Source organism: Kitasatospora sp. NPDC101447, assembly GCF_044767225.1.
Taxonomy (GTDB): Bacteria; Actinomycetota; Actinomycetes; order Streptomycetales; family Streptomycetaceae; genus Kitasatospora.
This window is the reverse complement of record NZ_JBIWNL010000004.1, coordinates 231,272-288,942: the sequence shown is the minus strand read 5'-3', so window position 1 is coordinate 288,942 and position 57,671 is coordinate 231,272. Positions and strand designations below refer to the sequence as shown.

General features: G+C 72.7%; 43 protein-coding genes and 1 tRNA gene (1 of these 44 cut by a window edge). 18 read left to right on the top strand and 26 right to left on the bottom strand.

The genetic code is table 11. The annotated features are described in order from the left end of the window. The 10 genes from prfA to ACIRST_RS08285 all read right to left on the bottom strand — a co-directional run. Positions 1-479: the start of a peptide chain release factor 1 gene (prfA, locus tag ACIRST_RS08330; protein WP_350522926.1), read on the bottom strand. The gene continues 598 nt to the left of window position 1, outside the view; only the first 479 of its 1,077 coding nucleotides appear in the window; the start codon lies at positions 477-479; its stop codon lies off the left edge, out of view. A 132-nt stretch (positions 480-611) separates the two neighbouring features. Beyond that, positions 612-833, bottom strand: a complete 222-nt coding sequence (rpmE, locus tag ACIRST_RS08325) for a 50S ribosomal protein L31 (RefSeq protein ID WP_030057539.1) — start codon at positions 831-833, stop codon at positions 612-614. Between the two features lie 137 nt (positions 834-970). Then, positions 971-2,116: an LCP family protein gene (locus tag ACIRST_RS08320; protein ID WP_402800835.1), complete on the bottom strand. Its 1,146-nt coding sequence runs from the start codon at positions 2,114-2,116 to the stop codon at positions 971-973. Between the two features lie 140 nt (positions 2,117-2,256). Continuing rightward, complete coding sequence (gene rho / locus ACIRST_RS08315) at positions 2,257-4,359, bottom strand: transcription termination factor Rho (protein WP_350522928.1); 2,103 nt, start codon at positions 4,357-4,359, stop codon at positions 2,257-2,259. A gap of 591 nt (positions 4,360-4,950) precedes the next feature. Beyond that, positions 4,951-5,889 (bottom strand): homoserine kinase, encoded by a 939-nt coding sequence (gene thrB / locus ACIRST_RS08310; protein WP_350522929.1) that lies wholly within the window; start codon positions 5,887-5,889, stop codon positions 4,951-4,953. Between the two features lie 364 nt (positions 5,890-6,253). Beyond that, a complete protein-coding gene (gene thrC, locus ACIRST_RS08305; RefSeq protein ID WP_402800833.1) occupies positions 6,254-7,354 on the bottom strand; it encodes a threonine synthase in 1,101 nt (366 codons plus the stop codon). A 9-nt stretch (positions 7,355-7,363) separates the two neighbouring features. Next, the gene (locus tag ACIRST_RS08300) at positions 7,364-8,656 is read right to left on the bottom strand and encodes a homoserine dehydrogenase (protein WP_350522931.1); all 1,293 of its coding nucleotides are present in this window, start codon (positions 8,654-8,656) and stop codon (positions 7,364-7,366) included. Positions 8,657-8,793: 137 nt separating this feature from the next. Further along, positions 8,794-10,185: a diaminopimelate decarboxylase gene (gene lysA / locus ACIRST_RS08295; RefSeq protein WP_402800831.1), complete on the bottom strand. Its 1,392-nt coding sequence runs from the start codon at positions 10,183-10,185 to the stop codon at positions 8,794-8,796. 91 nt (positions 10,186-10,276) lie between these two features. Then, positions 10,277-11,938 carry an arginine--tRNA ligase gene (gene argS, locus ACIRST_RS08290; protein ID WP_350522933.1) on the bottom strand — a complete coding sequence of 554 codons (1,662 nt, stop codon included), beginning with the start codon at positions 11,936-11,938 and terminating at the stop codon, positions 10,277-10,279. A 94-nt stretch (positions 11,939-12,032) separates the two neighbouring features. After that, the gene (locus ACIRST_RS08285; RefSeq protein WP_402800954.1) at positions 12,033-12,497 is read right to left on the bottom strand and encodes a response regulator; all 465 of its coding nucleotides are present in this window, start codon (positions 12,495-12,497) and stop codon (positions 12,033-12,035) included. A 193-nt stretch (positions 12,498-12,690) separates the two neighbouring features. On the opposite strand from ACIRST_RS08285, the gene ACIRST_RS08280 reads away from it, so the two are divergent. Continuing rightward, positions 12,691-12,762, top strand: a tRNA-Arg gene (locus ACIRST_RS08280). 134 nt (positions 12,763-12,896) lie between these two features. Here the strand turns inward: ACIRST_RS08280 and ACIRST_RS08275 are convergent. The 4 genes from ACIRST_RS08275 to ACIRST_RS08260 form a co-directional block, all read right to left on the bottom strand. After that, positions 12,897-13,901: a serine protease gene (locus tag ACIRST_RS08275; RefSeq protein WP_350522935.1), complete on the bottom strand. Its 1,005-nt coding sequence runs from the start codon at positions 13,899-13,901 to the stop codon at positions 12,897-12,899. Positions 13,902-14,037: 136 nt separating this feature from the next. Next, positions 14,038-14,958 (bottom strand): carbohydrate kinase family protein, encoded by a 921-nt coding sequence (locus tag ACIRST_RS08270; protein WP_350523031.1) that lies wholly within the window; start codon positions 14,956-14,958, stop codon positions 14,038-14,040. A gap of 141 nt (positions 14,959-15,099) precedes the next feature. Beyond that, on the bottom strand, positions 15,100-16,755 hold the full coding sequence (locus ACIRST_RS08265; RefSeq protein ID WP_350522936.1) for an MFS transporter: 1,656 nt from the start codon (positions 16,753-16,755) through the stop codon (positions 15,100-15,102). A gap of 207 nt (positions 16,756-16,962) precedes the next feature. Continuing rightward, on the bottom strand, positions 16,963-18,669 hold the full coding sequence (locus tag ACIRST_RS08260) for a DUF885 domain-containing protein (protein WP_350522937.1): 1,707 nt from the start codon (positions 18,667-18,669) through the stop codon (positions 16,963-16,965). Between the two features lie 139 nt (positions 18,670-18,808). On the opposite strand from ACIRST_RS08260, the gene ACIRST_RS08255 reads away from it, so the two are divergent. Next, positions 18,809-19,567, top strand: a complete 759-nt coding sequence (locus ACIRST_RS08255; protein WP_402800828.1) for a TetR/AcrR family transcriptional regulator — start codon at positions 18,809-18,811, stop codon at positions 19,565-19,567. A gap of 86 nt (positions 19,568-19,653) precedes the next feature. Here ACIRST_RS08255 and ACIRST_RS08250 read toward each other — a convergent pair whose 3' ends face one another. Continuing rightward, positions 19,654-20,505: a fumarylacetoacetate hydrolase family protein gene (locus tag ACIRST_RS08250; RefSeq protein WP_402800826.1), complete on the bottom strand. Its 852-nt coding sequence runs from the start codon at positions 20,503-20,505 to the stop codon at positions 19,654-19,656. 274 nt (positions 20,506-20,779) lie between these two features. Beyond that, positions 20,780-21,988 carry a serine/threonine-protein kinase gene (locus ACIRST_RS08245; protein ID WP_350522940.1) on the bottom strand — a complete coding sequence of 403 codons (1,209 nt, stop codon included), beginning with the start codon at positions 21,986-21,988 and terminating at the stop codon, positions 20,780-20,782. A gap of 76 nt (positions 21,989-22,064) precedes the next feature. Here ACIRST_RS08245 and ACIRST_RS08240 point away from each other — a divergent pair, with 76 nt between their 5' ends. Further along, positions 22,065-22,241 carry a hypothetical protein gene (locus tag ACIRST_RS08240; RefSeq protein WP_402800823.1) on the top strand — a complete coding sequence of 59 codons (177 nt, stop codon included), beginning with the start codon at positions 22,065-22,067 and terminating at the stop codon, positions 22,239-22,241. A 35-nt stretch (positions 22,242-22,276) separates the two neighbouring features. Here the strand turns inward: ACIRST_RS08240 and ACIRST_RS08235 are convergent, their stop codons facing one another. Next, entirely contained in the window at positions 22,277-24,235 is a 1,959-nt protein-coding gene (locus ACIRST_RS08235) for a protein kinase (protein WP_402800822.1), read from the bottom strand. A 240-nt stretch (positions 24,236-24,475) separates the two neighbouring features. On the opposite strand from ACIRST_RS08235, the gene ACIRST_RS08230 reads away from it, so the two are divergent. Continuing rightward, the gene (locus tag ACIRST_RS08230; RefSeq protein WP_350522942.1) at positions 24,476-26,755 is read left to right on the top strand and encodes an FdhF/YdeP family oxidoreductase; all 2,280 of its coding nucleotides are present in this window, start codon (positions 24,476-24,478) and stop codon (positions 26,753-26,755) included. A gap of 99 nt (positions 26,756-26,854) precedes the next feature. On the opposite strand, the gene ACIRST_RS08225 is transcribed toward ACIRST_RS08230, so the two are convergent. After that, on the bottom strand, positions 26,855-28,375 hold the full coding sequence (locus ACIRST_RS08225) for an NlpC/P60 family protein (protein WP_402800819.1): 1,521 nt from the start codon (positions 28,373-28,375) through the stop codon (positions 26,855-26,857). Between the two features lie 368 nt (positions 28,376-28,743). Between ACIRST_RS08225 and ACIRST_RS08220 the strand changes: the two genes are divergently transcribed. Both ACIRST_RS08220 and ACIRST_RS08215 read left to right on the top strand, forming a co-directional pair. After that, complete coding sequence (locus tag ACIRST_RS08220) at positions 28,744-29,919, top strand: inorganic phosphate transporter (RefSeq protein WP_350522944.1); 1,176 nt, start codon at positions 28,744-28,746, stop codon at positions 29,917-29,919. A gap of 26 nt (positions 29,920-29,945) precedes the next feature. Next, positions 29,946-30,197 (top strand): hypothetical protein, encoded by a 252-nt coding sequence (locus ACIRST_RS08215; protein ID WP_350522945.1) that lies wholly within the window; start codon positions 29,946-29,948, stop codon positions 30,195-30,197. A 146-nt stretch (positions 30,198-30,343) separates the two neighbouring features. Here the strand turns inward: ACIRST_RS08215 and ACIRST_RS08210 are convergent, their stop codons facing one another. Further along, positions 30,344-31,897 carry an MDR family MFS transporter gene (locus tag ACIRST_RS08210; RefSeq protein ID WP_402800816.1) on the bottom strand — a complete coding sequence of 518 codons (1,554 nt, stop codon included), beginning with the start codon at positions 31,895-31,897 and terminating at the stop codon, positions 30,344-30,346. 203 nt (positions 31,898-32,100) lie between these two features. Further along, positions 32,101-32,550, bottom strand: coding sequence for a MarR family winged helix-turn-helix transcriptional regulator (locus tag ACIRST_RS08205; protein WP_402800814.1), 450 nt, complete (start codon positions 32,548-32,550; stop codon positions 32,101-32,103). Positions 32,551-32,675: 125 nt separating this feature from the next. Between ACIRST_RS08205 and ACIRST_RS08200 the strand changes: the two genes are divergently transcribed. Further along, positions 32,676-33,722 (top strand): ABC transporter permease, encoded by a 1,047-nt coding sequence (locus ACIRST_RS08200; protein WP_402800812.1) that lies wholly within the window; start codon positions 32,676-32,678, stop codon positions 33,720-33,722. A 136-nt stretch (positions 33,723-33,858) separates the two neighbouring features. Here ACIRST_RS08200 and ACIRST_RS08195 read toward each other — a convergent pair whose 3' ends face one another. The 4 genes from ACIRST_RS08195 to ACIRST_RS08180 all read right to left on the bottom strand — a co-directional run bounded on the left by ACIRST_RS08195 (position 33,859) and on the right by ACIRST_RS08180 (position 39,245). Continuing rightward, entirely contained in the window at positions 33,859-35,073 is a 1,215-nt protein-coding gene (locus ACIRST_RS08195) for an ROK family protein (protein ID WP_402800810.1), read from the bottom strand. A gap of 17 nt (positions 35,074-35,090) precedes the next feature. Continuing rightward, complete coding sequence (locus ACIRST_RS08190) at positions 35,091-35,657, bottom strand: GtrA family protein (RefSeq protein WP_350522950.1); 567 nt, start codon at positions 35,655-35,657, stop codon at positions 35,091-35,093. 55 nt (positions 35,658-35,712) lie between these two features. Continuing rightward, a complete protein-coding gene (gene lon, locus ACIRST_RS08185) occupies positions 35,713-38,124 on the bottom strand; it encodes an endopeptidase La (protein WP_402800808.1) in 2,412 nt (803 codons plus the stop codon). Positions 38,125-38,474: 350 nt separating this feature from the next. Then, positions 38,475-39,245 carry a rhomboid-like protein gene (locus tag ACIRST_RS08180; RefSeq protein WP_402800806.1) on the bottom strand — a complete coding sequence of 257 codons (771 nt, stop codon included), beginning with the start codon at positions 39,243-39,245 and terminating at the stop codon, positions 38,475-38,477. Between the two features lie 563 nt (positions 39,246-39,808). On the opposite strand from ACIRST_RS08180, the gene ACIRST_RS08175 reads away from it, so the two are divergent. The 7 genes from ACIRST_RS08175 (at position 39,809) to ACIRST_RS08145 (ending at position 50,504) form a co-directional block, all read left to right on the top strand. Beyond that, entirely contained in the window at positions 39,809-40,546 is a 738-nt protein-coding gene (locus tag ACIRST_RS08175; protein WP_350522953.1) for a response regulator transcription factor, read from the top strand. 92 nt (positions 40,547-40,638) lie between these two features. Next, positions 40,639-41,826 carry an ATP-binding protein gene (locus ACIRST_RS08170; protein WP_350522954.1) on the top strand — a complete coding sequence of 396 codons (1,188 nt, stop codon included), beginning with the start codon at positions 40,639-40,641 and terminating at the stop codon, positions 41,824-41,826. A gap of 233 nt (positions 41,827-42,059) precedes the next feature. Further along, positions 42,060-45,806: a multifunctional oxoglutarate decarboxylase/oxoglutarate dehydrogenase thiamine pyrophosphate-binding subunit/dihydrolipoyllysine-residue succinyltransferase subunit gene (locus ACIRST_RS08165; protein WP_350522955.1), complete on the top strand. Its 3,747-nt coding sequence runs from the start codon at positions 42,060-42,062 to the stop codon at positions 45,804-45,806. Positions 45,807-46,101: 295 nt separating this feature from the next. Then, the gene (locus tag ACIRST_RS08160; RefSeq protein WP_402800803.1) at positions 46,102-48,117 is read left to right on the top strand and encodes a protein kinase; all 2,016 of its coding nucleotides are present in this window, start codon (positions 46,102-46,104) and stop codon (positions 48,115-48,117) included. A gap of 46 nt (positions 48,118-48,163) precedes the next feature. Continuing rightward, positions 48,164-48,343, top strand: a complete 180-nt coding sequence (locus ACIRST_RS08155) for a DUF6104 family protein (protein WP_350522957.1) — start codon at positions 48,164-48,166, stop codon at positions 48,341-48,343. Between the two features lie 213 nt (positions 48,344-48,556). After that, positions 48,557-49,459, top strand: a complete 903-nt coding sequence (locus tag ACIRST_RS08150; protein ID WP_396544377.1) for a DUF4097 family beta strand repeat-containing protein — start codon at positions 48,557-48,559, stop codon at positions 49,457-49,459. A 1-nt stretch (position 49,460) separates the two neighbouring features. Beyond that, positions 49,461-50,504, top strand: coding sequence for a PadR family transcriptional regulator (locus ACIRST_RS08145; RefSeq protein WP_350522959.1), 1,044 nt, complete (start codon positions 49,461-49,463; stop codon positions 50,502-50,504). 111 nt (positions 50,505-50,615) lie between these two features. Here ACIRST_RS08145 and ACIRST_RS08140 read toward each other — a convergent pair whose 3' ends face one another. Beyond that, entirely contained in the window at positions 50,616-51,578 is a 963-nt protein-coding gene (locus tag ACIRST_RS08140) for a zinc-binding dehydrogenase (RefSeq protein WP_350522960.1), read from the bottom strand. Positions 51,579-51,689: 111 nt separating this feature from the next. Continuing rightward, on the bottom strand, positions 51,690-52,883 hold the full coding sequence (locus ACIRST_RS08135; RefSeq protein ID WP_350522961.1) for an NADP-dependent malic enzyme: 1,194 nt from the start codon (positions 52,881-52,883) through the stop codon (positions 51,690-51,692). Between the two features lie 584 nt (positions 52,884-53,467). Between ACIRST_RS08135 and ACIRST_RS08130 the strand changes: the two genes are divergently transcribed. The 4 genes from ACIRST_RS08130 to ACIRST_RS08115 all read left to right on the top strand — a co-directional run bounded on the left by ACIRST_RS08130 (position 53,468) and on the right by ACIRST_RS08115 (position 57,550). Beyond that, entirely contained in the window at positions 53,468-54,397 is a 930-nt protein-coding gene (locus ACIRST_RS08130) for an ABC transporter substrate-binding protein (protein ID WP_402800800.1), read from the top strand. A gap of 412 nt (positions 54,398-54,809) precedes the next feature. Beyond that, positions 54,810-55,745: an ABC transporter substrate-binding protein gene (locus tag ACIRST_RS08125; protein ID WP_350522963.1), complete on the top strand. Its 936-nt coding sequence runs from the start codon at positions 54,810-54,812 to the stop codon at positions 55,743-55,745. A 33-nt stretch (positions 55,746-55,778) separates the two neighbouring features. Continuing rightward, positions 55,779-56,753 (top strand): amino acid ABC transporter permease, encoded by a 975-nt coding sequence (locus ACIRST_RS08120; protein ID WP_350522964.1) that lies wholly within the window; start codon positions 55,779-55,781, stop codon positions 56,751-56,753. Further along, positions 56,750-57,550: an amino acid ABC transporter ATP-binding protein gene (locus ACIRST_RS08115; RefSeq protein WP_350522965.1), complete on the top strand. Its 801-nt coding sequence runs from the start codon at positions 56,750-56,752 to the stop codon at positions 57,548-57,550. The genes ACIRST_RS08120 and ACIRST_RS08115 overlap by 4 nt, the downstream gene beginning before the upstream one ends. The last annotated feature ends 121 nt before the right edge of the window (positions 57,551-57,671 follow it).

The following is a 57,671-nucleotide window of genomic DNA, read 5'->3' as shown; positions in this document are numbered from 1 at the left end:
TTCACGGCCACCGAGACGTCCTTGTAGCCGCCGAGGTCGGACTCGTTGGAGTCGATGATCTCGGTCTTCCAGCCGATCCGCTCCGCGTAGCGCAGGTACATCCGGAGCAGGTCACCGGCGAATAGGGCTGACTCCTCGCCGCCCTCGCCCGCCTTGATCTCCAGGATGACGTCCTTGTCGTCGCTCGGGTCGCGCGGCACCAGCAGCAGCCGCAGTTCCTCGGTGAGCTCGTCGCGACGCGCCTCGGACTCCTTCACCTCGGAGATGAACTCCGGGTCCTCCGCGGCGAGTTCGCGCGCGGCCTCGATGTCCTCGCCGGTCTGTCGCCACTGCCGGTAGACCCGGGTGATCGGGGTCAGCTCGGCGTACCGCTTGGCCAGCTTGCGCGCGTTGGCCTGGTCGGCGTGGACGGACGGATCGGCCAGCCTCTTTTCGAGGTCGGCGTGCTCGACGAGGAGCTCTTCGACTGCCTCGAACATGGGGTGGCCTTCTTCCCGGGGGCTCGGATCGGGTTGGGGAGGGGGGAACGCGCGGGGGGACGCGAACGGCGCCGGCCCCCGACGCCCCCGACAACGAGTACGGGGGCGCCGGGAACCGGCGCCGAGTGAGCGCTAGGCCTTCGCGCTGTGCTGCTTGCCGAAGCGGGCCTCGAAGCGGGCCACGCGGCCACCGGTGTCGAGGATCTTCTGCTTGCCGGTGTAGAACGGGTGGCACTGCGAGCAGACCTCGGCGCGGATCTCGCCACTGGTCTCGGTCGAGCGGGTGGTGAACTCGGCGCCGCAGGTGCAGGTCACGCGGGTGACCACGTACTCGGGGTGAACGTTGGGCTTCAAGGGGTTCTCCTAGGTTTCGGGAGGGCACCGGGTCGGCGGCTGGAGTGCCGCACGTGAACCGGGACCGACGGACCAGTCTGCCAGGACGGGCCGCATCTTCCCAAACCGGGTCGCGTTCCGGGATATTCCGGGCCCGCTCAGTGCGTGGCGCCGGCCTTCGCGCTCGCCTTCGCAGTCGCCTTCCCCGCGGCCCGTCCGGGGGTCGACGGGGCGGCCGCGGAGGCCGTGGGGGCCGCCTGGGCGGGATTCTCCGGCTGCGCGGAGACGACCGCCTGCGGGAGCTCCCGGTCGGCCTTGAGGGCCGCCCAGAGCTGGTCGGCCTGCGGCTGCAGCTCGACCACCCGGTTCGGGTCGCCGGGGGCGGTCTGCACCGGCAGGGTCACCATGCCGAGCTGGTCCGGCCCGATCCCCTTGAGCTCCTGGAAGAGCCCCACCAGGGCGTTCACCGAGCCGAGCGCGGAGTCGGTGGTGATGCTCCTGGTCATGGTGTCGCCGATCGACCACAGCTTGACCGGGTCGGTGAACAGTCCCGCCCCGCCGGCCTGCCGGAGCAGCGACTTCACCATCTGCTTCTGCAGCTCGATCCGGCCGAGGTCGCTGCCGTCGCCGACGCCGTGCCGGGTGCGGACGAAGGCGAGCGCCTGCTGACCGTCCAGGTGGTGCTGCCCGGGCGGCAGGTCGAGCCCGCTGTCCTTGTCGTGGATGGCCACCGTGGTGGTCACGGTGGCCCCGCCTATCGCGTCCACGACCCGGGCGAAGCCGGCGAAGTCGATCTGCAGGTAGTGGTCCATCCGGAGCCCGGTGAGCTGCTCGGTGGTCTTGACCGCGCAGGCCGCGCCGCCGGTCTCGAAGGCGCTGTTGTACATCGCGCGCTTGGCGCCGGGCACGGCCGTGCCGTTCGCGCCGGTGCAGTCGGGGCGGGCCACCAGGGTGTCGCGCGGTATCGAGACGATCTGCGCGCGCGAGTGGTCCTGGTTGACGTGCACCACCATCGCGGTGTCCGAGCGGGCGGTGTCGCCGGTGTCCCCGCCGGCCAGGTCGCCGTTCTCGCCGCTGCGCGAGTCGGAGCCCAGCACCAGGACGTTGAAGGACCCGTCGGTGGCGGCCGGCGGCCGGGCGTCGCCGAGGCGGCCGTCGATGTCGACGCTCTTGATGTTGCCGTTGAGCTTCACGTACGCGTAGACGGCCGCGCCGGTGCCGAGGACGACGAGCGCGACGAACGCACAGGCAGCCGTCCGCAGGACCTTGCGGCGGCGACTGGGGACCCTCTTGTGCTCGGCCATACGGTCCAGAATAAATCGGACAACATGATCCAAAGAGCCTCAATTGTCCCGACTCTGGAACAACCCGGGTGCGAACGCACGGAACCCCGGACCGCTCGCGCGATCCGGGGTTCCGTGCTTCGACAGCCGTCCGGCTACGGTCAGTCGCCGGAGCCGGGGGTGGTCTTGGCGATCTGCATCAGGAACTCGGCGTTGCTCTTGGTCTGCTTCATCTTGTCCAGGAGCAGCTCGATCGCCTGCTGCGAGTCGAGCGCGTGCAGCACCCGGCGGAGCTTCCAGACGATGGCCAACTCCTCGTTGCCGAGCAGGATCTCCTCCTTGCGGGTGCTGGAGGCGTCCACGTCGACGGCCGGGAAGATGCGCTTGTCCGAGAGCTTCCGGTCGAGCTTGAGCTCCATGTTGCCGGTGCCCTTGAACTCCTCGAAGATCACCTCGTCCATGCGCGAGCCGGTCTCGACCAGCGCGGTGGCCAGGATGGTCAGCGAGCCGCCGTTCTCGATGTTGCGCGCGGCACCGAAGAACTTCTTCGGCGGGTAGAGCGCGGTCGAGTCGACACCACCGGACAGGATGCGGCCGGAGGCCGGCGCCGCCAGGTTGTAGGCGCGGCCCAGGCGGGTGATCGAGTCCAGCAGGATGACCACGTCGTGGCCCAGCTCCACCAGGCGCTTGGCGCGCTCGATGGCCAGCTCGGCGACGGTGGTGTGGTCCTCCGCCGGGCGGTCGAAGGTCGAGGAGATGACCTCGCCCTTCACCGACCGCTGCATGTCGGTGACCTCTTCCGGACGCTCGTCGACCAGGACGACCATCAGGTGGCACTCGGGGTTGTTGTGGGTGATCGCGTTGGCGACCGCCTGCAGCACCATCGTCTTGCCGGTCTTCGGCGGCGCGACGATCAGACCGCGCTGGCCCTTGCCGATCGGCGACACGAGGTCGATGATGCGGGTGGTCAGCACGCCCGGGTCGGTCTCCAGGCGCAGCCGCTCCTGCGGGTAGAGCGGGGTGAGCTTGTTGAACTCGGGGCGGCCGCGGCCGCTCTCCGGGTCCATGCCGTTGACGGAGTCCAGCCGCACCATCGCGTTGAACTTCTCGCGGCGCTCGCCGTCGCGCGGCTGGCGCACCGCACCGGTGATGGCGTCACCCTTGCGCAGGCCGTTCTTGCGGACCTGGGCGAGCGAGACGTAGACGTCGTTCTGGCCCGGCAGGTAGCCGGAGGTGCGCACGAACGCGTAGTTGTCGAGGATGTCGAGGATGCCCGCGACCGGGATCAGGACGTCGTCCTCGCCGATCTGCGGCTCGGCCGGGCCGGCCTCGAAGCCGTCGCGGCCACGACGGCCCCGGCGGTCGCGGTAACGGCCCCGACGGCCACGACGGCCCTCGCCGAACTCGTCGTCGTCGTAACCGCCCTGGCCCTGCTGGACCTGCGGCTGCTGGGCCTGCTGGCCCTGGCGGCCCTGCTGGTCGCCCTGGCCGCTGCCCGGCTGCTGGGTCTGCTGACCCTGGCGGTCGGCGCGCTCGCGGCGGTTGCGGCGGTCGCGACGCGACTCGCGCGTGTCGCCGTCCTGGGCCTCGCCGGCCTCCGGACGCTCGGTGCGCTCGGTGCGCTCGCCGCCCTCGCGGCGGTCACGGCGCTCGCGGCGGTCGCGACGGCTCTCGCGGCCGTCCTCGCGGCCCTCGAAGCCGCGGGTCTCGGCCGGGCGGGCCTCGGCCTGCTTCGACTCGGCGACCGCGACGGTGGCGGCCTCGGCCGCGGCCTCGGCGGCCGGGGCGACGGGCGCGCCGGCGGCCGAGGTGGCCCGGCGGCGGGTGCGCTCGGCACGGGCCGGCGCGGCGGTCTCGGCGGCGGCCTGGACCGGGATCTCGATCTGGGCCTGCGGCTCGGCGGCGGCCGGGGCCTCGGCGGCGGCCTTGGCGGCGGCGGCCTTGGTGCGGCGGGCCGGCTTCTCGGCCGGGGCCTCGGCGTCCGCCTTGGCGGCGGTGCGCTTCGCGGCGGCCGGGGCGCCACCGGCGGCGAGCAGCGGGTCCCCGCCGCTCTTCTCCTTGATGGTCTCGATCAGCTGGCTCTTGCGCATGCGTCCGGTACCGGTGATGCCAAGGTCCGCGGCGAGCTTCTGCAGCTCGGCCAGGACCATGCCGTCCAGGCCCGCGGCGGCACTGCGGCGGCGCCGCGCCGGGGCAGCGGGGGCGGCTGCGTCCGACGCGTCGGCGTCCGGGCGCGCGCCCATCAGATCGGTGGAGTCGCTCACTAAGGGTCCTTCCCTGGAGCGGACGTCGGCCTGTCTGGCTCGGCGACCGGTTGTGCTGTCCTGACCAACGCTCGACTGCGTCGGTCCGAGGCGGTGATCCCTCGAATGGCGGGAGCCCGTCGAGGGAGAGCTGCGAGGTGCGGTGCTTGAAGCACGGTGGTGCTGAGTGGCGCGGTGGGCCGGTCGTGTGTCGACCTCCCCTTGAGGGCGTAACCCCCACGCTCCCTGCGAATCCCGGGCCCCCGTCGCGTGACGGTGGCCCGCGCTCCGCCCGTCCTGGCCTCTTAGGTGGGAGGCCGCGGGTGGGAGTCAGGTGCCGTCACGGCTTCGGGATGCGGCCGCATGTCGCGCAGGCAGGCTGCGTACGCGCTGCGGTGGGCTCCCGGAGAATCGTCGCCCCGTGCATCGCCGGGACTCCACGGCAGTGGAGTGCTGGGATCGGGACGCGGCGCACCGAGCCCCGGAGGGCACCTGGTGCAGCAATGAGGTTAACACTACCGACCCCCTCAGACATTCCCCAGCCTTGCGCTTGCCAATCGTGTCCGGCCCGGCCCGCTCGACGCGGGCCGGTGCCGGGCCCGTACGGGCTGCTCAGACGTCCAGCGGGAGCACGACGGCCCCGGCGCGGTCGACGTCCAGCCGGTGCGCGGCGAACGCCGGGTCGCCGCCGTGTCCGTGGTGCCCGGCGAAGGAGAGCACCTTGTCGGCGCCCGCCTCGTCGGTGAGCGCGAGGACGGTCGGGCCGGCCCCGGAGATGACCGCGGGGATGCCCTCCGCGCGCAGCGCGCCGACCAGGCCGGCGCTGTCCGGCATGGCCGAGGCGCGGTAGTCCTGGTGCAGCCGGTCCTCGGTGGCGGCGAAGAGCAGCTCGGGGCGCCTGGTCAGCGCCTCCACCAGCAGCGCGGAGCGGCCGGCGTTGACCGCGGCGTCGGCCAGCGGGACGGTCTTCGGCAGCAGGCCGCGGGCGGTCTCGGTGAGCACCTCGCCGGCCGGGACGAACACCACCGGGACGACCTGCTCGGCGGGCTCCAGGGCGACGGCCTTGGCGCACTCGTCGTCGGTCCAGGCGATGGTGAAGTTGCCGCGCAGGCAGGCCGCGACGTTGTCCGGGTGGCCCTCCAGCTCGGAGGCGAGGGCCAGCAGCGCGTCGTCGTCCAGTGCGGACGGACCCCCGATGGTGACCGCGCGGGCGGCCACGATCCCGGCGCAGATGGCGGCGGAGGAGGAACCGAGGCCCCGGCCGTGCGGTATCCGGTTGGCGCAGACCACTTCGAGGCCGCGCGGCTGGCCGCCGAGCCGGTCGAACGCGGCGCGCATCGAGCGGACCAGCAGGTGGCGCTCGTCGCGCGGCAGCGTCTCGGCGCCCTCGCCGGCGATGTCGACGGACAGGCCGGAGTCGGCGACCCGGACGACCACGTCGTCGTACAGACCCAGCGCGAGTCCGAAGGCGTCGAAGCCCGGGCCGAGGTTGGCGCTGGTCGCCGGAACCCGGACGCGGACGGCGGCGGCACGGAACGCAGGACCGGCCATGCGGTGGACTCTCCTGGGGAAATCGGGCGGCGCGGAGCGCGTCGTCGGTGCGAAGGTGGGGGAACGGGCCGCAGGCCCTTCGGGGCGGGCGGCCGCAGTCGTCGGCGCGGCCCGGACGGTACCGGGCCCGGGGCATGTGCCACACGGCCGGACCCAGAGTATCGAAGAGAGGTTCCCGAGCGGTACACCCCGTGGGCCTTCGATCTGGTGTGTTGCCGGTTGTGGCCGGAATGCACACCCCACTCCGTCAAAGAGCGGGGCGAAAACGCCTCGGAATGCACAGCGGAATTGACACAAAAGTGTCAGCGGAGAACTTTGACGGGCCGACCCCCGAAAGGGTCGGCCCGTCGAAGCGTCGGACCCGTCAGCGGTCGAGCAGGCCGAGGCTCCGGGCCGCGGTCTCCGGGTCGACCGGGACGACCTGCGGCTGCGGCGCGCCGGCCACCGCCCAGTCGGGGTCCTTGAGGCCGTTGCCGGTCACGGTGCAGACGATCCGCTGGCCCGGGTCGACCAGGCCGGCCTCCGCCTTGGCCAGCAGGCCGGCCACCGAGGCGGCCGAGGCGGGCTCCACGAAGACGCCCTCCTGCGAGGCCAACAGCCGGTAGGCGGACAGGATCTGACGATCCGTCACCTTGTCGATGAGGCCGCCGGACTCGTCCCGCGCGGCGAGCGCGAAGTCCCAGGAGGCCGGGTTGCCGATCCGGATCGCGGTGGCGATGGTCTGCGGCTTGAGCACCGGGGCGCCGTCCACGATCGGGGCCGAGCCGGCCGCCTGGAAGCCCCACATCCGCGGGGTGTGCGAGGCCAGGCCGTCCGCGGCGTATTCGCGGTAACCCTTCCAGTACGCGGTGATGTTGCCCGCGTTGCCGACCGGCAGGACGTGGATGTCCGGGGCGTCGCCGAGCATGTCGACGATCTCGAAGGCCGCGGTCTTCTGGCCCTCGATCCGCACCGGGTTCACCGAGTTGACCAGGGCCACCGGATACTTCTCGGACAGTTCACGCGCAAGGGTGAGGCAGTCGTCGAAGTTCCCGTCGACCTGCAGGATCTTCGCGCCGTGCACCAGCGCCTGGCCCATCTTGCCGAGGGCGATCTTGCCCTGCGGGACGAGCACGGCGGAGACCATCCCGGCCCGCACCGCGTACGCGGCGGCGGAGGCCGAGGTGTTGCCGGTGGACGCACAGATGACGGCCTGTGCGCCCTCCTCCTTGGCCTTGGAGATGGCCATCGTCATCCCGCGGTCCTTGAAGGACCCGGTCGGGTTGGCGCCCTCGACCTTGAGGTAGACCTCGCAGCCGGTGCGCTCGGAGAGCACCTGGGCGGGGACCAGGGGCGTGCCGCCCTCCAGCAGGGTGACCACCGGGGTGGCCGCGGTGACCGGCAGGCGGTCCCGGTACTCCTCGATCAGGCCGCGCCACTGGTGGGTGTGCGCGCCTCGGACGACGTTCTCGGCAACGGCGTTCATGGCAGTTCCTTATTCCCCTTCGACCCGCATGATGCTGGCCACGTCCCGCACGCTGTCCAGCGCACGGAGCTTGTCGACCGTCGCCGACAGCGCGGCGTCGGTGGCACGGTGGGTGACCACGACGAGCGAGGCGTCGCCGTCGCGGCCCTGCTGGCGCACGGTGTCGATGGAGACGCCGTGCTCGGCGAAGACGGACGCCACCTGGGCGAGCACACCCGCACGGTCGTCCACGTCCAGGCTGACGTGGTAGCGGGTGACGACCTCGTCCATCGGCTTGGCCGGCAGCTGCGTGTACACGGAGTCACCGGGGCCGGTGGCGCCGGCCAGCTTGTTGCGGCAGACCGCGACCAGGTCGCCCAGCACCGCGGAGGCGGTCGGCGAGCCGCCCGCGCCCGGGCCGTAGAACATCAGCCGGCCGGCCGCCTCGGCCTCGACGAACACCGCGTTGTACGCCTCGCGGACGGACGCCAGCGGGTGCGAGAGCGGGATCATCGCCGGGTGGACGCGCGCGGTGACGGACTCGCCGTGGGCCGCCCGCTCGCAGATCGCGAGCAGCTTGACCACGCAGCCCATCTCCTTGGCCGAGGCGATGTCGGCCGCGGTCACCTCGGTGATGCCCTCGCGGTAGACGTCCGCGGCGGTGACCTTGGTGTGGAAGGCGATGCCGGCCAGGATCGCGGCCTTGGCGGCGGCGTCGAAGCCCTCGACGTCGGCCGTCGGGTCGGCCTCGGCGTAGCCCAGCGCGGTGGCCTCCTCCAGCGCCTCCGAGTAGCCGGCGCCGGTGGTGTCCATCTTGTCGAGGATGAAGTTGGTGGTGCCGTTGACGATGCCCAGCACCCGGTTGACCTTGTCGCCCGCGAGGGACTCGCGCAGCGGGCGCAGCAGCGGGATCGCGCCCGCCACCGCGGCCTCGTAGTACAGGTCCACCCCGGCCGCGGCGGCCGCGGTGTGCAGCTCGGCGCCGTCCTGGGCGAGCAGGGCCTTGTTGGCGCTGACCACCGAGGCGCCGTGCTTGAACGCCGCCAGGATGTGCTGTTTGGCCGGCTCGATGCCGCCCACCACCTCGACCACGACGTCGATGTCGCCCCGGTTGATCAGGGCCTCGGCGTCGGTGGTGATGAGGTGCTCGGGCACACCGGGGCGGGCCCGGCCGGCCCGGCGGACCGCGATCCCGGCCAGCTCCACCGGGGCACCGATGCGAGCGGCGAGGTCGTCGGCCGTCGTCGTCATGATGCGCGCCACCTCGGAGCCCACCACACCACAACCCAGCAACGCCACCTTCAGCGGGCGCGTACGCATCATCCGACTCCGCTCTGCATTCATCGTGCTTCGGTATTTCCGGCGGTTTTCCGGCGCCGCCGGGAACTTCGGTCCGTACCAGTCTCCGGGACTTTCCGTACGGATCTACGGTCGTTCCATGATCTGAGACAAGGATTTCGTCATCCGATATCCAGACGCAGGAGATCTTCCTCCGTCTCGCGCCGGACGATCACCCGCGCCGCACCGTCCTTGACGGCCACCACGGGAGGCCTGAGGGCGTGGTTGTAGTTGCTCGCCATCGAGCGGCAGTAGGCGCCGGTGGCGGGCACCGCGATCAGGTCGCCCGCGGCCAGGTCGGACGGCAGGAAGGCGTCCCGCACGACGATGTCGCCGGACTCGCAGTGCTTGCCGACCACCCTGACCAGCATCGGCTCGGCGTCGCTGGTGCGCGACACCAGGGCCACCGAGTACTCGGCGTCGTACAGCGCGGTGCGGATGTTGTCGGACATCCCGCCGTCCACGCTGACGTAGGTGCGCAGGCCCGGCAGCTCCTTGACGGTGCCGACCTCGTACAGCGTGAACGCCGTCGGGCCGACGATCGCCCGGCCCGGCTCCACGCACAGCCGCGGGGCGTTCAGGTTCGCGGCGGCGCACTCGCGGCGGACGATGTCGGCCAGCGCGGCCGCGATCTCGGCCGGCTCGCGCGGGTCGTCCTCGCTGGTGTACGCGATGCCGAGGCCGCCGCCGAGGTCGATCTCGGGCAGCTCGACGCCGTGCTCGTCGCGGATCTGCGCCAGCAGGCCGACCACCCGGCGGGCGGCGACCTCGAAGCCCGCCGTGTCGAAGATCTGCGAGCCGATGTGCGAGTGGATGCCGCGCAGCTCCAGGCTGTCGTGGCCGAGTACCCGGCGCACCGCCTCGGCGGCGGCTCCCCCGGTCAGCGACAGGCCGAACTTCTGGTCCTCGTGCGCCGTGGCGATGAACTCGTGGGTGTGCGCCTCGACGCCGACCGTGATCCGGATCAGCACCTGCTGGCGCACGCCCTGGCGGGCCGCGATCGCGGCGAGCCGCTCGATCTCCTCGTACGAGTCGACCACGATGTGGCCGACGCCGGTCTTCACCGCGTGTTCGAGCTCGTCCACCGACTTGTTGTTGCCGTGCAGCGCGATCCGCGCCGACGGCATCCCGGCGGCCAGCGCCACCGCCAACTCGCCCGCGCTGCACACGTCGAGGTTGAGGCCCTCCTCGTGCAGCCAGCGCACGACGGCCTTGGAGAGGAACGCCTTGCCGGCGTAGTAGACGTCCGCGTCGGTGCCGAAGGCGTCCCGCCAGGCGCGCGCCCGGGAGCGGAAGTCCTCCTCGTCCAGCAGGTACGCCGGGGTGCCGAACTCGGCCGCCAGCTGCTTGACGTCGATCCCGCCGACGGTGGCCACGCCCTCGGCGTCGCGGGTGACGGTGCGCGACCAGACCTTCGGGTCGAGCGCGTTGAGGTCGGCGGGCGGGGCCTGGTAGTGGCCCTCGGGCAGGACGTCTCCGTGACGGGGGCCTGCCGGGTGTGCGGAACGACTCATGCTGGTTCGTCCTTCGAGAGACCTATGGCGAGGGGCGGCGACGGTCCCCGTTGACCGTCAGCCGCCCCCGCTCTGCGCTTGGGGGTGGTGCCTACATCCGCTCGGGCGCCGTCACGCCCAGGAGCGTGAGGCCGTTGGCCATGACCGTGCGCGTGGCCTCGACCAGCCAGAGCCGGGCCCGGTGCGTGTCGTTGAGCTCCTCGTCGCCCTTGGGCAGGAACATGCAGTTCTCGTACAGGCGGTGGTACTTGCCCGCGAGGTCCTCCAGGTAGCGCGCGACCCGGTGCGGCTCGCGCAGCTCGCCGGCCGTGGCGAGGATGCGCGGGAACTCGCCGAGGGCGCCGAGGATGTCGCTCTCCCACTCGGTCGCGAGCAGCTCGGGTTTGAACTGCTCGGCCGTGCCCTTGTCCACGCCCAGCTCGGCGGCCTTGCGCGCCACGCCGCACATCCGGGTGTGGGCGTACTGGACGTAGTAGACCGGGTTCTCGTTGGTCTGGCTGGTGAGGACGTTGATGTCCAGCGTGATCGTCGAGTCCGTGGAGGAGCGCGCCAGGGTGTAGCGGGCGGCGTCCACGCCGATCCACTCGACCACGTCGTCGATCGTGATGATGTTGCCCGCACGCTTGGACATGCGGACCTCTTCGCCGTCGCGAAGCATCTTCACGAACTGGCCGATCTTCACCTCGATGTTGTGGTTCATGTCGTCGCCCGCGCAGGCCGAGATGGCCTTGAGGCGGTTGACGTAGCCGTGGTGGTCGGCGCCCAGCATGTAGAGCGCGACCTCGGCGCCGCGGTCCCGCTTGGACAGGTAGTACGCGGCGTCGGCGGCGAAGTAGGTCTTGTCGCCGTCGGCCTTGATCAGGACGCGGTCCTTGTCGTCGCCGAAGTCGGTGGTGCGCAGGAAGACCGCACCGTCCTGCTCGAAGACGTGGCCCTGCTCGCGCAGCCGCTCGATGGCCTTCTCGACGGCGCCCGAGTCGTGCAGCGTCTTCTCCGAGAACCACACGTCGAAGTGGGTGCCGAACTCGTCCATCGAGCGCTTGATCTCGGCCACCATGAGCTTGAGGCCCTCGGTGCGGAAGACCTCCAGCTGCTCGGCCTCGGAGAGGTCGAGCACGCCCGGGATCGCGTCGGTCAGCGCCTTGGCGATGTCGACGATGTACTCGCCGACGTACCCGCCCTCGGGCACCTCGCGGCCGTTCGCGGCGGCCTGCAGCGAGGCGGCGAACTTGGTGATCTGCACACCGGCGTCGTTGAGGTAGTACTCGGTGGTGACGTCGGCGCCGGAGGCCCGCAGCACGCGCGCCATCGAGTCGCCGACGGCGGCCCAGCGGACGCCGCCGATGTGGATCGGACCGGTCGGGTTGGCGGAGACGAACTCCAGGTTGATCTTCAGGCCGTTCAGGGCGTCGTTGCGGCCGTAGGCCTCGCCCGCCTCGACGACGGTGCGGGCGAGCGCGCCGGCGGTGGCGGTGTCCAGGGTGATGTTCAGGAAGCCCGGACCGGCGATGTCGACCGCGGAGACGCCGGTGATCCCTCGCAGGCGCTCGGCCAGGACCTCGGCAACGGCTCGCGGCGGCTTGCCGGCCGCCTTGGCGAGCTGGAGGGCCACGTTGGTCGCGTAGTCGCCGTGGTCCCTGTTCTTGGGCCGCTCGACCGTCACGTGCTCGGGCACGGCGACGGCCAGCTCGCCCGCCTCGACGGCGGTGCTCACTGCGGCCTGGATTGCCTGGGAAAGGTCTGCGGGGGTCACGACGCCAAGCGTAGGCGAGACGGGGTACCCGCCCGCCACTCGGTTTACCGGTTGAGACGCCCGGAGGCGCCGACGCGCCGTCCGCCGCGGGGTCTCAGCCGCGATCGGTCCGCTCCGTTCGCTCAGGGCGAAACTCGCGGGACCGTGCGCCGAACCGCCCGTCGGACCGGGCGTCGAGCGCGCCGCCGTCCGCGCCGAGCAGCATCAGACGGCGGACCATGGCCACCAGGTCGGCCGGGTCGAAGGGCTTGCCGAGGTAGCCGTCCACGCCGGCCGCCTCCCCCAGGTCCAGGTCCGCCGGGGTGCAGGCGCTCACGATCGCGATCGGCAGTCGACTGGTGTCCGGTGTCGCGCGCAGCCGGGCCGCCGTCCGCAGGCCGTCCAGCCGCGGCATCATCACGTCCAGCGTCACCACGTCCGGCTTCACCCGGCGGACGACCTCCAGGCACTCGGCGCCGTCGGCGGCGGTCACCACCTCGAAGCCCTCAAGCTCCAGGTTGACCCTGATCAGCTGGCGGATCACCTCGCTGTCGTCCACCACGAGGACCCGCCCGGACACTCCCGACACCTCACCGAGGGTATCCGCGGCCCCGCCGCCCCGTCCGGCCTTTGGGCACTTCCGCTCCCCCGGCCGCCCGGCCGCCGCCCCGCCCACCGCCCCGACGATCTTCCGGGAAACCCGTGCACGGACCACGGCCCCGGCCTGGTAGTGTTCTCCACGTCGGAAGCGCGAGCGTCCGACAGGCCAGTAGGCCCCCGTAGCTCAGGGGATAGAGCACCGCCCTCCGGAGGCGGGTGCGTAGGTTCGAATCCTACCGGGGGCACTTCGCAGGAAGTGCAACAGAGGCCCAGATCAGTGGAGTTGATCCACGGATCTGGGCCTTCGTCATGTCCGGGCCGCGCGGCTCCGGGCCCTGCCGCTCCGGCCCGCCCGGGTGGTGCGGGCGGGCCGGAGCGGTCAGGACTCGGCGGACTCGACCTGGCTGTAGAGCGTCGCGATGGTGTGGTCGAAGTAGGCGCTGTAGGAGACGTCGTCGGTGTCGCCGCCCTGCTGGTAGCCGCCGATGGCGCCGACCACGTCGCCCGTGGCGGTGTTGATCCAGGGGCCGCCGCTGGTGCCCGCCGGGTAGGACGGGCAGTCGATGACCCGCTCGTAGGTGCTCTTCCGGTCGGTCGTGTTGGTGCACAGCTCGGGCGTCTCGGAGTCGGCGGGGTAGCCGTAGAGGCGGACGGTCGAGCCGAAGGGCTCGTCGGTGCCCAGGCGGTTGCCGCCGACCACGTCCTCGACCTTGCGACCGTTGCTCGGGGCGGTCTCCAGGATCGCGAAGTCCTCGTCCACGTCGCCCTTCTGGGACCAGCCGGTGGTGGTGTGGACCGCGGTGACCCGCCAGGTGCCGTACGGGGCGGAGCCGTCGCGGTAGCCGGGGGCGAAGGTGACGCCGTCGGTGCTGTCGAGGCAGTGCGCGGCGGTCAGCAGCAGGTTCCCGGTGGCGCTGTGCAGCACGCTGGCGGTGCAGAAGTGGTTGCCGGCCTCCACCGAGCCGCTGAACAGCGCGCCGACGGTGGCGGTTTCGCGGATGTCGGCGGAGGCGGCGGCGGTCTTCCCGAGGACGGCACCGCGGGTGTCGGGGGTGGCGGCCGCGGCGGCCGTCGGGCTGTCGCCCGGGGTGGGGGTGGCGGTGGCCGCGGGCGGGTCGGCCGGGATCGCGGTGTCCGTCGGGGTCGGGGTGTCGGTCGGCGTGGGGGCGGCGACCGGGGCGGGCAGCGCGTCCGCGGTGGTGGTCGGGGTGGGCACGACGACGGCGCGGGTGCTGCGCGCGGCCTTCCCGGCGGCCGTGGCGTCGGACAGGTCGAGGCCGTGCGTCCCGGCGACGACGGCGGCCACCACGACCGCGGACAGTGCGGTGAACAGGGAGGGAGCCAGCAGGCGGCGGCGTGACCTCGGGCGGCGGTGCTGACCCATGCCTGACTCTCCTGCCGGGTTCGGTGGCGGTGTTCGGTCAACGACTATGACGCCTCCGACTGGAAAGGTCGTTATCGGTGCCTTGGAGGTCGATGAGAAATCCGTCACTCGGGCGCCGACGGCCGCCGCCCCCGGGTCATCCGCCGTTCAGCACCGCGTCGAGCCCGGCCGCGTCGACGAAGGCGGTGTGCGTCCCGGCGGAGGTGCAGGCGAAGGCGCCGGCCGCCGAGCCGGCGCGGGCGCAGTCCAGCGGCGGACGGCCCCGGAACCAGCCGTACAGGAAGCCGGTGACGAAGGCGTCCCCGGCACCGTTGGTGTCCACCACCGGGCGGCCCGGGTCGACGGCCGGCAGGTGGCGGAGCACGCCGTCCTCCCGGGTGAGCAGGTGGCAGCCGTCGGCGCCGGCGGTGGCGACGACCACCCGCGCGCGGCCCTCGGCGAGGATCGCGCGCATCACCTCCTCGTACCGGCCGCGGCAGCCCGCCACCGAGAGGAAGACCAGATCGGAGCCGAGCGCGTAGTCGCGGTGGTGCGGGTCGGCGCCGTCCCAGTCGTGCAGGTCGGTGGAGGTGGTGCGGCCGAGCCGGTGCAGGTCGCCGTACATGTCCCGGTTGACGCCGGTGATGGAGAGGTGGACGTGCCGGCTGCGCTCGGCGTACGGCAGGTAGAAGTCGCGCGGAAGTCGCAGGTCGGCCGGGTGGCGGCCGTCGTAGAAGGAGAACCGGCGGCCCGCGGCGTCGACCAGGTTGACCCCGCGCGGGGTGCCGTGCGGGCTCACCAGGTGCCCGAAGTGCAGGCCGTGGCGCTCGTAGGCGGCCCGGATCAGGGCGCCCTGCGGGTCGTCGCCGAGGAAGTCCAGGAAGGCGGTGCGCAGGCCGAGGTGGTGGGCGCCGAGGGCGACGCCGTTGCCGGTGTGGCCGACGTAGTCGTGCACCGGGCCGACGAACTGCGAGTCGCCGGGCGGGATCTCCAGCCGCTCGACCCGGACGACGGTGTCCACGCCGGCGCCGCCGACGACGAGCAGGTCGAACTCGGGCCGCGCGGGTCCGGACGGCACCGGCTCGGGAGCCGTGGTCGCGGACGGCACGGGCGCGGACGGCGTGGTCTCGGGCAGCACGGCGGCGCCTCCTTGATCCCTGGACGGTGGCCAGGAGTCAAGCAGGCGCCGGAGGTTGACTGCAAGACCTTGCTGCAAACGTCAATCGGCCGGTGGGCGCTCCACCCCCGCTTCGGAGCGGACCTCGCCGCCCGCCCGGACGTTGGCCCGGACGTCCGCCATGGCGGCCTCCCGGGGGCTCGGCCGGCCGTCCACGGCCCGCACGGCGGAGACCGCCGTGGCGCCCGCTCCCGTACCGGCCTCGACGGCGCCGGTCCCGACGGCACCCGCCTCGACGGCGGTGGCCTCACCGGGCGCCGGCCGGTGGTCGATCATCAGGAAGGCGACCAGCGCGGCCAGCAACAGGATGCCCATCGCCACCCAGGTCGCGACCACGTACCCGTGCACCGCGCCCTGGGCCTGCACCGCCGGGTCGGAGGCGATCCGGGTGGCCAGGAAGGTCGCGGTGGCACTGGCCGCAATGGTGTTCAGCAGTGCCGTGCCGAAGGAACCGCCCACCTGCTGGGCCGAGTTGATGGTGGCCGAGGCCGCGCCGGCCTCGTTCGGGGCGACCCCGAGGGTGGCCAGGCTCATCGACGGCATGAACACCAGGCCCATGCCGAAGCCCAGCAGCAGCTCGGCGGGCAGCACCATGCCGGCCCACGGGCTGTCCACGTGCATCTGGGTCAGCCAGGCCATGCCGCCACCGGCGAGCAGCAGTCCCGGCGCGATCAGGTTCCGGGACGGCACCCTGGTCATCAGCCGGGCCGCGATCCCGGTCGAACTGATCACGATGGCGGCCGTCATGGGCAGGAAGGAGAGGCCGGACACGATCGGCGAGAAGTGCTTGATGGCCTGCAGGTAGTAGGTCAGGAACAGGAACAGGCCGAACATGCCGACCATCGCCAGGCCGACCGACAGGGCGCCGCCACCGCGGTTGCGGTCGGCGATGATGTGCGTCGGCAGCAGGGCGTGCGGGGTGCGCTTCTCGACCAGGACGAACACCGCGAGCAGCGCCACGCCCAGGAACAGCGATCCCAGCACCAGCGCGTCGCCCCAGCCCCGGGTGACGGCCTCGGAGGTGCCGAAGACGATCGCCAGCAGGCCGCCGCAGCCGAGCAGCGCCCCGGGCAGGTCCAGCTTGACCCGGTGCCCCTTGGCGACGTGGTCGCGCTGGAGCACGGAGAACGCGGCGAAGGCGGTGGCGATGGCGATCGGGGTGTTGACGAACAGGCACCAGCGCCAGTTCAGGTACTCGGTCAGCAGGCCACCGGCGATGAAGCCGATCGCGGCGCCGCCGCCGGCGATCGCACCGAAGATGCCGAAGGCCGTACTGCGTTCCTTCGGGTCGGAGAAGGTGGTGGAGAGCAGCCCCAGCGCGGAGGGGGCGAGCAGGGCACCGAACGCGCCCTGGAGGGCGCGGGCGCCGAAGAGCATGGACGGGTCGGCCGCCGCGCCGCCGAGCGCGGAGGCGAGGGCGAAGCCCAGCAGCCCGATGGTGAAGACGCGCTTGCGCCCGAAGAGGTCGCCCAGCCGTCCGCCGAGCAGCAGCAGACCGCCGAAGGCCAGCGTGTAGGCGGTGATCACCCACTGCCGGTCGGCGTCGGATATGCCCAGGTCCCGCTGGGCGGACGGCAGTGCGATGTTCACGATGGTGATGTCGAGGACGATCATGAGCTGGGCGACGGCGATGACGGCCAGCGCCCACCAGCGCCGGCTGTCCGCGTTCTCATGACCGATGGCAGGTTGCTCAGTCACGGTCGAGCCTTCCGGAGTGTGGCGGAGAGGTCACGCAGTCGCCTTCCAGCCAATACCCGGGTCCGACGGAATGGCAAGGAAAAACCTCACCAAATCAGACTTTTGGGACAAAAGAACCAGGAGTCTGGGACTTCGGGACGAGCCCCCGGGACCCCGGTCCGGTACGGCTCCCGCACCCGTGCGCGCAGGAGCCGTACCGGCGGCCGGCTACAGCGCCGAGAGCTCGTCGACCAGGTCGTCCAGCCCCAGCGAGCCCTGCGACAGCGCCGCCATGTGCCAGGCCTTGAGGTCGAACTCCTCGCCGCGCGCCTCGTGCGCCGCCTTCGCCGCCGCCCGGCCGCGCAGCCAGGCGCGCTCGCCCAGCTTGTAGCCGATCGCCTGGCCGGGCATGCCCAGGTAGCGGACCAGCTCGCTGTCCAGGAAGTCGTCGGACAGGCCGCAGTACTGCCCGAAGAACTCGCGGGCGTGCTCCGGGCTCACCGGCTCGCCCGGCTTGTACGGGGAGTCGGCCGGGAAGTCCAGGCCCGCGTGCATGCCGATGTCGACGATGACCCGCAGCGCCCGCATCATCTGCGCGTTGAGGTAGCCGAGGCGCTGGCCCGGGTCGGTGAGGTAGCCGAGCTCGTCCATCAGGCGCTCGGCGTACAGCGCCCAGCCCTCCAGGTTGGCGCTGACCCCGCCGAGGCTCACCTGGTAGGTGGAGAGCCGGTCGGCGACGTAGTTCCACTGCGCGAGCTGCAGGTGGTGGCCCGGGACGCCCTCGTGGTACCAGATCGACACCAGGTCCCAGAGCGGGAAGCGCTCCCGGCCGAGCAGCGGCAGCCAGGTCCGCCCGGGCCGGACGAAGTCCAGCGACGGCGGGGTGTAGTACGGCGCGGCGGCGCTGCCGGCCGGGGCGATCTTCGACTCGACCCGGGTGACCGGCTCGGCCAGGTCGAAGTGGGTGCCCTGGAGGTCCCGGATCGCCTGGTCCATCAGGCTCTGCAGGTGCTCCCGGATGCCCTCGGCGCCCTCGACGGCCGGGCCGTCGGTGCCCAGCCAGGTCATCGCCGCCATCGGGTCGGCGCCCGGGAGGACCTTCTCGGCCTCGACGCGCATCTGCGCCAGCAGGTCGTGGAACTCGGTCCAGGCCCAGGCGTACGCCTCGTCCAGGTCGAGGTCGGCGCCGGCCCAGTAGCGGACCCACCGGCGGTAGCGCTCGCGGCCCACCGCGTCCGGGGTGCCGGCCGCGGCCGGGCCGTAGACGTCGCGCAGCCAGTCGCGCAGCGCGGCCAGGCCCTCGGTGGCGGCGACCGCGTGCTCGGACAGCCCGGCGCGCAGACCCTCCGGCGCGTCCTGGACGAACTGGCCGAACCAGCCCCCGGCGACTTCCCCGTCCAGCCACTCGCCGATCTGCCCGACCACCGTCTCCACCTGGCGCGGACCGGCGAGCAGGCCTCGCTCGACGCCCTCGGCCAGGGTCTGCCGGTACTGCTCCAGCGCGACCGGGACCTTCGCCAGCCGGCGGCCGACCACCTGCCACTCGGCCTCGGTGCCGGTGGCCATCAGGGTGAAGGACTCCCGCAGTTCGTGCACCGGGGAGGCCAGGTTGCGCACCGCGCGGAAGTTCTCGCCCGCCTCGTGGACCGCGAGTTCGGCGGTCAGCCGCTCGCGCAGCAGCCGGGCGCAGCGGCGCTCGGCCTCGTCCCCGGCGGCACCGGCCCGCTCGGCGTCGCCGAGCTGCGCCAGGGTGCGGCGGGCGAGGTCGGCGATCGCCTCGCGGCCGGCCGGGGAGAGGTCGGGCAGTCGGTCGTCCTCGGGGTTGAGGCCGAGGTAGACCGCGGTCAGCGGATCGAGTTCGGCCAGGGCACGGACGTACCCGTCCGCGATGCGGCGCGGGGTGGTGCCGTCGGCGGTGATCAGTTCTTCAACCATCCGGACATCATTTCGTGGCGCGGCCCGTTTGCAACCCCTTTGCCACCGGCTTCCATCGGCCCGGATGCGAGGACGACCCGCGGAAATCCGTTCGGCGGGACAGGATCCGATCGGTCCGACGCCCATTACGCTGACCGCCATGGAAGCCCGCCCCACCTCGGCATCCGACCAGGTGCCCGCCCCGGCCGTACCCCCGACGCGCCCCCGACGCACCGGCTACCGGCGACTGCCGGTCCAACAGCGGCGCGAGCAGTTGATCTCGGTCGCCCTGGAGCTGTTCGCCTCCCGACCACCCGAGGAGGTGAGCCTGGACGACGTCGCCGAGGCCGCCGAGGCCTCCCGCCCGCTGGTCTACCGCTACTTCGCGGGCGGCAAGCAGCAGTTGTACGAGGCCGCGCTGCGCACCGCGGCCGACGAGCTGACCAGCCGCTTCGTCGTCCCGCTGACCGGCACGCCGTCCGAGCAGCTGGCGGCCGTGCTGGACGGCTACTTCGCCTTCGTCGCCGAGCACGACGCCGGCTACTCGGCGCTGCTGCGCGGCGGTTCGGTGGTGGAGACGGCCCGCACCTCGGCGATCGTGGACGACGTCCGGCGGGCCGCGCTGCGGCGCACGCTGCGCCACCTCGGCGTGCGGGAGGCCGGACCGCGGCTGACGCTGCTGGTGCGCTCGTGGATCGCGGTGGTCGAGGGCGCGTCGCTGACCTGGCTGGACGAGGGGCGCACGCTGCCGGTGGCGGAGCTGCGCGACTGGCTGGTGGACCAGTTCACCGCGATGGCGGCGGCGACCGCGCTGCACGACCCGCAGACGGCGGAGGTGCTGGCGGGGCTGCTCGCGCTGGAGGGCCCGCAGGCGCCGCGGGCCGCGCGGCTGCGGGAGGTCCTGGACGACCGGCGCTGACGCTCCCGACCCCCGTGCCCGGGGTCGGGGCCGTCCGGCGCGACCGGGCCCGGCCGTCCTCGGCAGGGACCGGGCGGCCGCCCGCGTCAGGCCTTGCCCAGCACCTGACGCTGGCGGCCGAGGCCGTCGATCTCGATCTCGACGACGTCGCCCGGGGCGAGGAACGGCGTGCCCGGGCGGCCCAGGGTGACCCCGGCCGGAGTGCCGGTGATGACGACGTCCCCGGGCTCCAGCACCATGAACCGGCTCGCGTAGCGGACCAGTTCGAGCACCGGGAAGATCATCTCGGCAGTGCTGCCGGACTGCCGCTGCTCGCCGTTGACCCAGAGCCGCAGCGCCAGGCCCTGCGGGTCCGCCACCTCGTCGGCGGTGACCAGCCAGGGCCCGAGCGGGGTGAAGGTCTCCGCCGACTTGCCCTTGTCCCACTGGCCGCCGCGCTCGAACTGGAACGCCCGCTCGGTGACGTCGTTGGCGATCGTGTAGCCGGCGATCACCTCGGCGGCCTCGGCGTGCGAGTCCAGGTAGCGGGCGGTACGGCCGATCACCACGGCCAGCTCGGCCTCGTAGTCGGTCTTCTCGCCGCCGCGCGGCACCAGCACCTCGTCGTACGGGCCGACCACCGTGGAGCTCGGCTTGAGGAAGATCACCGGCTCGTCCGGGATCGCGGCCCCGGCCTCGGCCGCGTGGTCGCGGTAGTTGAGCCCGATCCCGACGACCTTGCCCGGGCGGGCCACCGGCGCGCCCACGCGCTGCCCGGCCAGGTCCACCACCGGCAGGACGCCGGCGGCCACGTCCCGGGCCAGCGCGGCCGGGTCCAGCCCGGCCAGGAAGGCCCCGTCGAGGTCGCGGGCCCGCCCGGAGAGGTCGTACGCGGTGCTGTCCTCACCCAGGACGACCGGGCGCTCGGCGCCCGGGGGTCCGACGCGCAGGAGCTTCATCGATCCGTCACCAGCCTTTCGTCGCAGCTCACGGGGCGGTTCGGACACCGCACCCGAGTCCGGCAACGAGGTATACCAACGCGCCGGGGCGGCGGACCAGACCGTCCCGATGGGCGAAATCCTCCCGGTTCCGGTCGCGGCCCGGGGCCCGGATCGGGTGGCCGCACGGTTGACATCGGGGCCCGGGTCGGCAGCGCCCTTGCCTTCGCCTTCGCCACCACCTCCGCCACAGCCGCCACCGCCTCCGTCACCGCCCGACCGGGCCGGGGGCGCCTCAGCCGGCCTGGGCGCCGCCGAGCAGCTCCCCCAGGCTCAGCGCGCGCGGCCGGCCCGGGCCGAGCCGGGCGACCTCCCGCTGCCAGTGCGCGAGGTCCCGCCGGGCGTCGGCCCAGGCCTCCGGGGCGGCGCCCGGCGCCCGGGTCAGCTCGGTCAGCAGGGCGACCGCCGCCCCCGGGCTGCCGTCCCGGGCGAGCCAGAGGGCCAGGTCGTGGCAGGTGCGCAGGGTGCGCGGATCGCTCGGGCCGCAGATCCGGGCGAAGTCGGGGACGAGCGCGGTGAGGATCTCCACCGCCTCGGCCGGCTCGCCCGCCGTGCCGTACTGCCAGGCACGGTCGGCCCGCTTGCGCAGCTGGTCCGGGCTGGGGTCGCCCGGGCCCAGCATCCCGGGGCGGACGGCGCGCAGCCGCTCCAGGACCTCGGCGGCGCTGGACGGCCGGTCCGCGGGCCGCTTGGCGAGCAGCTCGGCGACCAGGTCGGCCAGCGCCGGGTCCTTGCTGCGCACCCGCGGCGGGACCTCCTCCAGGTGCTTGTACATGTACTCGGTGGGCTGCGCGGCACGGAAGGGCCGCTCGCCGGTGCAGACCTGGTACAGCATGACGCCGAGCGCGTAGAGGTCGGCCCGGCCGTCCACCGGGCCGCCGGACCAGCACTCGGGCGCGAGGTACGGGACGGTGCCGATCACGTTGCCGGTGGAGGTGAGCCGGACGGTCTGGGTGACCAGCCGGGCGATGCCGAAGTCCAGGACCTTGGCCCGCTCCCCGTCCCGCACGATCATCACGTTCTCGGGCTTGATGTCCCGGTGCACGACGTCCGAGCGGTGCGAGGCGTCCAGCGCCTTGCAGACGTGCCGCATCCAGCGCAGCGCCTTCGCGTGGTCCGGCAGGCCGTCCTTGAGCACGTCGGACAGCGCCTCGCCGAGGACCAGCTCCATCACCAGGTAGGGGATGCGCCCGGAGCCGGCCGCCGTCCACCCGTAGTCGTACACGGTGACGATGTGCGGGTTGTTGAGGCCGCCGGCCGTCCTGGCCTCGCTGACGAACCGGCTGACCGCCTCCTGGTCGGTGGCGTGTTCGGCAAGCAGCACCTTGACCGCGACCTGCCGGTCGATGGTCGTGTCGGTCGCGCGCCAGACCACGCCGAAGCCGCCCCGGCCCAGCCGCTCCTCCAGCCGGAAGCGACCGCCGAGCACCTCGTCCTTCTCCATGCCCTCCCCCAACTCGACCGCGCCCGCCCGGGGTTCACGTCGGAGGGTCACCATAGCGGCGGGCGGGGACGAACGGGTGAACGGCCGGCTGCTCGACCCGGCCCTGGGCGGCACCCCGCACACCGGCCTGCGCTCGGCCGCCGCCTTCGCCCGCCCGCGCACCGACGCCCCGGGGTTCCGGCAGAACGACGCGGCCGCCCGGGCGCTGCTGCGGGCGCCGGCCGCGCTCCCGGCCGCGGCACCGGCGGCCTGAGCACGCGGCCTGAGCACGGTGCCTGAGCACGGTGCCTACGGCCCGAAGATCTCCTCCACCAGGTCCTCGTCCGAGACGTGGTCCGGGGCCTGGAACACCACGTCCGCGACGCCCTTCAGGCCGATCCCGCGGTCCAGCGCGGCCATGCAGGCCCGGGCCTCCTCGTCGGTGGCGAAGTCCCAGACCCGGAGCCGGCGCACCAGCACCAGCGCCTCCATCGGGCTCATCCTCGGTGCCCGGCGCCGGTGCGGGCCGCCCGCGCCGCGGCGGCCCGACTGGGCGAGCCGCTGCTGGTAGCCGGCCAGGTCCTGCCAGGCCTGGACGGTGCTCGGGTGGTGCTCGCCCAGCACCCGGGCGAGGTCCGGCAGCAGGCCGTGCAGTTCGAGCACGGCGCCCTGCAGGTCGTCCCGGTTGGCCCGGTGCACCGCGAGGTCGTGCCGGGCCTTCAGGACGCGGGTGTCCTGCGGGCCCCAGACGGCGTGCAGGTCGGGCAGCAGCTCGCACAGCAGCCGGATCGCGGTGACCGCCGCGCCGCTCTCGCCGACGCACCAGACGAGGTGGTAGCGGGCGCCGAGGGTGTCCGGGTCGTGCGGGCCGAGCGCCGAGCGCATGTCGTCGACGACGCTCGTCAGCAGTCGGATCGCGCCGTCCAGGTCCCCGGTGCGGCTGAGGTACCAGGTGAAGTCCCGCCAGGTGCCGAGGGTGTCGCGGTCGCTCGCGCCGAGCGCGGCCACGCATTCCTGGGCGACCGCCTGCAGCTGGATCGCCGACTCCCCGGCCGTCGCCGCCCGGTACGCGGCGGACCGCCGCTCGCGCAGCGCGGCCCGTACGGCGTCCGGCGGCGACGCGGCGAGCACCGGCGGCGTGGTCAGCGGCGACAGCACCGACGGGGGCGTGCCCGGCACGGCGGGCGGCGCGGCCGGCGGGGCCACGGGGGCCACCGGGGGCGCGGCCGGCGGCGCGACCGGGGGCACAGCGGGCGGGGGCACGACGACCGGGGGCGCCGCAGGCGGGGGCACCGCAGGCGGCGCGGGAGGCGCGGGAGGCGCGGGAGGCACCACCGGTCCGACCGGCGCCACCGCGTCGACCGGCGCGACGGCCTCGGCCGGGGCCCGGTCCACCACCGTCGGCACCGCCGCCACCGACCCGGCCCCGGCGACCGGCGCCGCGGCCAGCTCGGCCAACCGCCGCTCGACCGTCCGGGCGTCGGCCGGACGGTCCGCCGGGTCCTTCGCCAGCAGCTCCGCGACCAGCCCGGCCACCTGCGGCGGCAGCCCGAACTGCGCCGGATCCAGCGCCGGGGGCGCCTCGTTGAGGTGCTGGTACATCAGCACCGGCGTCGAGTCCCCGCCGAACGGCCTTGCCCCGGTGAAGAGTTCGACCAGCACGCAGCCGAGCGCGTACAGGTCGGCCCGGCCGTCCACCCGGCCGCCGGTCCACCGCTCGGGCGCCATGTACGCCGGGCTGCCGACGATCGTCCCGGTGGTGGTCAGCCCGCCCGCGCCGGTGTCCAGCTGGGCGATGCCGAAGTCCAGCACCTTCAGGTGCCCGGCATCGGTGATCATCACGTTGTCCGGCTTGATGTCCCGGTGCACCATGCCCGCGTCGTGCGCCGCCGCCAGCGCGCCGCTGATCTGCCGCCCCCAGCGCAGGCCGAGCGCGGGCTCGGGCAGCCCCTCGCGCAGCACCTCGGTCAGGGTGCGGCCGGTGAGCAGCTCCATCACCAGGAAGGTGACCTCCCGGTCACCGACCTCGCACTGGCCGAGGTCGTGGACGGTGACGATGTGCGGGTGCGACAGGTTGCCGGCCGCGCAGGCCTCCCGCACGAACCGCAGCGCCGCCTTCGCCTGGTCGCCACCGTGGTGCCCGATGACCTTGACCGCCACCGGCCGCCGCATCCGGGCGTCCTGGGCCCGCCACACCACTCCGAAACCGCCCTGGCCGAGCTTCTCCACCAGCTCGTACCGGCCGTCCAGGACGTCACCGACTCGCACGCGCCCCTCCCCCATCCGCCATGACGCACAGGACTCTACCGACGCCGTCCACCGCCCCGTCCCGTGGCCTCCCGCCGCTCCCCGTCGCCGTCCGCCCGACCACCGCACCGGTGCCCCGGCCCGCACCGGAACCCGCCCCTCCGAGGCCCCTCCCCCCGCCCCCGGCCAGGTGCGAGGATGGGCACCGGGCCCCGCGACGGCGCGGACGGCCCGCACCGGCAGAACCCGAGGAGCCCAGTCATGGCCAAGCAGGCCCCGCAGAGCGACCCGGCGCAGGACGCACCCGAGGTGTCCGCGCCCCAGCACGCGGCCGCCGGGCTGCCCGCCGTCGGCCACAGCCTGCGGATGGCCGCCGAGCAGATGGGCCCCCTGCGCACCCTCGCCACCCTGCGCAAGGTCAACCAGCCGGACGGCTTCGACTGCCCGGGCTGCGCCTGGCCCGAGCCGGACAAGACGCACACCGCCGAGTTCTGCGAGAACGGCGCCAAGGCCGTCGCCGAGGAGGCCACCGAGCGCCGGATCCGGGCCGAGTTCTTCGCCGCCCACCCGGTCGCCGACCTCGCCGAGCGCTCCGGCTACTGGCTCGGCCAGCAGGGCCGGCTCACCCAGCCGATGCTGCTCGACGAGGGCGCCACCCACTACACCCCGGTCTCCTGGGACGACGCCTTCGCGCTGATCGCCGAGGAGCTGCGCGCCCTGGACACCCCGGACGGCGCCGCCTTCTACACCTCCGGCCGCACCAGCAACGAGGCCGCCTTCGCCTACCAGCTGTTCGCCCGCCGGCTCGGCACCAACAACCTGCCGGACTGCTCCAACATGTGTCACGAGTCCTCCGGCTCGGCCCTCACCGAGACGCTCGGCGTCGGCAAGGGCAGCGTCAGCCTCAAGGACCTCTACCAGGCCGATCTGATCATCGTGGCGGGCCAGAACCCGGGCACCAACCACCCCCGGATGCTCTCCGCCCTGGAGCGCGCCAAGCGGGCCGGCGCCACCATCGTCAGCGTCAACCCGCTGCCCGAGGCCGGCCTGGAGCGGTTCAAGAACCCGCAGCACGCCCGCGGGCTGGTCGGCCACGGCACCAAGCTGACCGACCTCTTCCTGCAGATCCGCCTCGGCGGCGACCTCGCGCTGTTCCGCGCGCTCAACCGGATCGTGCTGGAGGCGGACGGCGTCGACGGCGCCTTCGTCGCCGAACACTGTCACGGCTTCGAGGAGTTCGAAGCCCAGGCCCGGAAGACCGACCGGGACGAGGTGCTCGCCGCCACCGGCCTGCCCTGGGAGCAGATCGAGGAGCTCGGCCGCCTGGTGCTGGGCTCGAAGAAGATCATCGTCTGCTGGGCGATGGGCCTCACCCAGCACAAGCACGCCGTCCCCACCATCCGCGAGGTGGTCAACTTCCTGCTGCTGCGCGGCAACGTCGGCCGCCCCGGCGCCGGGGTCTGCCCGGTGCGCGGGCACAGCAACGTCCAGGGCGACCGGACGATGGGCATCTTCGAGCGCCCGAGCAAGGCCTTCCTCGACGCGCTGGAGAACGAGTTCGGCTTCGAGCCGCCGCGCGAGCACGGCCTCGACTCGGTGGACACCATCCGCGCGATGCGCGACGGCAAGGTCAAGGTCTTCTTCGCGATGGGCGGCAACTTCGTCGCGGCCACCCCGGACACCGAGGTCACCGAGGCCGCGATGCGCCGCTGCCGGCTGACCGTCCACGTCTCCACCAAGCTCAACCGCTCGCACGTGGTCACCGGCGCCCGCGCCCTGATCCTGCCCACCCTCGGCCGTACCGACCGGGACGTCACCGGCTCCGGCGCCCAGTTCGTCAGCGTCGAGGACTCGATGGGCCAGGTCCACGCCTCGCGCGGCGGCCTGCGCCCGCCGGCGCCCGGCCTGCTCTCCGAGACCGCGATCGTCTGCCGCCTCGCGCGCACCGTCCTCGGCCCGCGGGACACCGTGCCGTGGGAGGACTTCGCCACCGACTACGACACCCTGCGCGACCGGATCGCCCGCGTCGTCCCGGGCTTCGCGGACTACAACGAGAAGGTCCGTCGCCCCGGCGGCTTCACCCTCCCGCACGGCCCCCGCGACTCCCGCACCTTCCCCACCGCGACCGGCCGGGCCAACTTCACCGTCAACCCGATGACCGCCCCCGAGGTGCCGCCGGGCCGGCTGCTCCTGCAGACGCTGCGCTCCCACGACCAGTACAACACCACGATCTACGGCCTCGACGACCGCTACCGCGGCATCAAGGGCGGCCGCCGCGTGGTGCTGGTCAACCCCGCCGACGCCGCCGACCTGGGCCTCACCGACGGCGGGTACGTCGACCTGGTCAGCGAGTGGAAGGACGGCGTCGAGCGCCGCGCCCCGCACTTCCGCGTCGTCCACTACCCCGTCGCCCGTGGCGGAGCGGCGGCCTACTACCCCGAGACCAACGTCCTGGTCCCGCTGGACTCCACCGCCGACATCAGCAACACCCCGACCTCCAAGGCCGTGGTGATCCGCTTCGCCGCCGACACCGGCGAGTGACCCCGGGGGCCGCGCGCTCCCGCCCGGCCCCGCTCCGCGAACGCGAAGGCCGCCCGACGTCCGAGGACGTGGGGCGGCCTTTCGCGTCGGGCCCGAGGGTCAGTGGGTCGGCGTGCCCAGCGGCAGCGTCGCCGTGGCCGAGCCCGTCCGGCTCGGGGTGCCGGCCGGGGTCCCCGTCGGGGTGCCCGTGCCGGTGGGGGCGGGCGTGGTCGGGGTGCCGGTCGGCGTACCGGGACCGGTCGGGGTGCCGGTCGGGGTCTGGGTCGGTGCCGGCGTGCCGGTGCCCGACGGCGTCCCCGGGTCGGTCGGGGTGCCGGTGCCGCCCGGCGTGGTCGGCGGCTCGGTCGGGGTGGTCGGCGCGGTCGGCGTGGTCGGCGTGCCGGTGGGCTGGCCCGGGGTGACCGGCGGAGTCGTCGGGCCGCCGGTGGCCGGCGGCGTCGGCTTGGTCGGGCTCGGCGCGATCGGCGTCACGGAGTCCCAGCCGGCCGGCAGGTCGGGCACCTTCCAGGCACCGCCCGCGTCGTCGGCCCCGGCGGACGGGTCCGGCCGGACGGCCCCGAGGATCGGCATCGATCCGATCGGCGACACCTTGATGAACGCCCCCGGTCGCGGGGCCTGCACGATCAGCCCGCCGCCGATGTACATCCCGACGTGCGAGGCGTCCTGGAAGTAGATGACCAGGTCACCGGGCCGCAGCTGGTTCAGCGCCACGTGCGGCAGCTGCGCCCACTGCTCCTGGCTGGTACGCGGGATCGCCTTGCCGGCGTGCAGCCAGGCCTGCGAGGTGAGCCCGGAGCAGTCGTAGGAGTCCGGTCCGATGCCGCCCCACAGGTACGGCTTGCCGACCTGCGCCAGCGCGAAGGCCACGGCCCCGCGCCCCTGCTGCGAGGGCGTGCGCTCGCCCTTGCCGAGCGCTCCGGAGGCGAGGAACGCGAGCTGCGCCTCGTCCGCCTTCGCCTTCTCCAGCTGCTCCAGCTCGGCCCGCTGCGCGCCCGTCAGCGAGGAGACCACCTGCTCGACCGAGGTGAGGTCGGCGGCCACCTTGGCCTTGGCGGCCTCCTGCTGGGCGACCAGCCCCTGGGAGGTCTTCAGGGCCTCCTCGTTCTGCTTCTTCAGCCCGTCGAGCGCGTCCCGGTCGCTCTTCAGCCGGTCCAGGAACTCCGACTGCGAGCGGCTGGCCGAAGCGAGCAGCTCGGCGATGACGACCGCCTCGTACGGGTCCTTGGAGAGCAGCAGTTCGGCGTACGCGGAGGCGGCGCCGTTGCGGTACTGCGCGGCGGCGAGCTGCGCGGCTATGTCGGTGCCGGTGTCGACCTGCTTCTGCTGGCGCTCCAGCCTGCCCTGCAGGTCGGTGAGGGAGGCCTGCTGCTCGGCGATCTTGGCCACCGTGCCGTTGTACTGCTCGGTGGCGGCCTCGGCGCTCTGGTAGAGCGTGTGCAGCTGGTCGAGCAGCGGCCCGAGGGTGGCCTTGGCGGCGGCGAGCGGGTCGGAGCCGGTGACGGCCGTGCCGGCTCCCGGGTCGGGCGCCGCCCAGGCGGCGCCGGCGGCGACCGGCAGGGCGAGTGCGGCGGCCGCGAGGACGGCTCCGCAGCGCAGGGCCGCCCGTACCCAGGGACGCACTCCTGACGTCTCCGCTCGCTGTGCAGCCCCGCCCATGGGTTGGTCCTCCCCGCCCGTGCCCTGTCCCGGTCTCCCGGATCCCGCAGATCCTCCCACGGGTTACTCGCCGGAAACAGGGCGCACGCGGACTGGGAGGTTAATTCTCGATTGATCTGTGAGACAGCTCTCACCAAACCGGAATGAACCGGGGCGATCTTCGCTAATGTCCAGTTCAGCACGCCCTAGGTCACCCTGATGAAAGCTCAAAGTCACCCCGAGGCAACCATCGGAACCACGATTCGGGGCCCAGTTCACCTTCCGTTTACCCAGCCGACCTACGGTCGCGACGTCATCAACGTCCGTGCGACAACTACGACGATTGTTTGGGTATGGAACACATCTCGTTCCTGGTGGCCGTTGTGATCATCACGGCGCTCGCCTTCGACTTCACCAACGGGTTCCACGACACCGCCAACGCGGCCGCCACCGCGATCGCGACCGGAGCCCTCCGCCCGAAGGTCGCGGTCACCATCGCGGCCGTCCTCAACTTCGCGGGCGCGTTCCTGTCCGTGAAGGTCGCCACCACCATCTCCGGCGGCATCGTCAACGAGAAGGCCGGGATCCACCCCGAGATCATCTTCGCCGCACTGGCCGGAGCGATCCTCTGGAACCTGCTGACCTGGCTGCGCGGCCTGCCGTCCAGCTCCTCGCACGCACTGTACGGCGGCCTGATCGGCGCCACGATCGTCGGCGTCGGCATGAACGGCGTCAACTTCGACACCGTCGTCACCAAGATCATCATCCCGGCGGTGGCCTCCCCGCTCGTCGCCGGCCTGGCCTCCTGGGGCGCCACGAAGCTGGCCTACGCGATCACCCGCAAGGGCGACCACGCGGCCACCGAGAAGGGCTTCAAGACCGGCCAGATCTTCTCGTCCTCGCTGATCTCGCTCGCGCACGGCACCAACGACGCCCAGAAGACGATGGGCATCATCACCCTGACCCTGGTCTCGGTCGGCGCCCTGCCGCACGGCGCGCTGCCCCCCACCTGGGTGATCGTCTCCGCGGGTGCCGCGATCGCGCTCGGCACCTACATGGGCGGCTGGCGGATCATCCGCTCGATGGGCAAGGGCCTGGCCGACATCCGGCCGCCGCAGGGCTTCGCCTCCGAGTCGGCCGCCGCGACCGTCATCCTGACCTCCTCGCACATGGGCTTCGGCCTCTCCACCACCCAGGTCTGCTCCGGCGGCATCATGGGTGCCGGCCTCGGCGGCCCGAAGGGCGAGCTGCGCTGGAGCCTGGTCCGCCGCATGGTCTACACCTGGGGCCTGACCCTCCCGGCCGCCGCCGTGGTCTCCGGCGGCGCGGCCCTGCTGGCCGAGCAGGGCACCTGGGGCATCGTCCTGGTCGGCGCCGCGCTGGTGGCCGGTTCGGGCGCGATGTGGCTGATCTCCCGCCGCCAGCCGGTCGGCGCGGACAACGTCAACGACGTCACCCCGGTCGAGGTCGCACCGACCGCGGCCACCTCGAACGTCCCCACCCCCGCCTCGACCACGGTCGCGGCCTGAGCGCCGCCGGCTGAGGAGCACTCACCATGCACATCAAGTGGAACGCCCTGGCCCAGACCGCCGGCTTCAGCTTCGGCATCACCGTCGCCGTCGTCGCCGTCTTCGCGCTCGGCATCCTGGCGCTGTCCCGCCGCGAGGCCGCGCTGAGCGCCGCCCGCGAGGGCGGCAGCGCCCCGGCTTCCGGCGGCGGCAAGCTGGCCCTGGCCGGCGCGTACGCCTGCTTCGCGGTCTGCGCCGCGGCCGTCGGCTACGGCCTGTCGCTGATCGCCGGTCACTAGCGACCGGCGGGGCCGACGCGAAGGGGCCGGGGAGTGCGCACTGCACTCCCCGGCCCCTTCGCGTATCCCGACGTCCGGCCGGTCCTCCCGGCCGATCGGCTCTCCCGGCCGATCAGCCCTCCTGGGCGGTCAGTTCTCCTGGGTGGTCAGTTCTCCTGGGTGGTCTTCAGCGCCGTCTCCCGGATGAACAGCACGGTGACGAAGGCCAGCGCCGCGGAGGGCGCGGCCCACAGGAAGACGGTGCCGACGCCGTGGCCGAAGGCGTCCGTCACCAGCGGGACGATCGGGGCGGGCAGCCTGTGCAGGTCCGGGATGCCGCCGCCGGCCGCCGCGTGCCCGGCCGGGACGTGCGCGGCGGCCAGGTTCTCCGCCAGGTAGTGGCCGACCTTGTTCGTCATCAGCGCGCCGAGCGCGGAGACGCCCATCGCGCCGCCCATGGTGCGGAAGAAGGTGACCACCGAGCTGGCCGCGCCGAGCTCGTGCCGGGGCACCGTGTTCTGCACCGCGAGCACCAGGTTCTGGCTGGTCAGGCCGAGGCCGATACCGGTGATCGCCATGTAGAGGGAGAGCAGCCGGTAGTCCGTGTCGGCCCGGGCGGTGCCGAGCAGGGCGAAGCCGACCGCGAGCAGCGCGGTGCCGGCGACGAGGTAGGCCTTCCACTTGCCGTACTTGGTGATCAGCCGGCCGGCGACGGCCGAGGAGACGGCCAGGCCGAGGATCATCGGCAGGGTCATCAGGCCGGCCGTGGTCGGGGACTTGGCGCGGGCCAGCTGGAAGTACTGGCTGAGGAAGGTGGTCGCGCCGTACATCCCGACGCCGACCAGCACGCTGGCGAGGGCGGCCAGGGTGACGGTGCGGTACTTGAAGAGGTCCGGCGGGATGATCGGCTCGGCGGCGCGGCGCTCGACCACGACGGCCAGCGCGCCCAGCACCAGGCCGCCGCCGACCATGGCCGCGGTCTGCCAGGACAGCCACGCGTAGTTCTTGCCGGCCAGCGTGATCCAGATCATCAGCAGGCTGACCGCGGCGGTGATGACCAGCGCGCCCAGGTAGTCGATCTTCGCCTTGCGCTTGACCACCGGCAGCTTGAGGGTCCGCTGGACGACCACGATCGCGGCCAGCGCGAACGGGATGCCGACGTAGAAGCACCAGCGCCAGCCCAGCCAGGAGGTGTCCACGATGACGCCGCCGATCAGCGGGCCGCCGATGGTGGCCAGCGCGAAGACCGCGCCGAAGTAGCCGCTGTACCGGCCGCGCTCGCGCGGCGGGACCATCGCGGCCAGGCAGATCTGGCCCAGTGCGACGACACCGCCGGCGCCGATGCCCTGCAGCGCGCGGCAGGCGATCAGCTCACCGGTGTTCTGCGAGAGACCGGCCAGGGCGGAGGTCGCGATGTAGATCAGCAGGGCGATCTGCAGCAGCAGCTTCTTGCTGGCGAGGTCGGAGAGCTTGCCCCAGATCGGGGTGGAGGCGGTGAGGGTGAGCAGGGCCGCGGTGATCACCCAGGTGTAGGCGGACTGGCCGCCGTGCAGGTCGGCCAGGATGTGCGGCAGGGCGTTGGAGACGACGGTCGAGGAGAGCACGGCCACGAAGAGGCCGAGCAGCAGGCCGGAGAGCGCCTCCATCACCTGCCGGTGGGTCATCTGTCGGTCGTCGACGGCGGCGGCACTGCCGCTCACCGCCTCGGTGGTCACGGTCATCTGGGTCCTTCGGCGCAGGCGTGCGGGATACGCGCATCATGAAAGTTCGTTGCCTTAAGCAACCATAAGAGGAGATGGTTGAATTAGGCAACTTTCTTCAAGGGCGAGTAAAGGCCCGCACCACGGGCCCCGGCCCCACCTGCCCGCGGGCCCCGGTCACACCCGTGCGCGGGCCCCCCGTCACACCTGCCCGCGGGCCCCGGTCACTCGGCCGACGGCTCCCCCAGGACGTCGTTGAAGCGGCGCAGCAGATCCGCGAAGCGGACCACGTCGTCCGGCGACCAGCCGCCCATCACCTCGCGCACCCGTCGCATCCGGACGTCCCGGGCGGCCAGGTAGCGCCGCCGCCCGTCCTCGGTCAGCGACACCAGCGCGGCCCGGCGGTCCAGCGGGTCGGCCTCCCGGGCCACCAGCCCGAGCTCCTCCAGGGCCCGGATCTGCCGGCTCACCGTCGCCTTGCCCACTGCGAAGTGCACGCCGACGTCGGTCACCCGGACCCGCCCGGCCTGCTCGATGTAGCCGAGCATGCTGTACGCCATGCCCTCCAGTCCGGGGTGCACCCGGCGTGAGAGTTCCGCCACTCTGGCCCGGCCCCGCCGGAACATCAGCGCGACCTCTCGCTCCACCGCCACCAGGGCTTCCTCGTCGCTCACCGCGTCAGTATCGCCCAGTGGCACCGGCCCGCCCCGCGCGCGGGAGGTGCCACGAGCCAACTACTTCATGGTATGAAGTATCGGCTCTGAAGATCCGTTTTCCTCCGTTACGCAAGGAGATGTCGATGGCAGCCCCTGGGCAGGGTTTCGTCGCCGAACTGAAGAGCGCGGTCACACCGCGCGCGGCACTGCTCGTGATCGGAGTGCTGCTCCTCCAGCTCGGCTTCATCACCTCCTACATCGGGGCGCTGCACAAGCCCGCCCCGCACAACCTCTCCATCGCGGTGGTCGCCCCGCCGCAGGTCACGCCCAAGCTGGTCGGCGCACTGGAGGCGGTCCCGAACGACGCCGTCAAGGCCGTCACCGCGCCGGACGCCGAGACCGCGACCGCGCAGATCAAGGACCAGAAGATCTACGCCGCGTGGGTCGTGAACCCGACCGGCACCGAGGACACCCTGCTGGTCGGCGGCGCCCGCGGCCCGTCCGCCGCCAAGGCCGCCGAGAGCATCACCACCGCGATCGACCAGACCCAGGGCCGTACGGTCAAGGTCCAGGACGTCGTGCCGCTCGCCAAGGGCGACACCAACGGCCTGTCCTCCTTCTACCTGGTGATCGGCTGGTGCGTCGGCGGCTACCTGGTCGCCTCGATCCTCGGCATCAGCGCGGGCTCCAAGCCGGCCAACGCCCACCGCCTGCTGATCCGCCTGGGCGTCCTGGCGCTCTACTCGGTCGCGGCCGGCATCGGCGGCACGATCATCGCCGGGCCGGTGCTGGACGCCCTGCCCGGCTCGATCCTCGCCCTGTCCGCCGTCGGCGCCCTGGTGGTCTTCTCGGTCGGCGCGTTCACCATGGCGCTGCAGTGCCTGTTCGGGATCATCGGCATCGGCATCGCGGTGCTGGTCTTCGTCGTCCTGGGCAACCCGAGCGCGGGCGGGGTCTACCCGGCGCCGATGATGCCGCCGTTCTGGCGGGCCATCGGTTCGGTGATCCCGAACGGCGCCGGCACCAGCGTCACCAAGTCGATCGCCTACTTCGACTCGACCAACCTGGGGATGCCGATCCTGGTCCTGGTGATCTGGGCCCTGGTCGGCATCGGCATCGCCTTCCTGGCCGTCCTGCGCGGCCCCCGTGCCGAGCAGCCCGAGCGCGAGCCCGTCAGCGTCGAGGCCTGATCCTCCCCGCTCCCCGGCAGCACCGAGCCCCCGGCCCCACCGGCCGGGGGCTCGGCCCGTTCCGGCGCCGGCTCGGTCCGTTCCGGCGCGTTCCGGGCGGGGCAGCCCGTTCCGGGCGGGCGGGCCGTACGGAGGGTCAGCCGACCGAGAGCATCCCCGGGTCGGCGACGATGGCGCGCACGACGCTCACCGCCGCACCCGACAGCGGGCCGCGGCGGCCCAGCCGGGAGACGGTCAGCCGGTCCTCGGCCCACGGCCGGACGGTGACCCGGGCGGCCAGCTCGGTGCGCATGGCGGGGAGCAGCCAGGGCGCCAGCCGGGCGTAGCCGCCGCCCAGGACGACCTCGGCCGGGTCCAGCAGGTTCACCGCGCCGGCGGCCGCGATGCCGAGCGCCGACCCGGCGCCGGCCAGGGCCGCCCGGGCCGCCCGCTCGTCGGCCGCGGCCCGCTCGGCGAGCAGCGTCACCCAGTCGCCCCGGGCGCCGGACAGGCCGGCCGCCGCCAGCACCGCCGCCTCGCCCGCGTACTGCTCCAGGCAGCCGTGCGCCCCGCAGGCGCAGCGGGGTCCGTCGGGGCGGACCGGTACGTGGCCGAACTCGCCCGCGTGGCCGCGCGCGCCGCGCAGCAGCCGCCCGCCGACCACGATCGCGGCGCCGACCCCGGCCTCGGCGGAGACGTAGAGGAAGTCCTCCGGGCCGTCGCCCAGCCAGCGCTCGGCCAGCCCGCCGAGGTTGGCCTCGTTGTCGGCCTCGACCGGCAGCTCGGCCAGGCCGTCCGCGGCCGGTCGCAGGGCCGCGCGCAGTTCGGCGGCCACCGGGACGTCCTGCCAGCCCAGGTTGGCGGCGTGCTGCAGCACCGCGCCGGAGTCGCCGACCAGTCCGGGCACGGCCAGGGTGAGTCCGGCCGGGCGCAGGCCCGCCTCGGCGACGACCGCGCGCAGCAGCTGTGCGAGGTCGGCCATGACGGCGGCGGGCTCCCGGCCGCGGTTGGAGATCTCCCGGCGCCGCGAGGCGCGGACCTCGCCGCGCAGGTCGACCACGCAGGCGCCCAGGTGGCGGACGCCGATCTCGGCGCCGAGTCCGCCGGGGCCGAGCGGGTTGAGTCCGAGCGCGGTGCCGGGGCGGCCGACCTTGCCGCTGGGCGCGGCGGGGCCCGCCTCGACCACCAGGCCGGCGGCGATCAGCTGTTCGGCGAGCGAGGAGACCGCGGCCCTGGTCAGTCCAGTCTCGGCGGCCACCTCGGCGCGGGAGCGCGGGCCGCGCGCGATCACCCCGAGCACCAGCGCCAGGTTGGCCCGGCGCATGCCCTGCTGGCTGGCGGGCCCGGTCCGGACACCGTCCGGTTCGTGCATCAGGCTCACCTCGCCCCCTACGACACATCCCGTGGCATCTCGGGTGCAGCGTAACCGGGTTCCGGGGACACCGTCCCGACCAGGCCGGGTCCGGCCGCGGGACGGTCGGCGAGCCGGGTGAAGACCCACCGCTGCATCGCCCAGAAGCGGAACAGCATCGCGATGAAGGTGCCGACCACCATGCCGCTGAGGAAGTCCGCGACCTCCTGGGTGAAGGAGCTGACGAACGGCTCCCGCAGGTCCAGCACGTACCGCGAGATCGCCAGCGGCACGTCGTTGACGCCGATCGCCACCGCGCTGACCAGGAAGAACAGCAGGGCCTCGCGCTGGCGGCCGCCGGCCCGGAAGGCCCAGCGGCGGTTCAGCACGTACGAGACGACGGTGGCGATCACGGTCGCGACGGTCAGCGCGACCACCGGCTTGTGCTGCAGCACGGTGAACTTGAGCTCCAGGTTGATCACCATGGTGAGCACGAAGCAGGTGCCCCCGACCAGCAGGAACTTCACCAGCCGGCGGTGGCGCACCAGGAAGGGGCGCAGCCGGTCCGGCACCCGGGCCAGGGCGCGCTGCGTGGGGGACGGCATCTCCGCAGTCTCGCACGCGGAGATGCCGTCGGCCCCTGGAACCGGAAACCGCGGATCAGGCGGCCGCCACCAGTACCTCGGCCGGCTCCAGCGCCAGCTTCAGCACCTCGCGGACGTCCGACACCGGGTGGACGGTGAGCCGCTCCAGCACCTCGGCCGGGACGTCGTCCAGGTCGGCCTCGTTGCGCTTGGGGATGATCACCGTGGTGACCCCGGCCCGGTCGGCGGCGAGCAGCTTCTGCTTCACCCCGCCGATCGGCAGCACCCGCCCGGTCAGCGACACCTCGCCGGTCATCGCCACGTCGGTGCGCACCTTGCGGCCGGAGAGCAGCGAGGCGAGTGCCGTGGTCATGGTGATGCCGGCGCTCGGCCCGTCCTTGGGGACGGCCCCGGCCGGGACGTGCAGGTGCACGCCGCGGTCGCGCAGCGAGGTGACCGGCAGTTCCAGCTCGGCGCCGCGCGAGCGCAGGAAGGAGAGTGCGATGTGCGCGGACTCCTTCATCACGTCGCCCAGCTGCCCGGTGAGGGTCAGCCCGGTGCCGCCGGTCTCGGCGTCGGCCAGCGAGGCCTCGATGTAGAGGACGTCGCCGCCGGCACCGGTCACCGCGAGGCCGGTGGCCACGCCGGGGACGGCGGTGCGGCGTTCGGCCGGCTCCTGGGCGGACTCCGGCACGTGGTGCGGCCTGCCGATCAGGGCGCGCAGGTCCTCTGCGCCGACCGCGGCGGGCAGCTCGCGCTCGCCCAGCTCGGCCTGCGCGGCGATCTTGCGCAGCACCCGGGCGATCGAGCGCTCCAGGTTCCGGACGCCCGCCTCGCGGGTGTACTCCCCGGCGAGGCGGCGCAGCGCCGTCTCGTCGACGCTGACCTGCTCGCCGCCGAGGCCGGCCTTCTCCAGCTGGCGCGGGAGCAGGTGGTCGCGGGCGATGACGACCTTCTCGTCCTCGGTGTAGCCGTCCAGCCGGACCAGCTCCATCCGGTCGAGCAGCGCCTCGGGGATGGCCTCCAGCACGTTGGCGGTGGCGAGGAAGACGACGTCGGAGAGGTCGAGCTCGACCTCCAGGTAGTGGTCCCGGAAGGTGTGGTTCTGCGCCGGGTCCAGCACCTCCAGCAGGGCGGCGGCCGGGTCCCCCCGGTAGTCGGAGCCGACCTTGTCGATCTCGTCGAGCAGGACGACCGGGTTCATCGAGCCGGCCTCCTTGATCGCCCGCACCAGCCGGCCGGGCAGCGCGCCGACGTAGGTGCGCCGGTGGCCGCGGATCTCGGCCTCGTCCCGGACGCCGCCGAGCGCGACCCGGACGAACGTGCGGCCCATGGCGCGGGCCACCGACTCGCCGAGCGAGGTCTTTCCGACCCCGGGAGGCCCGACCAGGGCCAGCACCGCGCCGCCGCGGCGGCCGCCGACCAGCCCGAGCCCCTGGTCGGCCCGGCGCTTGCGGACGGCCAGGTACTCGACGATGCGCTCCTTCACGTCGGCCAGGCCGGCGTGGTCGGCGTCCAGCACCGCGCGGGCGCCGGCGATGTCGTAGGCGTCCTCGGTGCGCTCGTTCCAGGGCAGCTCCAGGACGGTGTCCAGCCAGGTGCGGATCCAGGAGCCCTCGGGCGACTGGTCGGAGGCGCGCTCCAGCTTGTCGACCTCCTTGAGCGCGGCCTCGCGGACGTTCGCCGGGAGGTCGGCGGCCTCGACCCGGGCGCGGTAGTCGCCCTCCTCGTCGGCCGGCTCGCCGTTCAGCTCGGCGAGCTCCTTGCGGACGGCCTCCAGCTGGCGGCGGAGCAGGAACTCCTTCTGCTGCTTGGCCACGCCCTCCTCGACGTCCTTGCGGATGGTGTCGTTGACCTCCTCCTCGGCGAGGTGGTCGCGCAGCAGGGTCAGCGCGTACTCCAGGCGGGCGATCTGGTCGGCCTCCAGGAGCACCTTGAGCTTCTGCTCCGCGGTGGCGAAGGGCGCGTAGCCGATGTTGTCGGCGAGCTCGCCGACGCCCTCGATCTGGGCGACCCGGTCCACGATCTGCCAGGCGCCGCGCTTGCGCAGCCACTGGGTGGACAGCGCCTTGTACTCCTTGACCAGCTCGGCGGCCCGGCCGGCCACCGGGGTGCCCACGGAGGACTCCCGGAACGGGGTGGTCTCCACCCAGAGGGCGGCGCCGGGGCCGGTGGTGCCGACGCCGATCCGGAGCCGGCGCACGGCGCGCACCAGCGCGACCGGCTGGCCGGCGGTGTTCGGGCCGTCGGCCAGCCGGCCGACCTGCTCCACGGCGGCCAGCGTGCCGGCCGCCGCGTACGAGCCGTCCACCCGCGGGACCAGCAGGACCTGCGGCTTGCCGCCGCCGGCGGCCGCGGCGCGGGCGGCCTCGACGGCGGCGCGCACCTCGGTGTCCTTCAGGTCCAGCGGGACCACCATGCCCGGCAGGACGACCTCGTCGTCGAGCGGCAGCACGGGCAGGGTGAGCGGTGTGGACATCGATGCCATGATCTCTCCCCAGTCAGTGAACTTGAGTCGACCTGACTAAGGCTTGGCGGGGGTCGGATGTTCCCGGGGTTCAGTTCGCCGTGAGCGAACACGATCCGGCCGGGAAGGCGGCGCGGGCGGGCCGCGGGCGGGCCGTCAAAAGCGCACCTGGGAAGCGTCCGTCGAATCTGGGGAATTCCTGGACGTGCCGAGGGAGCCCAGCCCCCCGAACCCCGGCGCATGAACGTCAGCACGCGAACGTCGGCACGTGAACGGCAGCGAGTGAATGGCAGCGCGTGAACGTCAGCGCGTGAATGCCCGCACGTGAATGCCGGTGCGCCGACCTCGGCGCGAACCTCGGCGCGCGAGCCTCAGCGCGCGGTCCGCACGCGCGCCCCGCCGCGCGCGGGCGCGGCGCCGACCGTCGCGGTGCGGGACCGGGGCGGGCGCCGTTCGATGCGCCGCAGCCAGCGCCAGAGCGCCACCCCGGTGAGCACCGCCGCCGGGTGCCCCACCGCGGTGACCACGTCCTTGTCGGAGGCGATCTGCTCGGCGATCATCAGCCCGGCGCCGCCCAGCGCGAGCAGCCGCCCGGGCCAGGAGAGCAGCCCGGCCACCGCGCCCAGGCAGGCGAGCACGCCGTAGCTGACCCCGATGTCCAGGTGGTCCATCGCCTCGGGCGCCATCCGCCCGGTCTCCACCGCGAGGATCACCACGCCCTGGGAGAGCAGCGTGGCCGCGACGTGCCCGGCCGCGAAGACCGCCGCCGCCCGGGCCGGCCCGACCTTGCGCTCCAGCGGCGCGAGGGTGAAGGCGAATCCCCACAGGTACGGCATCCACACCTCGCCGGCCACCCAGAACCCGCTCAGGACGAGGGCCCGGACGGGATGCTGGAGCAGGTTGTGGCCGTCCGAGCTGGAGGCCTCCTGCAGGCGCTGCACGAGTTCCGGGTCCGCGAGCCCGGCGAAGGTCGTGGTGGCTCCCACGACGGCGAGGTACCCGAGGGTGAAGGGGTTGCGCCGGGGTGTCGGCACGCGTTCCAGCAGCCACCGCACGACGCCGGTGCGCAGCCCGTACCGGAGCATCCCGTACGGCGCTCCCGCGGGCGCGCAGCCGTCGGCGTCCCGCCGCAGACCCGCCATGCCGCCTCCGCTCCGCACCCGTAGCCGCCGGCTCACTCCCCGTGCCCAACGTACCGGCACGCACCGCGGGTTCCGCCCGGACGGGTGTTGTCGTGGCCACGGTACGTCGAGGTTCTGGGAGGCAGCTGGGAAAAGCCCGTGAAGACCGCCGCCTCGGCGGAGCGCCGGATTCCCGACATTGGTCCAGACCTTGTTTCGATTGACGCGTCAGTAGGGCCTCTGACCGGCGACTTGGCGTCAACTCGACTGCATACGTACCGTTACGCAGTGAAAATTCGCCGGGTAAGGTATCGGCCCGTGCCCACTCGTGCAGTGGGTCAGCGGGCGGCCCGAACAGCCGGCCCACGGGCCGGAAACGTCCGGTCCACCTGCCGGAAAGCATCCGTTGTCCGTACGCTGCGAAGTGCGCGGGAGAAGTGGGCGGCCGACGAATCCGTCCTCGCCTCCCGATCGCGCGACGGGACGGCGGACCCGGCACAGTCCACGACGGAACAAGACTACGAGCGGAGCCCCGCCATCCCCACAGGTGGCCGGCCCGCAGCCCTGGGGGCGGTGGCGTGACCGTGACAGAAATTCAGCAGGACAACGTCAACACCGGCGGCACGGTGAGCAGCCAACGCAGAGTGCTGGTGGTGGAGGACGAGCCGACGATCGCCGAGTCGATCGCGGCCCGACTGGGCGCGGAGGGCTTCAAGGTCGCCGTGGCCCACGACGGCCCCGGCGCGGTCGACGGCTTCCACACCTGGCAGCCGGACCTCGTCGTCCTCGACATCATGCTGCCCGGCTTCGACGGCCTGGAGGTGTGCCGCCGGATCCAGGCGCAGCGCCCGGTGCCGGTGCTGATGCTGACCGCGCGCGACGACGAGACGGACCTGCTGGTCGGCCTCGGCGTCGGCGCGGACGACTACATGACGAAGCCGTTCTCGATGCGCGAACTGGCCGCCCGGGTCAACGTGCTGCTGCGCCGCGTCGAGCGCGCCCAGCAGGCCGCCCGCACGCCCGCGCTCGGCAGCCTGCGCTTCGGCGAGCTGGAGATCGACCACGTGCAGCGCCGGGTCCGGCTGGCCTCGGGCGACGTCCACCTGACGCCGACCGAGTTCGACCTGCTCGCCTGCCTGGCCGCCCAGCCGCGCGCGGTGCTCACCCGCGAGCAGCTGCTGGCCGAGGTCTGGGACTGGACGGACGCGTCCGGCACCCGCACGGTGGACAGCCACGTCAAGGCGCTGCGCCGGAAGATCGGCGCCAGCTGGATCCGCACCGTGCACGGCGTCGGGTACGCCCTGGAAGCCCCGCTCTCCTAGGCCGACCCCGGACGACGGGCCGCCGGGGGGCCCGTGTCCGGACGACGCCTGGCCACCACGCGGGGGACACACGCGGGGACCACAGGGAACCAATGACCTTTCCACAGCAACGCAACGGGGAATCCGACGGCGCGCGGCCGCAGCCGCTGGCCGTCCGTGCCGCCCACCGGGTCTGGGCCGACATCCGGCCGCTCGACCCGGTCCGCTCGATCAAGGGCAAGCTCGCCCTGCTGGTGATCGTCTCCGTGTTCCTGGCCACCGGGATGGTGGTCGTGGCGATCCGGTCCGAGACCCAGATCCGGATCATCATGGTCTTCTCCATGATCGCCTCGCTGCTCTTCATGCAGTTCCTCGCGCACGGGCTGACCGCCCCGCTGCGCGAGATGACGGACGCCGCCCGCGCGATGGCCTCCGGCGACTACAGCCGCCGGGTCGAGGTGAACTCGCGCGACGAGATCGGCGAACTCGCGGCCGCCTTCAACGGGATGGCCGCCGACCTGGAGGCCGCCGACCAGCACCGGCGCGAGCTGGTCGCCAACGTCTCGCACGAGCTGCGCACGCCGATCGCCGCGCTGCGCGCCGTCCTGGAGAACGTGGTCGACGGTGTCGTCCAGCCCAATCCGGCGACCCTGGGTGCGGCGCTGGAACAGACCGAGCGGCTCGGCCGCCTGGTCACCCACCTGCTCGACCTCTCCAAGATCGACGACGGCGTGGTCGACCTGGACGCGCGCCCCTTCGAGGTGCGCGAGTTCCTGGACGGCGTGCTGCGCGGGGTCACCGTGGACGGCGCGACGGCCGGCGGGGCCTTCTCCCGACGCGGGGACGTCCGGCTGGCCCTGGAGGTCAGCCCGGCCGGCCTGACCGGCGTCGCGGACCCGGAGCGGCTGCACCAGGTGGTCGCCAACCTGGTCGACAACGCCTGCAAGCACTCCCCGCCCGGCGGGACCGTGACGGTGCGCGCGCGGCCCGACGGCGAGAACGGCGCCCTGCTGCTGGAGGTCCAGGACGAGGGCCCGGGCATCCCCCTGGCCGACCGCACCCGGGTCTTCGAGCGGTTCAGCCGCAGCGGCACCGCGACCGCCGCCGGACCGGGCGCGGACGGCGGCACCGGTCTGGGCCTGGCCATCGCCCGCTGGGCGGTGGACCTGCACGGCGGGCGGATCGCGGTCGCCGAGTCGCCGCGCGGCTGCCGGATCGAGGTCCGCCTGCCCGGGCGACGGCCGGGCGACGGCCGGGACATTTGTCACAGATCCGACACAGACGCATACGAAGATCGTTAGCGGATTACTGTACGGGTTTGTCCGGTTTGATCCGGGTATCAGGCACCTTCGACGCCGATCGGTTCCCCGCAGATACGGCTTTCTAACGTACTTTTTCAGCCAAACTGCAGGTCAGGACTGTGATCTGGACGACGCCTGGCCCCCGGGGACTGCGCGATCATCGGTCAGGGGCGTAGCCTTAATCCCCGCTGTCCAAACATCCCAAAAGGAAGCGGAAGAGGGCGGTTGCCGCCGTGTCGCCACAGTCCCAAGAAACCCCCAACAGCTCGGCAAGCTCCACTGGCTTCGGCCCCAATGAGTGGCTCGTCGACGAGATCTACCAGCAGTACCTCCAGGACCCGAACTCGGTCGACCGAGCCTGGTGGGACTTTTTCGCCGACTACAAGCCCGGTACCGAGGTGACCCCAGTGACCCAGGCCGCGACCCAGGCCGGCCCCACGCCGACCCCTGCCGCTGCCCCCGCGCCCGCCGCTGCTGCTCCGGCCGCGCCCGCCACCGCCGCACCGGCCGCCCCGGCCGCTCCGGCCCCGGCTGCCGCCCCGCTCGCCGCCGCGCCCGCCGCGCCCCCGGCCCCGAAGGCCGCCGCCCCGGCCCCGGCCGCGCCCGCCGCCACCGCCGGCCCCGAGCTGGTCCAGCTGCGCGGCCCGGCGAAGGCCGTCGCCACCAACATGGACGCCTCGCTGGAGGTGCCGACCGCGACCTCGGTCCGCGCCGTGCCGGCGAAGCTGTTGATCGACAACCGCATCGTCATCAACAACCACCTGCAGCGCGCCCGCGGCGGCAAGGTCTCCTTCACCCACCTGATCGGTTACGCCCTGGTCCAGGCCATCAAGGCCGCCCCGGGCATGAACCACAGCTACAAGGTGGAGGACGGCAAGGCCTTCCTGGTCAAGCCGGAGCACGTCAACCTCGGCCTGGCCATCGACCTGGTCAAGCCCAACGGTGACCGCCAGCTGGTCGTCGCGGCCATCAAGAAGGCCGAGACCCTCGACTTCTTCGGCTTCTGGCAGGCCTACGAGGACATCGTCCGCCGGGCCCGCGCCAACAAGCTGACCATGGACGACTTCACCGGCGTCACGGTCTCGCTGACCAACCCCGGCGGCATCGGCACCGTGCACTCCGTGCCGCGCCTGATGCAGAACCAGGGCACCATCGTCGGCGTCGGCGCCATGGAGTACCCGGCCGAGTTCCAGGGCTCCGCCCCGGAGACCCTGTCCCGCCTGGGCGTCTCCAAGATCATGACGCTGACCTCGACCTACGACCACCGCGTCATCCAGGGCGCGGCGTCCGGCGAGTTCCTGCGCGAGATCCACCGCCTGCTGCTCGGCGAGAACGGCTTCTACGACGAGATCTTCGAGTCGCTGCGGATCCCGTACGAGCCGGTCCGCTGGGCCACCGACGTCGCCACCACCCACGACGACGAGGTCAACAAGACCGCGCGCGTCATGGAGCTGATCCACTCCTACCGGGTCCGCGGTCACCTGATGGCCGACACCGACCCGCTGGAGTACAAGCAGCGCAAGCACCCCGACCTGGACGTCACCACGCACGGCCTCACCCTGTGGGACCTGGAGCGCGAGTTCGCGGTCGGCGGCTTCGGCGGCCAGAAGATGATGAAGCTCCGCGACATCCTCGGCCTGCTGCGCAACACCTACTGCCGCACCGTCGGCATCGAGTACATGCACATCCAGGACCCGAAGCAGCGCAAGTGGCTGCAGGAGCGCCTGGAGAAGCCGTACTCCAAGCCCGAGCGCGAGGAGCAGCTGCGGATCCTCCGCCGCCTGAACTCGGCCGAGGCCTTCGAGACCTTCCTGCAGACCAAGTACGTCGGCCAGAAGCGCTTCTCGCTGGAGGGCGGTGAGTCGCTGATCGCGCTGCTGGACGCGACCATCGACGCCGCCGCCGAGCACCGCCTGGACGAGGCCGTCATCGGCATGGCCCACCGCGGCCGCCTGAACGTGCTGGCCAACATCGTCGGCAAGCCGTACGGCAAGATCTTCGGCGAGTTCGAGGGCAACCTCGACCCGAAGTCGATGCACGGCTCCGGCGACGTCAAGTACCACCTGGGCGCCGACGGCACCTTCACCGGCCTGGACGGCGAGACCATCAAGGTCTCGCTCGCCGCGAACCCCTCCCACCTGGAGGCCGTGGACCCGGTCGTCGAGGGCATCGCCCGCGCCAAGCAGGACATCCTGGACCAGGGCGGCACCACCTTCCCGGTGCTGCCGATCCAGATCCACGGCGACGCGGCCTTCGCCGGCCAGGGCGTCGTCGCGGAGACCCTGAACATGTCGCAGCTGCGCGGCTACCGCACCGGCGGCACCGTGCACGTCGTGGTGAACAACCAGGTCGGCTTCACCGCCGCCCCGGCGTCCTCGCGCTCCTCGATGTACTGCACCGACGTGGCCCGCATGATCGAGGCCCCGATCTTCCACGTGAACGGCGACGACCCGGAGGCCGTGGTCCGCGTCGCGCGGCTCGCCTTCGAGTTCCGTCAGGAGTTCCACAAGGACGTGGTGATCGACCTCATCTGCTACCGCCGCCGCGGGCACAACGAGGCCGACAACCCGTCGTTCACCCAGCCGCTGATGTACGACCTGATCGACAAGAAGCGCTCGGTGCGCAAGCTGTACACCGAGGGCCTGATCGGTCGCGGCGACATCACCATGGAAGAGGCGGAGCAGGCGCTCCAGGACTTCCAGGGCCAGCTGGAGAAGGTCTTCGCCGAGGTCCGCGACGCGGCCCAGGCGCCGGCCGACGCCACCGCGGGCAAGCCGGTCGCCGACTTCCCGGTCTCCATCCAGACCGGCATCTCCCAGGAGATGGTCAAGCGGATCGCCGCCTCCCAGGTGAACCACCCGGACTGGCTGACCGTCCACCCGCGTCTGCTGCCGCAGCTGCAGCGCCGCGCCGGCTCGGTCGAGGACAACACCATCGACTGGGCGATGGGCGAGACCCTCGCCATCGGCTCGCTGCTCATGGAGGGCCACCCGGTCCGCCTGGCCGGCCAGGACAGCCGCCGCGGCACCTTCGGCCAGCGGCACGCCGTCCTGATCGACCGCAAGACCGGCGAGGACTACACCCCGCTGCAGTACCTCACCGAGGACCAGGCCCGCTACACCGTCTACGACAGCCTGCTGTCGGAGTACGCGGCCATGGGCTTCGAGTACGGCTACTCGCTGACCCGCCCGAACGCGCTGGTCATGTGGGAGGCGCAGTTCGGCGACTTCGTCAACGGCGCGCAGACCATGGTGGACGAGTACATCGCCTCCGCCGAGCAGAAGTGGGGCCAGCACTCCGGCGTCACCCTGCTGCTGCCGCACGGCTACGAGGGCCAGGGCCCGGACCACTCGTCCGCCCGCCCGGAGCGCTTCCTCCAGCTGTGCGCGCAGAACAACATGACGGTCGCCATGCCGACCCTGCCGTCGAACTACTTCCACCTGCTGCGCTGGCAGGCGCACAACCCGCACCACAAGCCGCTGGTCGTCTTCACCCCGAAGTCGATGCTGCGTCTGAAGGCCGCGGCGAGTGCGACCGAGGAGTTCCTGTCCGGCTCGTTCCGCCCGGTCATCGGCGACGCCACCGTCGACCCGGCGCAGGTCCGCAAGGTGGTCATCACCGCCGGCAAGTTCTACTACGACCTGGAGGCGGCCCGCACCGAGCGCGGCGTCACCGACACCGCGATCGTCCGGGTCGAGCGGCTCTACCCGCTGCCGGTGGCCGAGCTCCAGGAGGAGCTGGCCCGCTACGGCGACAACGTCCAGTTCGTCTGGGCGCAGGAGGAGCCGGACAACCAGGGTGCCTGGCCGTTCATCGCGATGAACCTGGTCGACCACCTGCAGGTCGTCATCGGCCGCAGCGCCGGCGGCTCCCGCCTGCGCCGCGTCGCCCGCACGACGGCCTCGTCCCCGGCGGTCGGCTCGGCCAAGCGGCACGCCGCCGAGCAGCAGGCGCTGATCGAAGAGGTCTTCTCGCTCTGACGCCAGACGCTGCGGCGCCCTGAGGCGCCGAGGGCTCACCGGCCCCCGTCCTCCCACCCGGGAGGACGGGGGCCGCGTCGTTCTCCGCCGCCCGCTTTCCACCGCTCGTTCCCGGGAGAACCGTTTCACCGTCGAGCCATGTCAAGGTTCCAGCTCTGCAACCAAACCGGAACCGCCGTGCACGGACTCCTGACGGATCGATAGGTTATGCCTCGCCAGAAGGACGTCGGACGCCCGTCGTCGCGCCCGCCGCCCCGGCCGTACCGCCTCACCGCTCTCCCAGGGGGACCACCACATGACCGCCGACACGCCTCGGAACGCCGGAAAGCTCCCTCCGGTCTTCCAGCCGCTCCTGCCGGACGATCCCAAGGAGGTCGGCGGCTACCGGCTGTTCGCCCGGCTCGGCGCCGGCGGCATGGGCCGGGTCTACCTGTCGTACACCCCGGGCGGGCGCCCGGTCGCGCTCAAGGTGGTCCGCCCGGAGTTCGCCGAGGACGGCGAGTTCCGCCGCCGCTTCGCCCAGGAGGTCAGCAACGCCCAGCGGATCCACGGGCTCTACACCGCGCAGGTGATCGACTCCGGCGGGCTGGACAGCGACGCCCCCTGGCTGGTCACCGCGTACGTCCCGGGCCCGTCCCTGCAGCAGGTGGTGCGGGAGAACGGCGCGCTGCCGGTGCGCACCGTCCTGCTGCTGATGGGCGGCATCGCCGAGGCCCTGCAGGCGATCCACAGCGTCGAGGTGGTCCACCGCGACCTCAAGCCCGCCAACGTGCTGGTCGCCGGGGACGGCCCGCGGGTGATCGACTTCGGCATCGCCCGGGCCGCCGACGCCACCGCGCTGACCGGCACCGGCTACCGGATCGGCTCGCCCGCCTTCATGTCCCCCGAGCAGGCCCAGGGGCGCCCGGTCACCCCGGCCACCGACGTCTTCGCGCTCGGCGCCCTGGCCGCGTACGTGGCCGGCGGCACCGCGCCGTTCGGCGACGGCCCGGACACCGCGGTGCTCTACCGCGTGGTGCACGAGGAGGCCGACCTGTCGGCCGTCCCGGCCGACCTGCGCGAGCTGATCCAGCGCTGCCTGGCGAAGAGCCCGGAGGACCGCCCGACCCCCGCCGAGATCATCCAGGTCGCCCGCAACCACCCGGAGGTCGGCGGCCAGCTGCGGTTCGGCGACGACTGGCTGCCGCGCGAGGTCAACACCGAGATCACCCGCCGCTCCGACCTGCCCAAGACCCCGCCGACGCCGCTGCCGGCCGCGCCCGCCACCCCGCCGACCCCGGTGCCCGCGATGCCGGCGATGCCGGCCGCCGCCCCGGCCGCTCCCCCGCAGCCGCCCGTCGCGCCGACCCACCCCGTCGCCGCCCCGACCCACCCGACCCATCCGGCCACCGCGGTGCACCCGCAGCAGCCGCCCGTGACGCCCCCGCAGGGCTTCGCGCCGCCGCCGCTCGGCTCGTACGGCGCCCCGCAGCCGCCCACCGAGTCGCCGACCGCCCCGGTGCTGACCACCCCGCCGACCGTCCACCTGCAGCCCGAGCCGGCGTCGTACGACACCCCGCCGCCCGGCCCGGTGGTGACCGCCGACCCGCAGCCCGAGAAGGAGCCCGAGCCCAAGCGCAAGGGCGGGGTGTCCTGGAAGGTGCTGCTCACCGTCGCCCTGGTGATGGCGGTCGGCGGCACCGCGGGCGGCGTGGTGCTGATGAAGAAGCTGGACGACGGCAAGAAGAAGGACAGCGCGGCCGTCAGCAGCGGCCCGTCCACCCCCAACCCGGCGCCCGTCCAGACCGAGAGCTCCTCCCCCGGCCCGAGCAGCACGTACACCAACGCGCCGGTGACGGCCGCGCCCTCGAAGTCCCCCCAGGGCACCGTCTCGGCCCCGGCCCGGCCGACCGGCTACTCCCTGATGCTGGACAAGAAGTCGCTGGCGATCCCCGGGGCCGACTACTCCTCCGACTCCTACCGGATCGACCTGGACGCGGGCACCGTGGTGCCGCGCTCCAACGACATCAAGTGGGGCCTGGGGGTGAGCAACGTCGGCGGCGCCGGCAGCAAGGCCAACTCCTTCACCAGCTACGGCGACAACAAGTCGGACTTCGCGGTGATCACCGAACCGTCCGTCACCGCCGAGCAGTGCGCGGCCGCGATCGACTCCCGGCCGGACACCGACCTCTCGTACAACCGGGTCGCCCCGGGCCGCCTGCTCTGCGTGCGCGACCGGGTCACCCACAACATCGCCATCGCGGCGATCGACCAGGCCGACCCGACCACCGGTGCCGCCAAGGTCACCGTGAGCACCTGGCGGGCCAGCTGACCGGTCTATCCTGACCGGGTCAACCCCCATCGGACCGGAGCGAACCGTGTACTTCACCGACCGAGGCATCGAGGAGCTGCAGAACCGGCGCGGCGAGGAGGAGGTCAGCTTCGAGTGGCTGGCCGAGCGCCTGCGCGAGTTCGTCGACCTCAACCCGGACTTCGAGATCCCGGTCGAGCGGCTGGCCACCTGGCTGGCCCGGCTCGACGACGAGGACGACGAGTGACCCGGTGACGGCCTGCGAGAGGCCCGGGAGGCAACCGCCTCCCGGGCCTCTCGCGCGTCCGCGGACGGCCCCGGCCGGCGGCCCGTAGGGGAAGCCTCGGGGGCGGATCGGGGTCGGGATCGGGGTCGGGCACGCTTGACTCTCCCGGCACGCGATATATCGTCTTTAGAAGAGAACGCGATACATCGCGATCGGCAACGGGAGGCGGCAGAGATGAGCCAGTGGACGGTCGAGGGCCCCGAGAGGATCACCATCGACGACGCGGTCCGCGCGCTGCACGTGCGGATCATCGAGGGCACGGTGAACGTGGTGGCGGCCGAGGGCCCGGCCCGCCTGGAGGTCACCGAACTCCAGGGCGATCCCCTGCACGTGACCGTGGTGGACGGCGTCCTGACGGTCACCTACAAGGACATCAACAGCTGGGGCGAGTTCGGCGACTGGCTCAAGTCGGTCGGCTCGGTCAAGAGCTTCTTCGGCTCGCTCAAGCGCAAGCGGGTCGCCGGCATCACCCTGACCGTGCCGGCCGACACCGAGGTCAAGCTCGGCACGGTCTCCGCCGGCACCACCGTCTCCGGCGTCACCGGGCACGTCTCGGTGCAGAGCGCCAACGGCGACACCACCCTGGTCGGGCTGACCGGCCGCACCGACGCCAACACCGTCACCGGTGACGTGGACGCCCAGTCGGTCGGCGGCCAGCTCCGGGTCAACACCGTCTCCGGGCAGCTGACCGTCGTCGCCGGCACCGCCGACCGGGTCCAGGCCAACGCCGTCACCGGGGCCGTCACCCTGGACCTCGACGTCGACGGCGAGGCCGACGTCAAGGTCACCACCGTCAGCGGCCCGGTCGTGGTCCGGATCCCCTCCCGCGCCGACGCCAAGGTCGAGGCGGGCTCCACCAGCGGCGACATCTCCAGCAGCTTCGAGCAGCTCAAGCTCAGCGGCTCCTGGGGCGCCAAGAAGCTGTCCGGCCAGCTCGGCGAGGGCCGTGGCAAGCTCAACGTCACCACCGTCTCCGGCTCGGTCACCGTGCTGAGCCGCCCGGAGCCGGAGGACGACGGCCCGGCGAAGGAGCTCCCGGCCGGCTCCGGCAAGCCCGACTTCACCAAGGAGGCCTGAGATGACCCCTGTGTTCGGCCACGGCCGGCTCCGGCTCTACCTGCTGAAGCTGCTGGACGAAGCCCCGCGGCACGGCTACGAGGTGATCCGTCTGCTGGAGGAGCGCTTCCAGGGCCTGTACGCGCCCTCGGCCGGGACGGTCTACCCGCGGCTGGCCAAGCTGGAGCAGGAGGGCCTGGTCACCCACAGCACCGAGGGCGGCCGCAAGGTCTACCGGCTGACCGACGCCGGACGGGCCGAACTCGAAGCCCGGCAGGGTGAGTTGGACGAGCTGGAGCTGGAGATCCGGGACTCCGTGGCGCAGCTCGCCGGGGCGATCCGCGAGGACGTCCGGGACAGCGCCAAGGACCTGCGCGAGGAGCTGTGGAAGGCCGCCAAGCAGACGCCGCGGCCGGACCGCGCCGAGCGCGCCGAGCGCGCGGGCGACCCGTGGGCCGGCCCCTGGGGCGACAACGACTCCTGGCAGCGCGCCAAGGACGAGTTCGCCGAGTTCAAGCGGCAGGCCAAGGACCAGGCCAAGCGCGCCCGGGAGCAGGAGAAGGCGGCCAAGGCCAAGGCGAAGGCGGCCGAGGAGGAGGCCCGCCGGCTGCGCGAGCAGGCCAAGGCCTCGCGCACCGCCGCCCAGCAGGAGGCGCTGCGGATCAAGCGCCGGGTCGAGCAGCAGGTGCGCGAGCACGCCGCGAAGGGCGACTGGCCGACCGGGCTGGCCGAGGGCCTGGCCGAGCTGACCAAGGGCCTGTCCGGGCTGGCCGACGCGGCCCGCTGGGGCCACCCGTCGGACGAGCCCGCCCCGTCGGACGAGCGGATCACCGTCACCCGGATCGACCTGGACGAGGACGAGCCGGCCGCACCGGCCGACCTGCCCGCGTGGACGCGCACCGACCCGGCCGAGGACCCGGCCCGCGAGCTGGAACGGCTGCTCGACCGCTTCCGCGACCAGGTCCGCGACGCGGCCCGGGACGGCGGGGTGAGCGGGGACAAGCTGGCCGAGGCCCGCCGGGTGCTGGGCGCCGCGGGCGAGCGGCTGAAGCGGCTGCTCGGCTGACGGTCGCAGGGCAACCGTCCGGCCCGGCCGGACGAAAGGCCGGCCGGACCGGCCGGCCCGAACGAAGGATCGGGCCCGGTGCTCCCGCGCGGAGCGCCGGGCCCCCTCGCGTCAGGGGTTGAGGACGATCTTGCCGAAGACCTCGCCCTTGGCGAGCCGGGCGAAGCCGTCCCGGGCCTCGCTCAGCGGCAGCACCGAGTCGATCACCGGGCGGACGCCGGTGTTGGCGCAGAGCGCGAGCAGCCCGGCCAACTCCTCCTTGGTGCCCATGGTCGAGCCGACCACCTTGAGCTCCAGGAAGAAGATCCGGTTCAGCTCGGCGGCGCTCGGGTTGGGGCCGGAGGTGGCACCCGAGATGACGATGGTGCCGCCCGGACGCAGCGACTTCACCGAGTGCGACCAGGTCGCGGCGCCGACGGTCTCCATCACCGCGTCGACCCGCGCGGGCAGCCGGGCGCCGCTCTCGAAGGCCGCGTCCGCGCCGAGCTCCACGGCCCGGCGGCGCTTGGCCTCGTCCCGGCCGGTGACCCAGACCCGCAGCCCGGCCGCCTTGCCGAGGACGATCAGCGCGGTCGCCACGCCGCCGCCGGCCCCCTGCACCAGGACGGTGTCACCGGGCTTGACCCCGCCGTTGGTGAACAGCATCCGGTAGGCCGTCAGCCAGGCGGTGGGCAGGCAGGCGGCCTCCTCGAAGCTCAGCTCGGCGGGCTTGGGCAGCAGGTTCCAGGTGGGCACCGCCACCTGCTGGGCGAAGGTGCCCTGGTAGCGCTCGGTCAGGATGGAGCGCGGCTCGTTCGGGCCCACCCCGTGGCCGCTCTGGCCGATCACCGAGTGGATGACCACCTCGTTGCCGTTCTCGTCGACGCCCGCCGCGTCGCACCCGAGGATCATCGGCAGCTTCTCGGCCGGGAGGCCGACCCCGCGCAGCGACCACAGGTCGTGGTGGTTGAGGCTGGCGGCCTTGACCGTGACCACGCTCCACCCGGGGCGGGCCTGCGGCTCGGGGAGTTCGCCCAACTCCAGTCCGCTGAGCGGGTCGTCGGCATCGATACGTGCGGCGTAGGCAGCAAACATGATCCGGACGATAGCGGCGGACGACCGAGGCCGGGAACCACGCGTGGGTGTGACGCGCGTCCCGGCCTCGGCCGTGTACGGGATGTCCGGTCGGATCGTCGGACCGGATCGTCAGATCCGGGCGACGCCCTCCGCCCGGGCCGCCTCGGCGACGGCCTTGGTGACCGCCGGGGCGACCCGCTCGTCGAACGGCGAGGGGATGACCTTCTGCGGGGTCAGCTCGTCGGCGACCACGCCGGCCAGCGCCTTGGCGGCGGCCAGCTTCATGCCCTCGGTGATCCGGCTGGCCCGGACCTGCAGGGCACCGGCGAAGATGCCCGGGAAGGCCAGCACGTTGTTGATCTGGTTCGGGAAGTCGCTGCGGCCGGTGGCCACGACGGCCGCGTACTTGTGCGCGACCTCGGGGTGGATCTCCGGGGTCGGGTTGGCCATCGCGAAGACGAAGGCGCCCTCGGCCATGGTCGCGACGACCTCCTCCGGCACGGTGCCGCCGGAGACGCCGATGAACACGTCGGCGCCGGCCAGTGCGTCGGCCAGCGAGCCCTTGACGCCCGTGCGGTTGGTCAGCCCGGCGATCTCGGCCTTGACGTCGGTGAGGTCGCCGCGGCCCTCGTACACCACGCCCTTGCGGTCGCAGACCGCCACGTCGCCGATGCCGGCCGCCACCAGCATCTTGGCGATGGCGATGCCGGCCGCGCCCGCACCGGAGATGACGGCCCGCAGCGAGCCGATCTCACGGCCGGTCACCTTGGCCGCGTTCCACAGGGCGGCGGTGGTGACGATCGCGGTGCCGTGCTGGTCGTCGTGGAAGACCGGGATGTCCAGGGCCTCCTGGAGCCGGCGCTCGATCTCGAAGCAGCGGGGGGCGGAGATGTCCTCCAGGTTGACGCCGCCGAAGGAGGGCGCCAGCCGGACCACGGTCTCGACGATCTCGTCGACCTCGGTGCAGGCCAGCGCGATCGGCACCGCGTCCACGCCGCCGAACTGCTTGAACAGGATGGCCTTGCCCTCCATCACGGGCAGCGAGGCCTGCGGGCCGATGTCGCCGAGGCCCAGCACCGCGGTGCCGTCGGTGACCACCGCGACGGTGTTGGACTTCCAGGTGTAGTCGTTGACCAGCTCCGGCTGCTCGGCGATGGCCGTGCAGACGCGGGCGACACCGGGGGTGTAGGCGAGGGACAGGTCGTCCGCGTCGCGCACCGGGACGGTCGCCCGGATCTCCATCTTGCCGCCGCGGTGGAGCGCGAAAACCGCGTCGACCGGATCGTCGGTGTCCTGGGTGCTGCTGATGATCTCCGCTGCCACGATGACCTCTTCGTCATTGATCTGGCGAGGACGCGCGACCGACGGACAGGGCGACCCGTCCGGAAACCGGAAACCGGGTACGCCGAAGCGGACCCGGAACGGGGTCGGGGCGCTGCCGTCGGGCGGCGCCCTCGGATGAGGGTTTTATGGGGTCTTGTGTTGTCCGCGTTAGTGCTATCGGGCCGAGCCTAGGTCGGACGAAGGCACCGCACCTGTGCCTTTTCGTCCTCGTCACGTGCGGTTCATCGCCGCGCTGTCGCGTCACTGGGCCCGGCGTCGGAAGCGCCGGGCACCGGCGGCGGCAACGGCATGAGCGCACGCGCACCCGCAGGAGTGAACTCGGACGCAGGGGGAGTCGGCACTCCGGATACGGAGCCGCGTGAGGACTTCCGTTCCCGAGCACCCCGAGCCTGTCGGGGCCCGGCGGTCCGGTTCGAGCGTTCGGGGGTCACCCGGTACCGAATTCTGACACACCCGCCGCCGGGCCCGGCAGGGCGGGATGGCAGGATCGCGTGGCCGCCATTTCGCGCACACCACCGCGACACCGTGGCGGCCGCACGTCCCTCCCACAGGAGCAGCCCCTCATGCCTCACCTCCTCCCCTTCCGTCGTCCGGTGCTCGTCGGCGCCGTCCTGGCCACCGCCGGTGCCCTGCTGCTGACCGGCTGCGGAGGCAGCGGGCAGGCCGCCTCCGCGGACGACCCGGTCAAGGACGTCCGGGACAAGCTGCCCGCCGCCCAGCGCTCCGCCGGGGTGCTGCGCATCGGCATGGACGTCAACTACGCCCCGGTGGAGTTCCGCGGCCCGGACGGCAAGCCGGCCGGTCTCGACCCGGAGATCGCCACCGCGCTGGGCAAGATCCTCGACGTGCGGATCGAGTTCGTGGACACCACGTTCGCCAAGCTGATACCGAACCTGCAGTCCAAGCAGTACGACGTGGCGATGTCCGCGATCAGCGACATCCGCCAGCGCCGCGACGGCCTGGACGACAGCGGCAAGCAGGCGAACCCCGGCGTGGACTTCGTGGACTACTTCATCGCCGGCACCTCGATCGTCGTCCCGAAGGGCAACCCCAAGGGGATCAAGACCCTGGACGACCTGTGCGGCAAGACCATCGCGCTCCAGCAGGGCACCACCCAGGACGAGATCGCCACCCGGCAGGTCGGGGTCTGCGCCCGCACCGGCCGCCAGCTGACCACGCACAAGCTGGACAGCGACGCCAAGGCGCTGGCCGAGGTCGCCTCCGGCGCCGCCCAGGCCGGGCTGAACGACTTCCCGGTGGCCGCCTACGCGGCGAAGACCACCGACGGCGGCAACCGCTACGAGGTGACCGGCGGGCAGTCCACCTCCAACCCGTACGGGATCGCGGTGCGCAAGACCGACACCCAGCTGCGCGACGCGATGGCCAAGGCGGTCGACCAGCTGATCCGCAGCGGCGAGTACGACAAGATCCTCGCCAAGTGGAGCGTCAGCGCGGGTGCGGCGCAGAACGCCGTAGTCAACGGGGGTATCTGAGCGGACGGGCGGCGGGCCTCCGGGCAGAGCACAGAGGGATCTGCATACTTATGCGGAGGGTGACAGGGGCCAGGAATAGGTCCGAATAGCGGACGGTGTGACCCCTCGTTATCCGATTTTGATCTGGATGAGGGTCACCTGACCGTCCTCAGATGGCAGGATTCCCCCCATCTCGGATCGAGCCGGCCACTGGTCGAGGCGGTTCGGTCAACGTCCACCTCGGCGGAGGGTGGCGGATGCAGTAACCCGTTCAACCCTGGGCGGTCCCAGCGTCCAGGCACTGCAAAACCCGGCCTGCACGTACGACGACGTACGACGCACACCCGTACGGCGCCGTACGGCTCGCAACCCCGGTGCGCCGCTCCCGCGGCGCGCTCCGCCCGACCTTCTCTCCCAGGAGGAGATCCCCCTCATGACCGCCCGTACCAAGCGCAACCGGCTCTTCGCGGCCGGTGTGGTCGCCGCCTCGGTCTCCCTCGTGCTGACCGGTTGCAGCAGCAGCAAGTCGTCGTCCAGCTCGCCCTCCGGCGGCGTGAACGCGTCCGCCACGATCCCGGCGGTCGCCGCCGACCCGGCGCTCGCCGCCCAGGTGCCGGCCGACGTCAAGTCGACCGGCAAGATCGTCGTGGCCGCCGACGCCTCGTACGCGCCCAACGAGTTCCAGGACGCCCAGAACAAGATCATCGGCATGGACGTGGACCTGGCCAACGCCATCGGCCAGAAGCTGGGCCTCCAGGTCGAGGTCCAGAACTCGCCGTTCACCGCGATCATCCCGGGCATCCAGGCCAACAAGTTCCAGCTGGGCATGAGCTCCTTCACGGACAACAAGGAGCGCGAGGCCACCGTCGACATGGTGACCTACTTCTCCGCGGGCACCAGCGCGGCGGTCAAGAAGGGCAACCCCGACAAGATCGACCCGAACGACCTCTGCGGCAAGAAGGTCGCCGTCCAGACCGGCACCACCCAGGCCGACCAGATCAAGGACGTCATCAACCCGGCGTGCGTCAAGGCCGGCAAGCCCCCCATCCCCAACGACGGCGACAAGTTCGACCTGCAGACCGACGTGACCACCGCGCTGGTCTCCGGCCGCGACCAGGTCATGCTGGCCGACTCTCCGGTCGTCGACTACGCCCTCAAGCAGACCAACGGCCAGCTCGAACAGCTCGGCACCGTCGAGGGCAAGGCCCCGTACGGCGTGGTCCTGGCCAAGGGCTCCCCGCTCGCCGCGCCCGTCCAGGGTGCCGTCCAGTCACTGATCGACGACGGCACCTACAAGGCGATCCTTGAGAAGTGGGGCGTCCAGGCGGGCGCGATCGACAAGTCCGTGACCAACGGCGCCACCAGCTGACCCCCCGCCAGTTCCCCACCCCCTGAGGCCACTGTGAACCATTCCGATCAGGGGGAGGCGCACCCGGGACGGCCCGAAACCCTCAAGGCCGTCCCGGTCCGCCACCCCGGCCGGTGGGCCGGAGCCGTCGTCGTCGCGGTCCTCGCGGCGATGCTGCTCCACGCCCTGATCTTCAATCCCGCGTTCCAGTGGGATGTCGTCAACACCTACCTCTTCGATTCCAGCATCGTGCACGGCCTCGGTGTGACCCTGGAACTCACCGCGCTGTCCATGATCATGGGCGTGGCCGGCGGCATCATCCTCGCGGTGATGCGGCTGTCGCCGAACCCGCTGCTGTCCGGCACCGCGTGGTTCTACATCTGGGTCTTCCGCGGCACCCCCGTGCTGGTCCAGCTGGTGTTCTGGAACTTCATGGGCGCGCTGTGGCCCAAGCTGTCGATCGGCATCCCGTTCGGCCCCGAGTTCTGGTCCGAGTCGACCAACACGCTGATCCCGGTGTTCACGGCGGCACTGCTCGGCCTCGGCCTGAACGAGGCCGCGTACATGGCGGAGATCGTCCGCGGCGGCATCCAGTCGGTGGACGAGGGGCAGACCGAGGCGGCCCACGCCCTCGGCATGAGCCGCTTCGCGACCATGCGCCGGATCATCCTGCCGCAGGCCATGCGGGTGATCATCCCGCCGACCGGCAACGAGACCATCTCGATGCTCAAGACCACCTCGCTGGTCAGCGTCATCGCGCTGGAGGAGCTGTTCCGGGCCGGGCAGAACATCTACTCGCGCACCTTCCAGACCATCCCGCTGCTGATCACCGTCAGCCTCTGGTACCTCTTCCTCACCTCCGTGCTGACCATCGGGCAGTACTACGTCGAGCGGTACTACGCTCGGGGTACCACCAGGACCCTGCCGCCGACCCCGATGCAGCGGGTCCGCAGGATGTTCGCCGGCAAGCCGACCCCGAAGGCCGACCACGACGTGGTTCCGGGGCTTGAGGGAGGTGGTCACGTATGACCGATCTGACCAAGACGCCCACGGACTCCGTGCCGGGCGAGCCGATGGTCAGGGCCGAGGGCGTGCGCAAGTCGTACGGCCTGGTCGAGGTGCTCAAGGGCATCGACCTGGAGGTCAGGCCCCGCGAGGTGTTCTGCCTGATCGGCCCGTCCGGCTCCGGCAAGTCGACCTTCCTGCGGTGCATCAACCACCTGGAGAAGATCAACGGCGGCCTGCTGTCGGTGGACGGCGAACTGGTCGGCTACCGGCGCAAGGGCGACAGGCTCTACGAGCTGAGGGACCGCGAGGTCGCTCTCAAGCGGCGCGACATCGGCATGGTCTTCCAGCGCTTCAACCTGTTCCCGCACATGACCGCCATAGAGAACGTCATCGAGGCGCCGGTGCAGGTCAAGGGCGAGTCCAAGGCCGACGCGCGCGAGCGCGGCATGGCCCTGCTGGAGCGGGTGGGGCTCTCCGACAAGGCGAAGAGCTACCCCTCGCAGCTCTCCGGCGGCCAGCAGCAGCGCGTCGCGATCGCCCGCGCGCTGGCCATGAAGCCCAAGCTGATGCTCTTCGACGAGCCCACCTCGGCGCTCGACCCGGAGCTGGTCGGCGAGGTGCTGGACGTCATGCGCGGCCTGGCCGAGGAGGGGATGACGATGATCGTCGTCACCCACGAGATGGGCTTCGCCCGCGAGGTCGGCGACGCGCTGGTGTTCATGGACGGCGGTGTGGTGGTCGAGTCCGGCAACCCCCGCGAGGTCCTCACGAACCCGCAGCACGAACGCACCAGGTCGTTCCTCTCCAAGGTGCTCTGAGCCCATCCCGTCGGGGGGGGGGGGGGGGGGGGGGGCGGCCGGGGGGGCGGGGGGGGGGGCCGCGCGCTCGGCCCCCCGCCACGCAGCCGAGCCAGCCGAGCGGCAGTACGCGAGAGACCGC

Excerpts from the sequence above, each read along its gene's own strand:
- lon (WP_402800808.1), bottom strand. The coding sequence starts at position 38,124 with ATGGCATCGATGTCCACACCGCTCACCCTGCCCGTGCTGCCGCTCGAC.
- ACIRST_RS08220 (WP_350522944.1), top strand. The coding sequence starts at position 28,744 with ATGGAACACATCTCGTTCCTGGTGGCCGTTGTGATCATCACGGCGCTC.
- ACIRST_RS08180 (WP_402800806.1), bottom strand. The coding sequence starts at position 39,245 with ATGGCGGGTCTGCGGCGGGACGCCGACGGCTGCGCGCCCGCGGGAGCG.
- ACIRST_RS08210 (WP_402800816.1), bottom strand. The coding sequence starts at position 31,897 with ATGACCGTGACCACCGAGGCGGTGAGCGGCAGTGCCGCCGCCGTCGAC.
- ACIRST_RS08160 (WP_402800803.1), top strand. The coding sequence starts at position 46,102 with ATGACCGCCGACACGCCTCGGAACGCCGGAAAGCTCCCTCCGGTCTTC.
- lysA (WP_402800831.1), bottom strand. The coding sequence starts at position 10,185 with ATGAGTCGTTCCGCACACCCGGCAGGCCCCCGTCACGGAGACGTCCTG.
- ACIRST_RS08130 (WP_402800800.1), top strand. The coding sequence starts at position 53,468 with ATGCCTCACCTCCTCCCCTTCCGTCGTCCGGTGCTCGTCGGCGCCGTC.
- ACIRST_RS08140 (WP_350522960.1), bottom strand. The coding sequence starts at position 51,578 with ATGTTTGCTGCCTACGCCGCACGTATCGATGCCGACGACCCGCTCAGC.
- ACIRST_RS08300 (WP_350522931.1), bottom strand. The coding sequence starts at position 8,656 with ATGATGCGTACGCGCCCGCTGAAGGTGGCGTTGCTGGGTTGTGGTGTG.
- ACIRST_RS08250 (WP_402800826.1), bottom strand. The coding sequence starts at position 20,505 with ATGAAGCTCCTGCGCGTCGGACCCCCGGGCGCCGAGCGCCCGGTCGTC.
- thrB (WP_350522929.1), bottom strand. The coding sequence starts at position 5,889 with ATGGCCGGTCCTGCGTTCCGTGCCGCCGCCGTCCGCGTCCGGGTTCCG.
- ACIRST_RS08195 (WP_402800810.1), bottom strand. The coding sequence starts at position 35,073 with ATGCACGAACCGGACGGTGTCCGGACCGGGCCCGCCAGCCAGCAGGGC.
- ACIRST_RS08320 (WP_402800835.1), bottom strand. The coding sequence starts at position 2,116 with ATGGCCGAGCACAAGAGGGTCCCCAGTCGCCGCCGCAAGGTCCTGCGG.
- ACIRST_RS08200 (WP_402800812.1), top strand. The coding sequence starts at position 32,676 with ATGGCAGCCCCTGGGCAGGGTTTCGTCGCCGAACTGAAGAGCGCGGTC.
- ACIRST_RS08115 (WP_350522965.1), top strand. The coding sequence starts at position 56,750 with ATGACCGATCTGACCAAGACGCCCACGGACTCCGTGCCGGGCGAGCCG.
- ACIRST_RS08150 (WP_396544377.1), top strand. The coding sequence starts at position 48,557 with ATGAGCCAGTGGACGGTCGAGGGCCCCGAGAGGATCACCATCGACGAC.
- ACIRST_RS08245 (WP_350522940.1), bottom strand. The coding sequence starts at position 21,988 with ATGGAGAAGGACGAGGTGCTCGGCGGTCGCTTCCGGCTGGAGGAGCGG.
- ACIRST_RS08215 (WP_350522945.1), top strand. The coding sequence starts at position 29,946 with ATGCACATCAAGTGGAACGCCCTGGCCCAGACCGCCGGCTTCAGCTTC.
- ACIRST_RS08190 (WP_350522950.1), bottom strand. The coding sequence starts at position 35,657 with ATGCCGTCCCCCACGCAGCGCGCCCTGGCCCGGGTGCCGGACCGGCTG.
- ACIRST_RS08230 (WP_350522942.1), top strand. The coding sequence starts at position 24,476 with ATGGCCAAGCAGGCCCCGCAGAGCGACCCGGCGCAGGACGCACCCGAG.
- ACIRST_RS08145 (WP_350522959.1), top strand. The coding sequence starts at position 49,461 with ATGACCCCTGTGTTCGGCCACGGCCGGCTCCGGCTCTACCTGCTGAAG.
- thrC (WP_402800833.1), bottom strand. The coding sequence starts at position 7,354 with ATGAACGCCGTTGCCGAGAACGTCGTCCGAGGCGCGCACACCCACCAG.
- ACIRST_RS08275 (WP_350522935.1), bottom strand. The coding sequence starts at position 13,901 with ATGGGTCAGCACCGCCGCCCGAGGTCACGCCGCCGCCTGCTGGCTCCC.
- ACIRST_RS08125 (WP_350522963.1), top strand. The coding sequence starts at position 54,810 with ATGACCGCCCGTACCAAGCGCAACCGGCTCTTCGCGGCCGGTGTGGTC.
- ACIRST_RS08170 (WP_350522954.1), top strand. The coding sequence starts at position 40,639 with ATGACCTTTCCACAGCAACGCAACGGGGAATCCGACGGCGCGCGGCCG.
- ACIRST_RS08260 (WP_350522937.1), bottom strand. The coding sequence starts at position 18,669 with ATGGTTGAAGAACTGATCACCGCCGACGGCACCACCCCGCGCCGCATC.
- ACIRST_RS08255 (WP_402800828.1), top strand. The coding sequence starts at position 18,809 with ATGGAAGCCCGCCCCACCTCGGCATCCGACCAGGTGCCCGCCCCGGCC.